The organism is Pseudomonas sp. PGPPP4 (genome assembly GCF_002256045.1).
In the GTDB taxonomy this organism is placed as follows: Bacteria; Pseudomonadota; Gammaproteobacteria; order Pseudomonadales; family Pseudomonadaceae; genus Chryseomonas; species Chryseomonas oryzihabitans.
Map to the genome: position 1 here is coordinate 1 of NZ_NKID01000016.1, position 57671 is coordinate 57671.

Annotated in this window: 46 protein-coding genes (1 of these 46 running past the window's edge); 33 read left to right on the top strand and 13 right to left on the bottom strand. The window is 66.7% G+C overall.

Annotated elements, in window-relative coordinates; genetic code table 11:
• Positions 1-44: 44 nt before the first annotated feature.
• Entirely contained in the window at positions 45-2066 is a 2022-nt protein-coding gene (locus CFE50_RS20770) for a sensor histidine kinase (RefSeq protein WP_286737112.1), read from the bottom strand.
• Positions 2067-2109: 43 nt separating this feature from the next.
• Positions 2110-3024 carry a putative 2-dehydropantoate 2-reductase gene (locus CFE50_RS20775; RefSeq protein ID WP_286737113.1) on the bottom strand — a complete coding sequence of 305 codons (915 nt, stop codon included), beginning with the start codon at positions 3022-3024 and terminating at the stop codon, positions 2110-2112.
• Positions 3025-3147: 123 nt separating this feature from the next.
• Here CFE50_RS20775 and CFE50_RS20780 point away from each other — a divergent pair, with 123 nt between their 5' ends.
• A complete protein-coding gene (locus CFE50_RS20780) occupies positions 3148-3627 on the top strand; it encodes a YajQ family cyclic di-GMP-binding protein (RefSeq protein WP_286737114.1) in 480 nt (159 codons plus the stop codon).
• Between the two features lie 98 nt (positions 3628-3725).
• Positions 3726-4598 (top strand): mechanosensitive ion channel family protein, encoded by an 873-nt coding sequence (locus tag CFE50_RS20785; RefSeq protein WP_044342171.1) that lies wholly within the window; start codon positions 3726-3728, stop codon positions 4596-4598.
• A 33-nt stretch (positions 4599-4631) separates the two neighbouring features.
• Here CFE50_RS20785 and CFE50_RS20790 read toward each other — a convergent pair whose 3' ends face one another.
• Together CFE50_RS20790 and CFE50_RS20795 are read right to left on the bottom strand one after the other, a co-directional pair.
• A complete protein-coding gene (locus CFE50_RS20790; protein WP_042136920.1) occupies positions 4632-6353 on the bottom strand; it encodes an AmpG family muropeptide MFS transporter in 1722 nt (573 codons plus the stop codon).
• Positions 6354-6381: 28 nt separating this feature from the next.
• Positions 6382-6720: an MGMT family protein gene (locus CFE50_RS20795; RefSeq protein ID WP_007161930.1), complete on the bottom strand. Its 339-nt coding sequence runs from the start codon at positions 6718-6720 to the stop codon at positions 6382-6384.
• A gap of 240 nt (positions 6721-6960) precedes the next feature.
• Here CFE50_RS20795 and CFE50_RS20800 point away from each other — a divergent pair, with 240 nt between their 5' ends.
• From CFE50_RS20800 to pncB, 10 genes are all read left to right on the top strand, one after another.
• A complete protein-coding gene (locus tag CFE50_RS20800) occupies positions 6961-7968 on the top strand; it encodes a DUF481 domain-containing protein (RefSeq protein WP_286737115.1) in 1008 nt (335 codons plus the stop codon).
• Between the two features lie 151 nt (positions 7969-8119).
• The gene (locus tag CFE50_RS20805; RefSeq protein ID WP_027598534.1) at positions 8120-8587 is read left to right on the top strand and encodes an FxsA family protein; all 468 of its coding nucleotides are present in this window, start codon (positions 8120-8122) and stop codon (positions 8585-8587) included.
• 189 nt (positions 8588-8776) lie between these two features.
• Entirely contained in the window at positions 8777-9070 is a 294-nt protein-coding gene (locus CFE50_RS20810; RefSeq protein ID WP_007161933.1) for a co-chaperone GroES, read from the top strand.
• Positions 9071-9109: 39 nt separating this feature from the next.
• Positions 9110-10750 carry a chaperonin GroEL gene (gene groL, locus CFE50_RS20815; protein ID WP_027598535.1) on the top strand — a complete coding sequence of 547 codons (1641 nt, stop codon included), beginning with the start codon at positions 9110-9112 and terminating at the stop codon, positions 10748-10750.
• A 177-nt stretch (positions 10751-10927) separates the two neighbouring features.
• Positions 10928-11602 carry a response regulator transcription factor gene (locus CFE50_RS20820; protein WP_007161935.1) on the top strand — a complete coding sequence of 225 codons (675 nt, stop codon included), beginning with the start codon at positions 10928-10930 and terminating at the stop codon, positions 11600-11602.
• 2 nt (positions 11603-11604) lie between these two features.
• Entirely contained in the window at positions 11605-12894 is a 1290-nt protein-coding gene (locus CFE50_RS20825; RefSeq protein WP_286737116.1) for a sensor histidine kinase, read from the top strand.
• 91 nt (positions 12895-12985) lie between these two features.
• Entirely contained in the window at positions 12986-13672 is a 687-nt protein-coding gene (locus tag CFE50_RS20830) for a class I SAM-dependent methyltransferase (protein ID WP_027598537.1), read from the top strand.
• Between the two features lie 28 nt (positions 13673-13700).
• The gene (locus tag CFE50_RS20835; RefSeq protein ID WP_007161938.1) at positions 13701-14399 is read left to right on the top strand and encodes a lipopolysaccharide kinase InaA family protein; all 699 of its coding nucleotides are present in this window, start codon (positions 13701-13703) and stop codon (positions 14397-14399) included.
• Positions 14396-14614, top strand: a complete 219-nt coding sequence (locus CFE50_RS20840) for a hypothetical protein (protein ID WP_177416716.1) — start codon at positions 14396-14398, stop codon at positions 14612-14614. The genes CFE50_RS20835 and CFE50_RS20840 overlap by 4 nt, the downstream gene beginning before the upstream one ends.
• 83 nt (positions 14615-14697) lie before the next feature.
• On the top strand, positions 14698-15900 hold the full coding sequence (pncB, locus tag CFE50_RS20845; protein ID WP_007161940.1) for a nicotinate phosphoribosyltransferase: 1203 nt from the start codon (positions 14698-14700) through the stop codon (positions 15898-15900).
• 157 nt (positions 15901-16057) lie between these two features.
• Here the strand turns inward: pncB and selO are convergent, their stop codons facing one another.
• The 3 genes from selO to CFE50_RS20860 all read right to left on the bottom strand — a co-directional run bounded on the left by selO (position 16058) and on the right by CFE50_RS20860 (position 22731).
• The gene (gene selO, locus CFE50_RS20850; RefSeq protein WP_286737117.1) at positions 16058-17518 is read right to left on the bottom strand and encodes a protein adenylyltransferase SelO; all 1461 of its coding nucleotides are present in this window, start codon (positions 17516-17518) and stop codon (positions 16058-16060) included.
• Between the two features lie 30 nt (positions 17519-17548).
• Positions 17549-20893, bottom strand: a complete 3345-nt coding sequence (mscK, locus tag CFE50_RS20855) for a mechanosensitive channel MscK (protein ID WP_286737118.1) — start codon at positions 20891-20893, stop codon at positions 17549-17551.
• Positions 20894-20991: 98 nt separating this feature from the next.
• Entirely contained in the window at positions 20992-22731 is a 1740-nt protein-coding gene (locus tag CFE50_RS20860) for a potassium/proton antiporter (protein WP_027598543.1), read from the bottom strand.
• 129 nt (positions 22732-22860) lie between these two features.
• On the opposite strand from CFE50_RS20860, the gene CFE50_RS20865 reads away from it, so the two are divergent.
• Positions 22861-23697, top strand: a complete 837-nt coding sequence (locus CFE50_RS20865) for a 23S rRNA (adenine(2030)-N(6))-methyltransferase RlmJ (protein WP_286737119.1) — start codon at positions 22861-22863, stop codon at positions 23695-23697.
• 229 nt (positions 23698-23926) lie between these two features.
• On the opposite strand, the gene msrA is transcribed toward CFE50_RS20865, so the two are convergent.
• The 4 genes from msrA to aceE form a co-directional block, all read right to left on the bottom strand.
• Positions 23927-24586: a peptide-methionine (S)-S-oxide reductase MsrA gene (gene msrA / locus CFE50_RS20870; RefSeq protein ID WP_007161945.1), complete on the bottom strand. Its 660-nt coding sequence runs from the start codon at positions 24584-24586 to the stop codon at positions 23927-23929.
• Positions 24587-24666: 80 nt separating this feature from the next.
• Complete coding sequence (locus CFE50_RS20875) at positions 24667-27273, bottom strand: putative bifunctional diguanylate cyclase/phosphodiesterase (protein ID WP_286737120.1); 2607 nt, start codon at positions 27271-27273, stop codon at positions 24667-24669.
• A 281-nt stretch (positions 27274-27554) separates the two neighbouring features.
• A complete protein-coding gene (gene aceF / locus CFE50_RS20880) occupies positions 27555-29540 on the bottom strand; it encodes a dihydrolipoyllysine-residue acetyltransferase (protein ID WP_286737121.1) in 1986 nt (661 codons plus the stop codon).
• A 28-nt stretch (positions 29541-29568) separates the two neighbouring features.
• On the bottom strand, positions 29569-32211 hold the full coding sequence (aceE, locus tag CFE50_RS20885; protein ID WP_007161948.1) for a pyruvate dehydrogenase (acetyl-transferring), homodimeric type: 2643 nt from the start codon (positions 32209-32211) through the stop codon (positions 29569-29571).
• Positions 32212-32540: 329 nt separating this feature from the next.
• Between aceE and glnE the strand changes: the two genes are divergently transcribed.
• The 13 genes from glnE (at position 32541) to CFE50_RS20950 (ending at position 48475) form a co-directional block, all read left to right on the top strand.
• A complete protein-coding gene (gene glnE, locus CFE50_RS20890; RefSeq protein WP_241809686.1) occupies positions 32541-35501 on the top strand; it encodes a bifunctional [glutamate--ammonia ligase]-adenylyl-L-tyrosine phosphorylase/[glutamate--ammonia-ligase] adenylyltransferase in 2961 nt (986 codons plus the stop codon).
• A 113-nt stretch (positions 35502-35614) separates the two neighbouring features.
• A complete protein-coding gene (gene waaF / locus CFE50_RS20895; RefSeq protein ID WP_241809685.1) occupies positions 35615-36649 on the top strand; it encodes a lipopolysaccharide heptosyltransferase II in 1035 nt (344 codons plus the stop codon).
• Positions 36650-37657, top strand: coding sequence for a lipopolysaccharide heptosyltransferase I (gene waaC / locus CFE50_RS20900; RefSeq protein WP_007161951.1), 1008 nt, complete (start codon positions 36650-36652; stop codon positions 37655-37657).
• A complete protein-coding gene (locus CFE50_RS20905) occupies positions 37654-38772 on the top strand; it encodes a glycosyltransferase family 4 protein (protein ID WP_286737122.1) in 1119 nt (372 codons plus the stop codon). Before waaC ends, CFE50_RS20905 begins: the two co-directional genes overlap by 4 nt.
• The gene (gene rfaP / locus CFE50_RS20910) at positions 38769-39575 is read left to right on the top strand and encodes a lipopolysaccharide core heptose(I) kinase RfaP (RefSeq protein ID WP_286737123.1); all 807 of its coding nucleotides are present in this window, start codon (positions 38769-38771) and stop codon (positions 39573-39575) included. The genes CFE50_RS20905 and rfaP overlap by 4 nt, the downstream gene beginning before the upstream one ends.
• Positions 39575-40306: a lipopolysaccharide kinase InaA family protein gene (locus tag CFE50_RS20915; RefSeq protein ID WP_027598552.1), complete on the top strand. Its 732-nt coding sequence runs from the start codon at positions 39575-39577 to the stop codon at positions 40304-40306. Before rfaP ends, CFE50_RS20915 begins: the two co-directional genes overlap by 1 nt.
• The gene (locus CFE50_RS20920; protein WP_241809682.1) at positions 40303-41058 is read left to right on the top strand and encodes a lipopolysaccharide kinase InaA family protein; all 756 of its coding nucleotides are present in this window, start codon (positions 40303-40305) and stop codon (positions 41056-41058) included. Before CFE50_RS20915 ends, CFE50_RS20920 begins: the two co-directional genes overlap by 4 nt.
• On the top strand, positions 41055-42476 hold the full coding sequence (locus CFE50_RS20925; RefSeq protein ID WP_286737124.1) for a lipopolysaccharide kinase InaA family protein: 1422 nt from the start codon (positions 41055-41057) through the stop codon (positions 42474-42476). Before CFE50_RS20920 ends, CFE50_RS20925 begins: the two co-directional genes overlap by 4 nt.
• 186 nt (positions 42477-42662) lie before the next feature.
• Positions 42663-44405: a carbamoyltransferase family protein gene (locus CFE50_RS20930; RefSeq protein ID WP_286737125.1), complete on the top strand. Its 1743-nt coding sequence runs from the start codon at positions 42663-42665 to the stop codon at positions 44403-44405.
• Positions 44402-45535 carry a glycosyltransferase gene (locus tag CFE50_RS20935; RefSeq protein ID WP_241809680.1) on the top strand — a complete coding sequence of 378 codons (1134 nt, stop codon included), beginning with the start codon at positions 44402-44404 and terminating at the stop codon, positions 45533-45535. Before CFE50_RS20930 ends, CFE50_RS20935 begins: the two co-directional genes overlap by 4 nt.
• Entirely contained in the window at positions 45532-46491 is a 960-nt protein-coding gene (locus CFE50_RS20940) for a glycosyltransferase family protein (RefSeq protein WP_286737126.1), read from the top strand. The genes CFE50_RS20935 and CFE50_RS20940 overlap by 4 nt, the downstream gene beginning before the upstream one ends.
• A 50-nt stretch (positions 46492-46541) precedes the next feature.
• Positions 46542-47303 (top strand): glycosyltransferase family 2 protein, encoded by a 762-nt coding sequence (locus CFE50_RS20945; RefSeq protein ID WP_286737127.1) that lies wholly within the window; start codon positions 46542-46544, stop codon positions 47301-47303.
• Positions 47304-47308: 5 nt separating this feature from the next.
• The gene (locus CFE50_RS20950; protein WP_044342189.1) at positions 47309-48475 is read left to right on the top strand and encodes an O-antigen ligase family protein; all 1167 of its coding nucleotides are present in this window, start codon (positions 47309-47311) and stop codon (positions 48473-48475) included.
• Here the strand turns inward: CFE50_RS20950 and CFE50_RS20955 are convergent.
• On the bottom strand, positions 48472-49113 hold the full coding sequence (locus CFE50_RS20955) for a lipopolysaccharide kinase InaA family protein (RefSeq protein WP_241809362.1): 642 nt from the start codon (positions 49111-49113) through the stop codon (positions 48472-48474). The two genes, CFE50_RS20950 and CFE50_RS20955, sit on opposite strands and share 4 nt — an antisense overlap.
• A gap of 117 nt (positions 49114-49230) precedes the next feature.
• Here CFE50_RS20955 and CFE50_RS20960 point away from each other — a divergent pair, with 117 nt between their 5' ends.
• The gene (locus CFE50_RS20960; protein WP_027598561.1) at positions 49231-50280 is read left to right on the top strand and encodes a hypothetical protein; all 1050 of its coding nucleotides are present in this window, start codon (positions 49231-49233) and stop codon (positions 50278-50280) included.
• A gap of 22 nt (positions 50281-50302) precedes the next feature.
• Entirely contained in the window at positions 50303-51142 is an 840-nt protein-coding gene (locus CFE50_RS20965; protein ID WP_286737128.1) for a glycosyltransferase family protein, read from the top strand.
• On the opposite strand, the gene CFE50_RS20970 is transcribed toward CFE50_RS20965, so the two are convergent.
• Positions 51117-51713: a serine acetyltransferase gene (locus CFE50_RS20970; RefSeq protein WP_286737129.1), complete on the bottom strand. Its 597-nt coding sequence runs from the start codon at positions 51711-51713 to the stop codon at positions 51117-51119. The genes CFE50_RS20965 and CFE50_RS20970 overlap by 26 nt on opposite strands.
• 104 nt (positions 51714-51817) lie before the next feature.
• Between CFE50_RS20970 and msbA the strand changes: the two genes are divergently transcribed.
• The 5 genes from msbA to CFE50_RS20995 all read left to right on the top strand — a co-directional run.
• Complete coding sequence (msbA, locus tag CFE50_RS20975) at positions 51818-53629, top strand: lipid A export permease/ATP-binding protein MsbA (RefSeq protein WP_286737130.1); 1812 nt, start codon at positions 51818-51820, stop codon at positions 53627-53629.
• Entirely contained in the window at positions 53623-54519 is an 897-nt protein-coding gene (locus CFE50_RS20980; RefSeq protein WP_286737131.1) for a GNAT family N-acetyltransferase, read from the top strand. The genes msbA and CFE50_RS20980 overlap by 7 nt, the downstream gene beginning before the upstream one ends.
• Before the next feature lies 1 nt (position 54520).
• Positions 54521-55936, top strand: coding sequence for a PIG-L deacetylase family protein (locus CFE50_RS20985; protein WP_286737132.1), 1416 nt, complete (start codon positions 54521-54523; stop codon positions 55934-55936).
• 90 nt (positions 55937-56026) lie between these two features.
• Positions 56027-57454 (top strand): bifunctional D-glycero-beta-D-manno-heptose-7-phosphate kinase/D-glycero-beta-D-manno-heptose 1-phosphate adenylyltransferase HldE, encoded by a 1428-nt coding sequence (gene hldE, locus CFE50_RS20990; RefSeq protein ID WP_286737133.1) that lies wholly within the window; start codon positions 56027-56029, stop codon positions 57452-57454.
• 49 nt (positions 57455-57503) lie between these two features.
• Positions 57504-57671, top strand: the start of a protein-coding gene (locus CFE50_RS20995) for a helicase HerA-like domain-containing protein (protein WP_286737134.1). The gene runs 1323 nt beyond the window's last position; only the first 168 of its 1491 coding nucleotides appear in the window; the start codon lies at positions 57504-57506; its stop codon lies beyond the right edge, outside the window.

The following is a 57671-nucleotide window of genomic DNA, read 5'->3' on the forward strand; positions in this document are numbered from 1 at the left end:
ATCTCGGTGAGGCGAAAACCCATGGCGCAGCTCCTGATGAGGTCCTAGGCCGCGTCGAAGTCGGCCTGGACGAGGGGCAGGCGCAGGGTGAAGCAGGTCCCTACGCCGGGCGTGGAGTGCACCTCCATCTGCCCCTTGTGGTTGTTGGTGATGATGAAATACGACACCGACAGGCCCAGACCGGTGCCCTGGCCCACTTCCTTGGTGGTGAAGAAGGGCTCGAAGATGCGCTTGCAGATGTCCTCGGGGATGCCGATGCCGTTGTCTTCCACCTGGATCTCGGCCCAGCCGCCGCGCAGCTTGGTGCGCAAGGTGATGCGGCCGTATTCGCCTTCTTCCTCGTCGTCGCGCAGGTGGATGGCCTGGGCGGCGTTCTTCAGCAGGTTGAGCAGCACCTGCTCCAGTTCGTTGCCAATCACCGGCACCGGTCCCAGCGCCGGATCGAATTCGCGGATGATCGACAGGGTGCGGAAGTCGAAGCCCTCGGCCAGGTCGAAGTCGTTGCCTGCGATCTCGATGGCCTGATCGATCAGCGGCGGCAATTCGCTGGCTTCCATCTTGCGATTGCTGCGGCGACTGAAGGCCAGCATGTGGCTGACGATCTTGGCCGCGCGGCTGCCAGCCTGGTGGATGCCGTCGAGCAGCCGCGGGATCTGCCGGCTCTCCAGGTAGCAGTTCACCGCATTGAGCTCGACACCGGATTCGGCGGCCTGCTCGACGTTCTTCGGCAACTCCGGCGACAGCCGCCGGCGGATGTTCTGCACGTTGTGCAGGATGGCGCCCAGCGGATTGTTGATCTCGTGGGCCATGCCGGCGGCGAGGCCGCCCACCGAGAGCATCTTTTCCGACTGCACCATCATCTCTTCCATGTTCAGGCGCTGGGTGATGTCGTCGATGCGGATCACCACGCCACGCCCGGCGCCGCCCATCAGCGGGTAGAAGGTCAGGGTGTAGTGGCGCGGGGTATCGGTCAGCGCCCAGGTCACCCGTTCCACCTTTTCCACCCGCAGCAATTCGGCGGTGCGACTCAGCTGCGGCAGGAACGGCTTGAGCGAGGGAAAGGCCAGGAACACCGGCTGGTTCAGCGCCTCGTCCAGCTGGGTGCCGGAGAGGTGGGTGGCCTCCTGGTTCCACTGGGTGACGTAGAACTGCTCGTCCACGGCGATCAGCGCCGAGGGCATGGAGTCGATGATGCTGTTAAGGTAGTTCTGGAAGCCGGTGAGCTTCTTCTCGATCTTGCCGCGGACCTGCACCTCCAGCTCCAGCTTGCGGTTGGAGCGGCGAGTCTCCTCGGCCAGGCTCTGGGCCTGAAGCACCGCGTACTGGGCGTCGTCGCGGGCGCGCTTGAGTTGCTGCTCGCGGCCCTGGATGCGGCCGAGCATGGTGTTGAAGGATTCCGCCAGGCGGCCCAGTTCGTCTTCGCTGCCCTTGCTGGCGCGCAGCGAATAGTTCTCCTCGCGGGTCACCTGGCGCGAGAGTTCTTCCAGTTCGCGGATCGGCAGGGTGATGAGTCTCTTGATCTGCCGCGCCACCACCAGCCAGAGCAGGATACTGAAGGTCAGGATCGCCAGACTGGCGGTCAGGGTGCCGCGGTAGAAGGCCCCCGGCAGTTCGCTGCTGGCCACCAGCAGCAGATGCCCGGGAGCGCCCTCGGGACGCGGCAGCTCCACCAGCAGATTGGTGCGGAATTCGCGCAGGCGCCAGGTCTGCAGCTCTTCGAAGCGCGCCGGCACCTGCAGCCGATCGCCATTGTGCAATTCGGCCAGGCGCTGGCCCTGGCTGTCGTAGACCGCGGCCAGGCGCAGCGGCGCATAGCCGTCGAGCTGGCGCAGCTGCACCTCGGCCGCCGCCGGCGAGGCCAGCACCTCGCGGCTGAGCACCGGGCTGGCGAACAGCCGGCCCAGGGTCTGCAGCGCCTGGGGCGCCACGCTCTCCTGGGAGATCCAGTAGGCGGCGCTGATAAAGGTCACGTTGGCCACCACCAGCACCGCGATCATCATCACCAGCAGGGCAGCCAGCAACTTGCGGCCGACCGGGAGATTCTTCAGGCGTTTGGCGAGCATCATGGCGCAGCCGTGGCAACAGGGAAGCGGGCAGGGTAGCCCGCAGCTAGTCCTCGGGCAATCCGCGCTCCGCGAGCCGGGCTCGCAGTCGCTGCTGCAGCTCGGTCAGGTGCGGCACTGGCAGGCGCAGCCTTCCGGCGATCGGCAGGGCGTGGCCGAGCAGGTAGCTCACCTCGGTGCGCTGGCCGCGCTCCACGTCCTGCAGCATCGAGGATCTGTTGTGGGCGGTGGCGGCGATCACCGCCTCGACCTCCTGCTGCAGCCCCTGGGCCGCCGGGGCGAGGCCCATGGCTTCCAGCAGGGCCGCGAGTTCGTCGCAGAGCGCCGTGACCTCCGGCAGATGCTGGCGCAGTTCGCCGTTGCGGCAGCGATAGAGCACGGTCAGCGGATTGATGGCGCAGTTGATCGCCAGCTTGCGCCACAGGCGGGCGTCGATGTCGTCGGTCCAGCGCACCGGGAAACCCAGCTCGGCGAGGGTATCCAGCCAGGGCGGCGGGGTATGGCTGCCGAGCTGGTCACCGATCCAGATCTGCCCGGCACCGGCCGCGACCACATGGAAATCGGTCTCCCGATAGGCCCCCTCGGTGGTGCTGGCTCTCAGGCAGCGCGCCCGCGGTACCCTGGCGGCGACGGCGTCCTGGCTGCCCAGGCCGTTCTGCAGCAGCAGGATCTCGGCTTCCGGTTCCAGGCGCGCGGCGACGCTGGCGATGGCTTCTTCGGCGTCGTAGCTCTTGCAGGCGAGGATCAGCCGGCGGATCGGATTGCCGGCCTCGGGCGTCTCGGCCGGCAGCGGATAGAGGCTGGTGGTGTCGCCTTCGCTGAGTTGCAGGCCGCCGCGGGCGCGATACTGCGCCAGGCGCGTGCGATCGCGCAGGATCAGCCGGACCGGCTCGCCACCGCGAAACAGCCGTGCGGCCCAGAGTCCGCCGAGACTGCCGGCGCCCAGCACGTGCCAGCTCACAGCTGTGACTCCAGTGTCGATTCCTTGCGCATGGTCGGATTCCTGAGGAAGAGGGCCAGTCGTTATAATGGTCGGTCAGGCCGCAGCGTCAAGGCTGCCCCACCCCAACCGAGGAGAAAATCCATGCCTTCCTTCGACGTCGTATCGGAGCTGGACAAGCACGAAGTCACCAACGCCGTGGACAACGCCATGAAGGAGCTCGAGCGCCGGTACGACCTGCGCGGCAAGGGCAGCTTCGAGGCCAAGGACCTTACCGTCACCCTGACCGCCGACGCCGATTTCCAGCTCGAGCAGATGCTGGAGATCCTCAAGGTCAACCTGGCCAAGCGCAAGATCGACGTCCAGTGCCTGGAGGTCAAGGACGCCTATGCCTCCGGCAAGACCGTCAAGCAGGAGACCACCCTGCGCGAGGGCATCGACAAGGAGCTGGCGAAGAAGATCGTCGCCCTGATCAAGGACAGCAAGATCAAGGTCCAGGCCGCCATCCAGGGCGAGCAGGTGCGCGTCAGCGGCAAGAAGCGCGACGAATTGCAGGAGGTCATCGCCCTGCTGCGCGGCCAGTCCCTGGGCATGCCGCTGCAGTTCGACAACTTCCGCGACTGAGCCGCGTTTCGGAACCTCTCGGGCTACCGTCCGTCGCACATAGGGCGCCGCCATTCAGGCCGCGCCCGACTTTTTTCTTGTGCGTGGAGAGGTAGACGATGGATTTGAGTGCCCAGACCGATCACCTGCTGACGGCCTTCATGGCCTGGCTACCGGTGATCCTGCAATATTGCGGCAAGGTGGTACTGGCCCTGATCACCCTGTGGATCGGCTGGTGGATCATCAATCGCCTGACCGGGCGACTGGCCGCGCTGTTCACCGCGCGGCACATGGACCAGGCCCTGGAAACCTTCGTGGTGACCCTGGTCAACATCGGTCTCAAGGTGATGCTGGTGATCAGCGTCGCCTCCATGATCGGCATCGCCACCACCTCCTTCGTCGCCGCCCTCGGCGCCGCTAGCCTGGCCATCGGCCTGTCGCTGCAGGGCAGCCTGGCCAACTTCGCCGGCGGGGTGCTGATCCTGCTGTTCCGGCCGTTCAAGATCGGTGACTACATCGAGGCCCAGGGCGTGCAGGGCACCGTGGATTCGATCCAGATCTTCCATACCGTGCTGCGCACCGGCGACAACCGCACCGTCACCGTGCCCAACGGCAATCTGTCCAACGGCATCATCACCAACCAGTCGCGCCAGGCGACGCGGCAGATCGTCTTCGACGTCAAGGTCGGCTACGACGCCGATCTGCAGAAGGCCAAGCAGGTGCTGGCCGACATGGCCAAGGATCCGCGGGTGCTGGAGACGCCGCCGCCCGCCATCGTGGTGGCCGGCCTGGGTGACACCTTCATCACCGTGTCGCTGCGCTGCTGGACCGCCAACAGCGATTTCTGGGGCACCCAGTTCACCTTCAACGAGCAGATCCGCGATCGCCTGCGGGCCGAAGGCATCGACATCGCGCTGCCCAGCCGGGTGGTCAAGGTGATCGACGACAAGGGCGACGAGCGCGCCACTGCGGCCGCGCGCGGCGAAGCCTAGGGCAGGGCGGGGCGGCCGTAAGCCGCCCCGGTCTCAGTGACCGCTGCCGGAAGGACCGCTGGGTATCGCGGTCCGCCGCTGGCGCAGCCAGAGCACCGCGATCAGCAGCAGCGTCGGCACCCCCATCAGGGCGGTCAGCGAGAAGAACGAGCTGTAGCCGACGTGCTCGACCATGGCCCCCGAGTAGCCGCCTAGTAGCCGCGGCAACAGCAGCATCAGCGAGCTGAGCATGGCGTACTGGGTGGCCGAGAATCTGAGGTTGGTCAAACTCGACAGGTAGGCGACAAAGGCCGAGGTGGCCATGCCGCCACTGACGTTGTCGGCGCAGATGGTGGCGATCAGCAGCGGCACGTTGGCGCCGGTGGAGGCGATCACCACGAACAGCAGGTTGGTCAGCGCCGAGGCGGCGCCGCCGAGAAAGAGGATCGGCAGGATCCCCACCCGGGTGATCAGCACGCCGCCCAGGCCCGCGCCGAACAGGGTCATGAACACCCCGAAGATCTTGCTGACCCCGGCGATGGTTTCCTTGCTGTAGCCCACGTCGATATAGAAGACGCTGGCCATCACGCCCATGACCGTGTCCGACAGCCGATAGGTGGAGATTAGGCCGAGCAGCAGCAGCGCCTGCCACTGGTAGCGCTGGATGAATTCGGTGATGGGCGTCAGCACCGGTGCCATCAGCCGGCGCCCCGGCGCGGTGAGGCAGAGCCAGGCGATCAGGCCGTACATCAGGCCGCGCGGCCAGTAGCCGCCGGCCAGCGCCGACAGGCCACCGGTGACGGCGACGATGAGCACGATCAGCAGGATCACCGAGACCATCTGGTGGACGAAGTCGAAGCGCGGCAGCTCTTCGGCATTGGCCGCATCGCGCAGTCGCAGCGGTTCGCGCATGCGCCGCATGAGATCGCTCAGTGGCTTGGAGCAATAGCGCCCCCAGGGCGACAGGCAGCCGACGATGAACAGGCTGTAGAGCAGGGCGCGCGGCCAGGCCTGGGCGATGGCGGCATTGATGGCGGCGGGGATGGAGACCAGCATCACCAGCAGCAGGGCGACCGCCACCAGCTGGTGATTGAAGCCGAAGCGCGATTCCGCCATGGCCATGGGCGCTACCGGCTCGGGCTCGCGGATCAGCAGGCTGGTGACCAGGCCGGGCAGGACCAGCAGGGCGAACAGCATATAGGTGGTGGCCCAGGCGTTCTGGCTGTAGCCCAGGCGGGACGAGCCCAGTTCCTCGGCGAGAAACAGCGCGCCGGCGCTGGCCAGCAGGGCGGCGATGCGATAGCCGGTCATGTAGCAGGCGGCGAGGGCCGCCTGGCGGTCGTCGTCGGCGATCTCCAGGCGATAGGCGTCCACGGCGATGTCCTGGGTGGCCGAGGCGAAGGCCACCAGCACCGCCAGGGCGATCAGCTGCTCCAGGTGCTGCTGCGGATTGCACAGCGCCATGCCGATCAGCCCCAGACCCACCAGGATCTGCGACAGCACCAGCCAGGAACGGCGGCGGCCGAGCTTGCCGATCAGCGGCAGCTTCCAGAGGTCGAGCATGGGCGACCAGACCCACTTGAAGGCATAGGCCAGGCCGATCCAGCTGGCATAGCCGATGGTCTCGCGACTCACGCCCGCTTCGCGCAGCCAGACCGACAGGGTGGAAAACACCAGCATGGCCGGCAGGCCCGCGGCGAAGCCCAGCAGCAGCAGGGCCAGGCAGGCCCTGGATTTGTAGGTGGTGACGGCTTCACGCCAGAAACGTGCAAACATGCCCTTGGGCTCGGAAAAAACGCGCACTCTACTCGACACTCTCAGCTGGATTCCACCGGTACCGACGCATGTCCACCCGGTCCTCGTGCAGCAGCACGCCCTCGGCCCGCAACCGTTCGCGTTGCTCCCGGCCAGAGGGGCTGTCGCGGGTCAGGCTCGGGCGGCCGTCCGCGGCGATCACCCGGTGCCAGGGCAGGGCACTGCCCTCGGGCAGGCGTCCCAGCACCCAGCCCACCCAGCGCGCGCCGCGACCGAGGCCGGCGAGCTCCGCCAGCTGGCCATAGCTGACCACCCGTCCCGCGGGAATGGCGGCCAGCGCCAGGAAGACGGCCTGACGCCGGGGTTCGAGGGGAGGGGATGCGCTCATGACGCCCTGCTGCTCCGGGGGAGAAGAGTGCCAGTGTGCCGAAAAGTTTGGTTACGGTGGTGCTGAAACGTGTCGAGCTACCACATTCTCCCAAGACGTCCGACCTTTGGGCAGTATTTGCGGAAACTTGCCTAACTTTTACCCAGGAACGGTTGCGCGGGTCTCCGGCACCCGGATAATCGCGCCCCTCTCGTTTCGTTACCTCTCCACCCAAGTCCACCCAAAGGTGTCCTGGTGCCCATGCGTTTTCGATTGCTCTCCTCGCTCGCGCTGTTGTCACTCGCCTCCTTCGCCCATGCCGATACCGTCTGGCTGAAGAACGGCGACCGCCTGACCGGAACCATCAAGCTGCTCGACAGCAAGAAGCTGCTCCTGCAGACCGAATACGGCGGCAACATTCCCCTGTCCTGGGACAAGATCAAGACCCTGCAGCGTGACAAGCCCGTCATCGTCCAGCGCGGCAAGTACGAACCCGACTTCCCGGTGGAAAGCCTCAAGCCGGCCGACGACGGTCAGGTGGTGGTCAGCACCGCCGATGGCCAGCAGACCGTGCCCCTGGCCAGCATCACCCAGATCGTGCCGCCGCGTCCCTTCCTGCGCGACTTCGCCTGGAAGGGCAACATCGACGCCGGCCTGGACTACATCAGCTCGTCCCAGGACAGCGAAAAGTACGACATCGACTTCAAGACCCAGGCCCGGCACGGCATGTGGCGGCACAATGCCAACGGCAGCTATGACCGCTACAAGACCGACGACGTGGTCTCGACCAGCAAGTACGGTCTGCAGTACGCCCTGGATCGCTTCTTCGACGAGAAATTCTTCTGGCAGGGCCGCGCCGAATACAAGCGCGACTGGATCCAGGACCTGGCCAAGCAGCGCACCCTGGGTACCGGTCCCGGTTACCAGTTCTGGGACAACGAGCTGGGTGCCTTCTTCCTTACCGGCCTGCTCAACCACAACCGTTACCAGTATTCGGACGGCGGCTCCGACCAGTTCCTCTCGGCGAGCGTGAAGTGGGACTACAACCGCTACCTGTACGGCCAGACCATCCAGTTCTTCACCACGGGTGAACTGGGCCGGCCGCTGGACAACACCGCCAACTTCACCTTCGACGGCGATGTCGGCCTGAGATACAAGGTGACCAACTGGGCGTCGCTGAACCTCAAGGCGTCCAAGGAACTGACCAGCGGTGCCGAGGGCAACGTCAACCAGACCGAGTACACCGCCGGTGTCGGCGTGTCCTGGTAACGTCATGTTTCCCTAGGCAGGCACCAATCCGTCAAGGCCGCGATTTTCGCGGCCTTTGCGTTTCCGGGCGGCGTCGGGCGGCCACCTTGAAATCGGCTCGGCCGCCTCCATCTCCTGACTTTCAACCGGCTTCCACCGTGAAGGACCCGAGATGCGCGTGACCGCCTTACTCTTCTTGCTGTTCCCCTTTGTGGAACTGGCCGTACTCATCAAGATCGGCAGCGAAATCGGCGTGCTCGCCACCTTCGCCCTGCTGTTGCTGAGCTTTCTGGTCGGCGTCGCCCTGCTGCGCGTCGCCGGCTTCACCACCCTCTGGCGCATCCGCATGCGCCTGGCCCAGGGGCAGATGCCGGAGCAGGAGGTCATCCAGGGTCTGACCCTGGCGATCGCCGGCGCCCTGCTGATCTTCCCGGGCTTCATCAGCGATGTCCTGGCGCTCGTCTGCCTCCTGCCGGTGACCCGCAAGGCCTTGCTGGGCGCGGTGATCGGCCGGGTGACCCGGCGCAACCCCGGTGCCCAGGGCTACCAGGGCCATCAGCCGGGCTCCGGTCAGGCCGCGCCCCATCGCCCCGAGGTCATCGAAGGTGAAGTGGTGCACCGCGACGAGCAAAAGCACTAAAAATTTTGCCCCCCGCCCTTGAAATGCCTGGCGACAACCTCATGTAGCGGACACCGCAAGGTTGTCGCCGCAAGGCGAGCAGGTTTCGCGTCCTGTCATGCACGGGGCGCACCCGGCGCAGCCGGTAAAAACAAACTGCCGATGCAGTCATCGGCGCTGGAAACACTTAGAACTTTGGGAGATACGACAATGGCGCTTCGTCCTCTGCATGATCGCGTTGTGATTCGTCGCAGCGAAGAAGAGACCAAATCCGCTGGCGGCATCGTGCTGCCGGGCTCGGCTGCCGAAAAGCCGAACCGCGGTGAAGTGGTTGCCGTAGGCACTGGACGCGTGCTGGACAACGGTGATGTCCGTGCTCCGGCGGTGAAAGTGGGTGACAAGGTGGTTTTCGGTCCCTATTCCGGCAGCAACGCCATCAAGGTCGATGGCGAAGAACTGCTGGTGATGGCTGAGTCCGAAATTCTGGCCGTCATCGAAGGCTGATCCCCGCTCACTTTTCGAATTTCTTAGAGGAAACAGAACATGGCTGCAAAAGACGTCAAATTTGGTGACTCCGCGCGCAAGAAGCTGCTGACCGGTGTCAACACCCTGGCCGACGCCGTCAAGGCCACCCTCGGCCCGAAAGGCCGCAACGTGGTGCTGGAGCGTAGCTTCGGTGCTCCCCTGATTACCAAGGACGGCGTTTCCGTCGCCAAGGAAATCGAGCTCAAGGACAAGATCGAGAACATCGGCGCCCAGCTGGTGAAAGACGTGGCCTCCAAGGCCAACGACGCTGCCGGTGACGGCACCACCACCGCCACCGTGCTGGCTCAGGCCATCGTCACCGAAGGCCTGAAGTCCGTGGCCGCCGGCCTGAACCCGATGGATCTGAAGCGCGGCATCGACAAGGCCACCGCGGCCGTCGTCGCCGAGCTGAAGAACCTGTCCAAGCCCTGCGCCGACAGCAAGGCCATCGCCCAGGTAGGCACCATCTCCGCCAACTCCGACGACAGCATCGGCAACATCATCGCCGAAGCCATGGAGAAGGTCGGTAAAGAAGGCGTCATCACCGTCGAAGAAGGCTCGGGCCTGGAAAACGAACTGTCCGTCGTCGAAGGCATGCAGTTCGACCGTGGCTACCTGTCGCCCTACTTCATCAACAAGCCCGACACCATGTCCGCCGAGCTGGACAGCCCGCTGCTGCTGCTGGTCGACAAGAAGATCTCCAACATCCGCGAACTGCTGCCGGTGCTGGAATCCGTCGCCAAGGCCGGTCGCCCGCTGCTGATCGTCGCCGAAGACGTCGAAGGCGAAGCCCTGGCCACCCTGGTGGTCAACAACATGCGCGGTATCGTCAAGGTCGCTGCCGTCAAGGCGCCCGGCTTCGGTGATCGTCGCAAGGCCATGCTGCAGGACATCGCCATCCTGACCGGCGGTACCGTCATCTCCGAAGAAGTCGGCCTGAGCCTGGAAAGCACCACCCTGGAGCACCTGGGTCAAGCCAAGCGTGTGGTCCTGAACAAGGAAAACACCACCGTCATCGACGGCGCTGGCGTCGAAGCCGACATCCAGGCCCGTATCAAGCAGATCCGTGCCCAGGTCGAAGAAACCTCTTCCGACTACGACAAGGAGAAGCTGCAAGAGCGTCTGGCCAAGCTGGCCGGCGGTGTTGCCGTGATCAAGGTTGGCGCTGCCACCGAAGTCGAGATGAAAGAGAAGAAGGCCCGCGTTGAAGACGCCCTGCACGCGACCCGTGCTGCGGTGGAAGAAGGCGTGGTGCCTGGCGGCGGTGTCGCCCTGGTGCGTGCCCTGGAAGCTCTGAAAGACCTGAAAGGCATCAACGAAGAGCAGAACGCCGGTATCAACATCCTGCGTCGCGCCGTCGAAGCGCCCCTGCGCCAGATCGTGACCAACGCCGGTGACGAAGCCTCCGTCGTGCTGGACAAGGTCAAGCAGGGCAGCGGTAACTACGGCTACAACGCCGCTACCGGCGAATACGGCGACATGCTGGAATTCGGCATCATCGACCCGGCCAAGGTGACCCGCAGCGCGCTGCAGGCCGCTTCCTCCATCGCCGGTCTGCTGATCACCACCGAAGCCATCGTGGCTGAGCTGCCGAAAGACGACGCAGCCCCGGCCATGCCCGACATGGGCGGCATGGGTGGCATGGGCGGCATGATGTAAGAGCCGCTCCGGCCCCCGGGCCGAGCCAACCCCGGTGCTCCTCGCGGACACCGGGGTTTTTTTATGGCCGGCCTTTGGCCCGCCCGGCGCTGGTCGCGGTCGCCGGGGGCGGTTAGGCTCTGTGCCGAACAGACGACAACGAGGCCCGCAGCGGGCTCGGGCAATGAGGTCAGCGACATGCGTATCCTGGTGGTGGAAGACAACAAGGACATCCTCAGCAACCTGCTGGATTACCTCAGCCTGAAGGGCTACAGCGTGGATTGCGCCCAGGATGGGCTGTCGGGCCTGCACCTGGCGGCGACCGAACACTATGACCTGCTGATCCTCGACATCATGCTGCCGGGTATCGATGGCTACACCCTCTGCCAGCGGCTGCGCCAGGATGCCCGCCGCGACACCCCGGTGATCATGCTCACTGCCCGCGACCAGCTCGATGATCGCCTGGAAGGCTTTCGCTCCGGCGCCGACGACTATCTGGTCAAGCCCTTCGCCCTGTCCGAGCTGGCCGCTCGTGTCGAGGCGGTGATGCGCCGGGCCAAGGGCGGCGGGCGCCGCCAGCTGCAGGTCGCCGATCTCAGCTATGACCTGGACACCCTGGAGGTCAGTCGTGCCGGCAAGCCGCTCAAGCTCAATCCCATCGGCCTCAAGATCCTCGCCCTGCTGATGCAGAAGTCGCCCCACGTGGTGCGGCGCGAGGTGCTGGAGGAGGCGGTATGGGGCGAGGACTACCCCGACAGCGACAGCCTGCGCAGCCACGTCCACCAGTTGCGCCAGGTGATCGACAAGCCTTTCGAGCAGCCGCTGCTGCGCACCATCCACGGGGTGGGCTACAAACTGGTCGAGCAGGAGTAGCCATGGAGTATCACCTGAGCCTGTCACGGCGGATCGTCATCGCCTTCGTGCTGATGACCTTCCTGGTCGGCGGGGTGTTTTCCCTGGGCATCGTCGCGGTGGTGCACACCGTGGAAGAGCGGCTGATCTCCACCGACCTGCGCAACGAACTGGAGCGCATGGTGCAGCGCGACATGAAACGCGGTGGCCAGCCGGTGCTGGATCCCGACATGCGCCTGTATTTCGTGCCCCTCGCCGAGGTGGGGCAGTTGCCTGCCCACTTGCGCGAGCTGCCGGCCGGCTTCAGCGAGGTGGAAGAGGACCAGCAGTATTTCTATGCCTATGTGGCCGAGCTGGAGGGCAATCACTTCGTCCTGCTGCAGAACCAGAGCGACTTCGAGGCGCGCGAACGGCTGCTCTACAAGGTGGTGCTGGTTGGCTTCCTGATCAGCGTGGCCCTGGCCTGGCTGCTGGGCTGGGCCCTGGCGCGGCGGGTGATCGCCCCGGTGGTGCGGCTGGCGCGTCAGGTGCGCCGGCGTGATCAGCTGCTCGATGTGACGCCGCCCCTGGCGCCGGACTATGCCAAGGACGAGGTCGGTGAGTTGGCCGGCGCTTTCGACGACGCCCTGAATCGCCTGCGCGCCGCCCTGGCCCGGGAGCGGCTGTTCACCAGCGACGTCAGCCACGAGTTGCGCACTCCGCTGATGGTGATCAATTCCTCCTGTGAATTGCTCGAGGCCACGCCTGACCTGCCAGCCCGGGCGAAGGGGCCGCTGGAGCGCATGACCCGCGCGGCGCGGGAGATGCAGGAGCTGGTGCAGACCTTTCTCGCCCTGGCGCGCAATCAGGGCGACAACGACACCCAGGCGCCGCGTGCCACCCTGGCCCAGGTGGCGCGGCGCCAGACGCAGGAATGGCAGGCGGCGGTGGAAGCCAAGGGTCTGCAGTGGCGGCTGAGCGTGGCGCCGGAGGCCGACCAGGCGCTCTGGCACGAGCCCTTCCTGCGTTCGGTGATGAGCAATCTGCTGCGCAATGCGCTGCATTACACCGAGCGGGGCTATATCGGCCTGCAGGTCGGAGCGGACGGCTTCGTGGTGGAAGACAGCGGCGTCGGCATTCCCGAGGAGCAGCGCGAGGCGATGTTCCAGCCTTTCGTGCGGGGCGCCGAGGGGCGGGGCGAAGGCCTCGGACTGGGGCTGTCGCTGGTCCGCAGGATCTGCCAGCTGCAAGGCTGGACCGTGACCCTGGGTGACAGCGCGGCGGGTGGCTGTCGCTTCGAGATAGCGCTGGGCAGCGACAGCCTAGCGGACTGAGGTTACAGAATTTTCACAACGCCTTGACCGCGGTTTGACAGGGGCCTGGGTAGGGTGGCGGCACTTCTCCACTCCCTCAGGAGCCGCCTCCGTGAAAGCGCCCATCGACCTGCCCTTTTCGCAAAAGTACGACGCCGACCACGCCCGCCAGTATTACCTGAAGCATCAGGACGGCCTGGCCCGGCGCCTGTCCAACTGGCGCGACCAGCAGCTCGCCCGGCAGGCCCTGAGCATCGCCGGCCAGCCCAATCTGGTGCTGGATCTGCCCAGTGGCGCCGGCCGCTTCTGGCCGCTGCTGGCGGAGAAGCGCAATCGCCTGATCATCGGCGCCGACTACTCGGAAAACATGCTGGCCACCGCCCGTGAACAGCAGCCCGCGGACGTCGTGGCCCGGGTGAAGACGCTACAGACGTCGGCTTTCGCTATCGACTTGTCCGACAATTCTGTAGATTGCATTTTCTGTATGCGTTTGTTTCACCATGTGGGCGAATCGGCGGACCGTCTGGCCCTGCTGCAGGAGTTCCATCGGGTGACCCGCGACAGCGTCATCCTGTCGCTGTGGGTGGACGGCAACTTCAAGGCCTGGCGGCGTCAGGCGCTGGAGCGCCGGCGCAAGGCCCAGGGCCGCGACCGCGGCGGTTATCAGAACAGATTTATCGTCGAGCGCAGCCAGTTCGAGGCGGAAGTCGCCCAGGCCGGCTTTGTCGTCGACCGGGCCCTGGATTTCCTGCCGGGCTATGCCATGTGGCGGGTCTACGTCCTGCGCAAGGCCAATTGAAGCTATTTCAGAATAAGAGAGGCAGCCGATGGGAGCCGTGACGCAAGGTGAAGAGCGTTTCGATCGCTGGTGGAACACTGCGGGCGATTGGGTGGAAGCGCCCAACGTCCGCCGTGGTGGCGAAAGCGGTGTCCAGCGCCTGCAACTCCCTGACGGTACCCTGGCCTACGTCAAGCGCCAGGTCGGCCACCTCTATCGCAGCCTGCGTCACCCCCTGGGGCGTCCCACCGCCCTGCGCGAGCGCGATGCACTGATCGCCTTTCGCGACCTGGGCATCCAGGTTCCCGAATTGCTGTTCTGCGATGCCCAGCATGCCCAGGGCGGCTGGCGCGCCCTGCTGGTGAGCGCGGCCCTGGAAGGCTACCAGGACCTCGATCACTGGTATGCCGAAGGCGGTGGCAAGGCGCTCAGCGAGGCCGAGCACGAGCGGTTCCTGGCCACCCTCGGTGAGGTGCTGGCGCGCATGCACCGGCATCGCTGGCAGCACGGTTGCCTCTATCCCAAGCACATCTTTGTCGCCGAACGAGCCGGCCCCCAGGGCAAGGAATTCTCGGTGGCCCTGCTCGATCTTGAGAAATGTCGCCAGCGCCTCGGTATAGACACGGCCGCTCGTCGGGATATGCTGCAATTACGCCGCCATTCGTCGTGGAACGCTGCGCAATGGCGAACTCTCCTCTACGTTTACCAACAGGCGTTGGGACGGAAGATCAGAGGGTTAGAGCCATGACTTCACAAATTACTCGAGGTTTGCTGATCGCGGCTTTCTGCGGGGTTACCACCCTGGCCTATGCGAGCTGGCTACGGCCGGCGGCCGTGGTCGTCGGCAGCGAGGGGCTGGACTACTGCCAGACACCGGTCACCCGCAGCCTGACCACCTCCAGCACCGGTAGCCAGGACCTGCTGCTGTTTCTCTTCGGCATGACGCAGACCCACAACCGCTAGGCCCTCGGGCGGTCAAGCGCCTTTCGCTTCCTCGGCAAGTTGGGCATCCTGTCGTCTGACTTCTAGCTGCCGAGCCCCCGCCAATGATGGCCGATAGTTTTTCCGAGCAGGCCGTGCAGAGCCTGCTGGACACCGACTTCTACAAGCTCACCATGATGCAGGCCGTCCTGCACAACTATCCCAATGCGGAAGTCGAGTGGGCCTTTCGCTGTCGCAACGACGAGGACCTGCGTCCCTACCACGCGGCCATCCAGGCCGAGATCGATGCTCTGGCCGATGTCGCCATCAGCGACAGCCAGCTGGCCTTTCTCGAGCGCATCCCCTTCATCACCCCCGACTTTATCCGTTTCCTGCGACTGTTCCGTTTCAATCCCTCCTATGTGTTCCTTGGTGAGGAGGAGGGGCGCTTCACCCTGACCCTGAAAGGCCCCTGGCTGCACCTGATCCTGTTCGAGGTGCCGATCCTGGCGCTGATCAGCGAGGTGCGCAATCGCCAGCGCCATGCCGACCTGCCGCTGCAGGTGGCCCGGGATCAGCTCTATCGCAAGTTCGACTGGCTGGCCCGGGAGGCGGGCGCCGACGAACTGGCCGAATTCAAGATGGCCGACTTCGGCACCCGGCGGCGCTTCTCCTATGGCGTGCAGGAGATGGTGGTACGCAGCCTCAGGGACGACTTCCCCGGTCGCTTCGTCGGCACCAGCAACGTCCACCTGGCCTGGAAGCTGGGCGTCGCACCCCTGGGTACCATGGCCCACGAGTGGCTGATGGCGCACCAGCAACTGGGTCCGCGGCTGATCGACAGCCAGATCGCCGCCCTCGACTGCTGGGTAAGGGAGTATCGCGGACAACTCGGCATCGCCCTGACCGACACCATCACCATGGATGCCTTCCTGCGCGATTTCGATCTCTACTTCGCCAAGCTGTTCGACGGCCTGCGCCATGACAGCGGCGATCCCCTGCAGTGGGCGGAAAAGGCCATCGCCCACTATCAGCAGCTGGGCATCGATCCCCTGACCAAGACCCTGGTGTTTTCCGATTCGCTCAATCTGGAAAAGGCCCTCGCGCTGTTCCGGGCCCTGCGCGAGCGGATCAACGTGAGCTTTGGCATCGGCACCCATTTCACCTGCGACATCCCGGGGGTGCAGCCGATGAACATGGTGCTCAAGATGAGTCGCTGCAACGGCCAGCCGGTGGCGAAGATCTCCGACGCCCCGGGCAAGGCCCAAGGCGGCGATCCCGACTTCCTGCACTATCTGCGGCACGTCTTCCAGGTCAACGGCGCCTGAGCCTATTCAAAGTCTGCTGCGCGTCGGCCAAACGGCGTTGAAAAGCCCTTCAGAATGCTCATTTACTACTCGTAAACTCCGCTTCCTCAGGTCTTTTCGCCTTGTTTGGCTCTAGCTCGCGAGACTTTGAACAGCCTCCGAGTGCCGACGATTGGTTTCAGGACGAGCAGCTGATCTCCAGATGCTTGCCCCAGTCCGGCGGCCGCTGGGCGAAGCGTTCGCGTCCCGGCTGAGCCTCGAAGGGGCGTGACAGCACCTCGTGCAGCAGGCGCACCTCGCGGTAGTCGCCCGCTTCGGCCTGCTCGATCGCCTGCTGGGCCAGGTAGTTGCGCAGCACGAACAGCGGATTGACCGCGTTCATGCGGGTGGTGCGCTCGGCCGCCGCGCCGCCTTCGGCGTCCAGGCGGGTGCGATAGGCCTGGCTCCAGTCGTCGAAGCCGCGCAGGTCGATGAAGTCCTCGCGCACCCGGGCCAGCGCCGCGGCGGGTTCGTCTTCGCCCAGCTGGCGGAAGAACAGGTGATAGTCCACGCCGCCCTGCTGCATCAGGGCCAGCAGGCGTTCGACCAGTTCCTGGTCTTCGTCACGCGCTGCCTGCAGACCCAGACGCCGGCGCATCAGGTCGAGGTAGTGCGCCTGATACAGCGGCAGGAAGAGGGCGATGCTCTCCTGCAGCGTCTCGACCGCCACCTTGGGCGTCAGGGCCTGGGCCAGGGCCGCCAGGTTCCAGTGGGCGATGGGCACCTGGTTGCTGTAGGAGTAGCGCCCCGTGTGATCGGAGTGGTTGCAGATGAACTGGGCGTCGAAGTCGTCGAGGAAGGCGAAGGGGCCGAAATCGAAGGTGAGACCCAGGATCGAAAAGTTGTCGGTGTTCATCACCCCATGGCAGAAGCCGTAGGCCTGCCAGTAGGCGATCAGCCGGGCGTTGCGTTCGACCACCTCGCGAAACAGCGCCGCCCAGGGTTCCGGGGTGCCCAGCAGGTCGGGGAAGTGCGCGGCCAGGACGTGTTCGCCCAGTTGCTCCAGCAGCGAGTGCTGGCGGGTGTAGTAGAAGTATTCGAAGTGGCCGAAGCGCACATGACTGGGGGCCATCCGCAACAGGGTGGCGCCGGTTTCCAGCCGCTCGCGCACCACCTGGGTGCTGGAGCCGATCACGCAGAGGGCGCGGGTGGTCGGGATGCCCAGGGCGTGCAGGGCCTCGGAGGCGAGGAATTCGCGGATGGAAGAGCGCAGCACGGCGCGGCCGTCGCCCATGCGCGAGAACGGCGTGAGGCCGGCACCCTTGAGGTGCAGATCCCAGTGCTCGCCGCGGTCGTTGACCACCTCGCCCAGCAGCAGGCCGCGGCCATCGCCGAGGCGGGGGTTGTAGGAGCCGAACTGGTGGCCGGAATAGACCATGGCCCGGGGCTCTGCGCTGTCCCAGAGCTGGGCGCCGGCGAACACCTGGGTGAACTCGGGCGTCGCGGCCACCGCCGGATCCAGGTCCAGCAGGGCCAGGGCGGCGGGCGAAGCGACCACCAGCCGCGGATCGTCCAGCGGCCGGGGGTCGATACGGGTGGAGAAGTCATCGCCCAGACGGGCGAATCTGTTGTCGAAGGTCAGGTCGAGCAGCTGTTTCATGGGTCTCCCGAACTATCCGCGCAGGGGCCGTCAGGCCTTGGGTGGCTTGGGATCCTCGGCCTCCTGCTGGGCATCCCCTTCAGGTAGGAGAGGCTTTTTGCCCAGTTGTTTCTCCGCTCCGTGTCGATTCTTCAGGGTGATTTCCATCTGCGGCGTGGACAGCAGGTTGATGCCGGCGTCGCGCAGCAACTGGTCGACCCGGCGGATCAGCTCATCGGTGGCGGCGCTGCGATCGCCCAGTTCCCGGACATAGATGCGCAGTTCGTGATCCAGGGTGGTGGCGCCATAGTGGGTGACGAACAGCGAGGGTTCGGGGTCGTGCAGTACCCGCGGATTCTCCTTGACCGCCTGCATGATCAGCTGCTGCGCCTGGGCCAGGTCGCTGCCGCGATTGACGCCAAAGGTCAGCACGATACGGGTGACGGTGTCGGTCAGCGTCCAGTTGATCAGCTGGCTGGTGACAAAGGTCTTGTTCGGCACCACCACCGACTTGCGGTCGGCGTCGGTGATATGGGTGGCACGGATGCGGATCTTGTTCACCGTACCGGTCACGTTGCCGATGGTGATGAGATCGCCGACGCGTACCGGGCGCTCGAAGAGGATGATCAGGCCGGAGATGAAGTTACCGAAGATCTCCTGCAGGCCGAAACCCAGACCGACCGAGAGGGCGGTGGCCAGCCACTGCAGCTTGTCCCAGCTCACCCCCAGGGTCGCCAGGGTGGTCACGGTGCCGAAGCCGACGATGACGTAGGAGAGCAGGGTGGTGGTGGCGTAGGCGCTGCCCTGGGCCAGATTTAGCCGTGACAGCACCAGCACCTCCAGCAGGCCCGGCAGGTTGCGTGCCAGGGCGACGGTGAGACCGGCGATCACCAGGGCGATGATGAACACCCGCAGCGTCAGGGGCACCTGGGTGGCGGCGGCGCCGGTGCCGCTGGTGTACTGGTAGAGGGTGACGTTGTCCAGGTAGGAGAACACCGCCACCACGTCGGCCCAGACCAGGTAGAGCACGCCGAGGAAGGCCAGCAGCAGGGTCAGGCGCAACAGTCGCGAGGACTGCTGGTTGACCTGCTCCATGTCCAGGGTCGGCTCCTGCACCACCTCGACGCCCTCGGCGTCTTCCTGCTGCGCCTGGCGCTTCTGGATGGCGCGCTGATAGGCCAGGCGCCGCGCGGCCACGCTCAGGCCGCGGGCCAGGGTGGCTTCGAGGATGATCCAGGCCATCAGCACATAGAGGGTGTCCACCAGGCGATCGGTGAGCTTGAGCGCGGTGTAGTAGTAGCCAAAGAGCACGGCGAAGAACAGCACGGCCGGAATGGCGGTGATCATCAGGCCGAGCAGCAGGCGGAAGAACGGCAGGCGCTCGCGGGCGGTGGCATTGAGCAGGGAGCGACCGAGCATCCAGGCCAGGCTGGCATAGGCGACCAGCACGATGAGGATGCCGAGGACGTCGTCGGCGAGGCCGGCGAGCTGGCGCTCGGCGATGGCCACCACCGCCATTAGCGCCAGGGCCAGCAGCCCCACCCGTCTGACCAGCCGGCGCAGCGACTGCGCCTGGGGCCGCGCCCAGCGGAAGTGGGTCTCGGCCACGCCGCCGGAGGCCAGCAGGCGATACACCGTGTAGAACACCAGCCAGCCGGCGGCGATCTCCAGCAGCGCCGCGCCGATGGCGGCGTTGACCCCACGTTCGTCACCCTCCAGGGCCACGCCGCCCAGCCAGAGCACCAGACTCGCCGGCAAGCCCAGCAGGATGGTGAGCAGGATGGCCTGGGGCGTGTGCAACTGGCTGTCACGCTGATAGTGGCCGATGTCCTGGTTGAGCTTGTTGACCCTCCCATGGATGCGCGGGCGCTGCCAGATCAGGGTGGCGAAGGCCAGCACCAGCGGCAGCAGCAGCAGCGGCCGCTCGGCCAGGCCGATATAGAGTTCGTGCAGGCTGGAGCCCCAGGGCACGTCGCGCAGCTGCTGCAGCAGCTTGCGGGGCGCGGTCTTGACCCAGTTCCAGTCCAGCGGCTTGTTGCTGGGAATCCAGAACATCTGCTCGTCGAGGGTGCCACGCAGGCTGGTGATGGTGCTGCGCAGCTGATTCTGGTTGAGTTGCAGATCGATGGATTCGCTGAGCAGGGCATTGAGCTCGGTGTTGAGACGCTCCTGCAATTCGCTGCGGGTCTTGAGCAGGTCGAGCAGTTGCTGACGCAGCTGCGGGGTGGCCTTTTCCGGCGGCTGCTGGGCCAGCAGATTGTCGACATAGCCTTCCGGATTGGCGATCTGGGCGCGCTGTTGATTGAGCTCGAACTGATAGAGGCGCAGATCGGCGATGTCATCGGTGAGGTCCTTGTTGACCTTGACCGAGGGTAGCGCCGCGCGCTGCTGATAGAGCAGCTTGGACAGCAGCACGCTGCCCTTGAGCACGCCGATCTGCTGTTCCATGTTCTCGGTGGTCTGCTTGAGCTGATCCAGCTGCTGGCGCGACTCGAGATTGCGGCGATTGAGGTCGTTGAGGCGATCGGTGGCGCGCAGCAGGTAGTCGGACAGTTGCAGATTGAGCCCGGTCTCCTGGGACAGCACATCGTCCCCGGCGGTCTTTTCCGATTCGCGCGAGGCTTCGGCCAGGGTCTTTTCCGATTGCTGACGGCGCTTGCCGCTGATCAGCGTCTGCAGGTCCAGGGTCTCCTGCTCGTAGCGCTTGACCTGCTCGGTGAAGAGTTCGCGGCGGATGGCGCCCAGATCCTGCAGCACGCTGTTGCCGGCCAGTTCCTGGCGCAGCAGCTGGATCTGCGCATTGGCGGCCGCCTGTTCCGCCAGCAACTGCCCGCGGCGCTCGCCGGTGAGGGGCTTGGCGTTCTCGCGTCCGGCCTTGAGCAGATCGGCGATCTGCTGCAGGCGCGTCTGCAGATTGGCGATGTCCACCTGGGCGCGCTCGGGGCGGGTCTGGGCATTGATCACCAGACTGTTGGCCGCATTGAGGTCGTCCTGCACACTGTTGAGCGCGAGGCTGGTCTCGCTCAGCCGCTGTTCCAGGGCCTGGGGCGTGGCGCCGGCATAGCGCTGTTCGGCCGGCTTGATCGGTTCGGCGCGCAGTCGCGCCAGTTGCCGCTGGGCGTCCTTGGTCTGCTGCGGCGCCTGGGCCAGTTGCTGGCGCAGATCGGCCAGCTGCTTGGCGTACTGGTCGCGCTGGTCGAGCAGCTTGAGGGTCTGCTGCAGGCTGTCCTGGGCAGCGCTCTGCTCGGGGGCGGGCAGCTTGCGATCGGCCAGGCCGTTCAGATTCTGCTGCACCTGCTGGGCATCCGGCGGCCCGGAATCCTGAGCGACGGCGGGAAGGGTGAACAGGCAGCCGCAGAAGGCGGCGGCGCGAAGCAGAGCGGACAGGCGGTGCATGCGGCAGGCGTCGGGCAGTGGAAAGGCGCGAGGTTAAAGCCAGGCTGCCTGGGGTGCAAGGCAGCACCCCTCAAGCCGCGAACCCGGTTCATCCATCGTTAAAGAAAGAGCGCGGGCCCGCTGTTGCGCCCTTCGGGAAACTTCACGCCGACCTTGCGCACGCGCTTGTTCTCGATGGCCGCGACGATCCACACCAGGCCGTTCCATTCCACCAGGTCGCCGACGATGGGCTCGCCGCCGATCTCGTGGGTGATGAAGCTGCCGAGGCGCTGGTTGCCGTCCACCTCGCCCAGTTGCAGACCGTAGAGCGCAGCCACGGCGCTGAGTTCGGCGTCGGCTTCGAGGACGAAGTCGCCGAAGAATCTTTGGGTCTGCTGCGGCGCCTGGCTGAACAGCCGGCCCAGGGCCGGCAGGTCGTGCTCGTGGCCGACCACGCAGAGGATGTCGCCGGCTTCCAGGGTGGTACTGCCGGAGGGGTGGAGCAGGGTCTCGCCGCGGAACAGCGCGGCGATACGGGTGCCCTCGGGCATCTTCAGTTCGCGCAGGGCGGCGCCGATGCACCACTTCTCGGCGCCCAGGCGATAGATGAACAGCTCCCACTCGCTGGTTGGGTGGACCTGCAGTCCGGCGCGGGAGAAGGGCGCCGGCTCCGGCGGTACCGTCACCTTGAGCAGCTTGGCCGCCAGCGGCAGGCTGGAGCCCTGCACCAGCAGCGACACCAGCACGATGAAGAAGGCCACGTTGAAGAACAGCTGGGCCTGGGGCAGCCCGGCCATCATCGGGAACACCGCGAGGATGATGGGCACCGCGCCGCGCAGCCCGACCCAGGCGATAAAGGCCTTTTCGCGGTCGTGGAAGGCACGGAAGGGCAGCAGGCCGATGGCCACCGACAGCGGGCGGGCGACCAGGATCATCCACAGCGCCAGGCCCAGGGCGGGCAGGGCGATGGGCAGCAGGTTGTGCGGCTCCACCAGCAGGCCCAGCACCAGGAACATGCCGATCTGCGCCAGCCAGGCCATGCCATCGAGCATGTGCAGCATGCCGTGGCGGCTGCGGATCGGCAGGTTGCCCATCAGCAGACCGGCCAGGTAGACGGCGAGGATGCCGCTGCCATGGGCGGCGTTGGTCAGGGCAAAGATCAGCAGGCCACCGCTGATGGCCAGCAACGGATAGAGGCCGTCGGCTAGGTGGATGCGGTTGATCAGTTGCAGCAGCAGCCAGCCGCCGCCGAGGCCGATCACCCCGCCGATGGCGAATTCGCTGACGAAATGGCCCAGCAGACTCCAGCTGAAGCCGCTCTGGCCGCTGGCGAGCATCTCGATCAGGGTGACGGTGAGGAACACCGCCATGGGGTCGTTGCTGCCGGATTCGATTTCCAGGGTCGCGGTGACCCGTTCGTTGAGGCCGCGGCCACCGAGCAGGGAAAACACCGCCGCGGCATCGGTGGAGCCGACGATGGCGCCGATCAGCAGGCCCTGCAGCAGGCTGAGGTCGAACAGCCAGGCGGCGGCGACCCCGGTCAGGCCGGTGGTGATCATCACCCCCACGGTGGCCAGCGACAGCGCCGGCCAGAGTGCCACGCGGAAACTCGACACCCGGGTGCGCATGCCGCCGTCGAGCAGGATCACCGCCAGCGCCAGGTTGCCGACCAGGTAGGCCATCGGATAGTTGTCGAAGGCGATGTGACCGGGGCCGTCGACGCCGGCGAACATGCCGACCACCAGGAAGATCACCAGGATCGGGATGCCGACCCGCGAGGAAATCGAGCTGACCAGAATCGACAGGCCGATCAGCACCGCACCGATCAAGAACAAGCTGTTGATGGTGACAGCGTCCAAGCGTGACTCCTGGGGTAAAGAATTGAAGAACCAGGGGATTTAACCCGCTGGGTGGCCGGGGTGTCAAAGCGCGACGCCGCGGGTGCCCGAGGAAGGCGGTACACTGTAGGGCTGACGCTGGAGTATCCCATGAATTACCGACACGCCTTCCACGCCGGCAATCACGCCGATGTCTTCAAGCACGCCACCCTGTTGCGCCTGGCCGCGCTGCTGGCGCGCAAGGAGACGCCCTTCGTCTACCTGGACAGCCATTCCGGTGTCGGTCGCTATGACCTGGCCGGTGAGCAGGCCAGTCGTACCGACGAATGGCGCGAAGGGATCGGACGGCTGTGGGCGCTGGACTCCGCGCCGGCGGCCTTTTTCGGCTATCGCGAGGCGGTGGCGGCACTCAATCCCGGCGGCGCCCTGCGCTATTACCCGGGTTCGCCCGAATTGATGCGCCAGGCGCTGCGCTCCCAGGATCGGCTGCTGCTCAATGAGCTGCACCCCGAGGACGGTCGTCTGCTCAAGGAAAACATGGCCGGAGATCGCCGGGTGGCGGTGCATCAGAAGGATGGCTGGCTGCTGCCGCGGGCGCTGCTGCCGGTGCCGGAGCGCCGGGCCCTGCTGCTGATCGATCCGCCCTTCGAGAAGACCGACGAGCTGGAGCGCTGCGTCAAGGCGGTCGCGGAGACCGTCGGCCGCATGCGCCAGACGGTGATCATGCTCTGGTATCCGATCAAGGATCGCCGTCAGTTGAGGCGCTTCCACGCCGGGCTGCAGGCCAGCGGCGCGCCCAAGTTGCTCAACGTCGAATTGCTGATCCGCGCGGCGGACGATCCCACCCGGCTCAACGGCTCGGGACTGGCCATCGTCAATCCGCCGTGGGGGCTGGAAGAAGAATTGCGCGAATTGCTGCCCTGGCTGGCCGAGCACCTGGCCCAGGGTGAAGGCAGCTGGCGACTGGACTGGCTGATCGCGGAATAGCGAGGCCGGGACCGTTGGGCTTCACTGGGCTCAACCCAACCTACGGGAAAGGTCGGCGTAGGTTGGGTTGAGGCAGCTCTACCGCCGAAGCCCAACAGCCTGGTGTTGAGCCCGAAAGTGTTGGGCTTCGCTGCGCTCAACCCAACCTACGGGAAAGGTTGGCGCAGGTTGGGTTGAGGCGCTTCTACCGCCGCAGCCCAACCAAAAGAGCCGCCGCAGCGGCTCGGGATCAGACCGCGAGGCTGGGCGGCAGGCAGACACCGGTGCCGGCCAGGCCGCAGTAGCCGTTGGGATTCTTCGCCAGGTACTGCTGGTGATAGGCCTCGGCGTAGTAGAAGGGCGGCAGCGGGGCGATCTCGGTGGTGATCTCGCCATAGCCGGCCTCGGCCAGCTGCGCCTGGAAGGCGGCCTGGCTGGCTTCGAAGGCTTCCCGCTGGCTGTCGTCGGCGTAATACAGGGCCGAGCGATACTGGGTGCCGACGTCGTTGCCCTGGCGCATGCCCTGGGTCGGATCGTGGGCTTCCCAGAAGATCTTCAACAGCGCCTCCAGCGAGGTCTGGGCCGGATCGAATACCACCAGCACCACCTCGGTATGACCGGTCAGGCCGGAGCAGACCTCTTCGTAGGTGGGGTTGGGGGTATGGCCGCCGGCATAGCCCGCCGCGGTGGTCCAGACACCGGGCTGTTGCCAGAAGCGTCGCTCGACGCCCCAGAAGCAGCCCATGCCCACCACCAGACTCTGCAGGCCGGCGGGGAAGGGGCCTTGCAACGGATTGCCGTTGACATAGTGGGCGGCGGGCACGGCCATGGCCGTCTCGCGGCCGGGCAGCGCCTGCTCGGCAGCGGGCAGGTGGGTCTTCTTGGTCAGGATTTCGGAACGCAGGACCATGGGATACCTCGTGGGAAAGGGCCAGGCGAAAGGCTCAGTGTACGCAAAATCGCGGCAGCGGGGTCAGTCCGCGCGGCGGGTCAGCGCGTCGGCAGGTAACGCGCCAGGGCGGCGTCGAGCTGGTCGGCCGGGATGGGCTTGTCGAACAGATAGCCCTGGCCGATATCGCAGCGATGGTGGCGCAGGAAAGCCAGCTGTTCGGTCGTCTCGATGCCCTCGGCAACCACCTGCAGTCGCAGGTTGTGGGCCATGGCGATCACCGCGGAGGTGATTTCCATGTCGTCCTGGTTGTCCGGAATGTCCTTGATGAAACTCCTGTCGATCTTGATGACGTCGATGGGGAATTTTTTCAAGTAGCTGAGCGACGAATAACCGGTGCCGAAGTCGTCCATCGCGAGGCTCATGCCCAGGCGCTTGAGGGCTTCGAGGGTGTTGCGGGTGGCGTCGGTGGCATCCAGCAGGAGGCTTTCGGTCAGTTCCAGCTCCAGACGCTTGGGCGCGATGCCCTCCTCGTCGAGGATGGTGACGAACGACTGCACCAGGTCGGGATCGGTGAACTGCTTGGGCGACAGGTTGATGGCGATTTGCAGATCGTCGAAGCCGGCGGCGTCGAGGCGGTGCAGCTGGCGGCAGACCTCGCGGATGATCCATTTGCCGATGGGTACGATGAGCCCGGTTTCCTCGGCGATGCTGATGAACTGGTCCGGGCGGATCATGCCCTTTTCCGGGTGCTGCCAGCGGATCAGGGCTTCCAGGCCCAGCAGCTTGGCGCGTTTCAGGCAGACCTTGGGCTGGTAGTGCACCAGCAGTTCGTTCTGCTCCAGGGCCCGGCGCAGGTTGTTCTGCACGAACAGCTTGTTGCTGGCCTCGGCGATCAGCGCCTCGGTGAACACCTGGACCTGATGGCCTCCGGTGGCCTTGGCCCGGTGCAGGGCGAGGCCGGCGTGCTTGATCAGGGTCTGCGGATCGGTCTCGTGCGGTCGCGCGGTGGTCAGACCGATCGAGCAGCTGATCAGGGTCGGGTGGCCTTCCACATAGAGCGGCGGATCTAGGGCCACCAGGGTGTCGCGGGCCAGGCTGTCGGCGGCGACCGCGTCCATGCCTTCGAGCAGCACGGCGAATTCGTTGCTGGCGATGCGAGCGATTAGCGCGCCCTTGCCCAGGGCGCTGCGCAGGCGCCGGGCCAGACCCACCAGCAGCTGGTCGCCGATCCGATGCCCCAGACTGTCGTTGACCCTCTTGAAGTTGTCGACGTCCACCAGCAGCAGTGAGTGTTCGCGACTCGGATTGGACTGCTCCAGGCGGGCTTCCAGGCGGGCGATGAAGTGGCTGCGATTGGCCAGCCCGGTGAGGCTGTCGCGAAACACCAGTTCGTCGTTGTGCTGTTGGGCGAAGCGGGTCTTGCTGGTGTCCTGGAAGATGCCCAGATAGCCCTGCAGGTCGCCATTGGGCTGCTGGATCTTGGATAGCGACAGCTGGCCCCAGTAGCTCTCGCCGTCACGGCGATAGCAGCGCAGTTCACCTTGCCAGCTGTCCTGGTGCGCCAGCCGCTGCCAGGCTTCGTAGAGCAGCTCCCCCCAGTTTTCCAGGGCGGGAAGGGATTCGACGTGCAGCCCCTGCAGCTTGCCGATGGGATAGCCGGTGATCCGCGCGAAGCTGTCGGTGGCGTGCTCCAGGCAACCGCTGGCATCCAGCAGCAGGAAGGCATCGTTGCTGGCTTCCATCACCCGGGTCAGGGGATGGGCGAGTTTGGGCGGGCGCTCCGGTTGCTGGAGCAGGGCAGCCAGGCATTCCGCCAGGCTGCGAGCGAAGATGACGTCCTCGGCTTCCCAGGTGGCCGCTCGGTCACGTCGCAGGCAGAGCAGGCCGGTCAGTTGACCGTCGTGCAGCAGGGCCACGTCCAGCGCCGTTCCGCCTCCGCTGTGGGACGGGTGCAGCACCTGGCTGGCGTCTTCGATCACGCCCTGCTCGCGCAACCGGCGCCGGTGATCGCTGCACAGGGTCGGCAGGCGTTCTTCCTTGCACAGGGTGACGAGGCCATTGCCCTCGTAGCGCCACAGGCTGAGTTCGTCCACGGCAAAGGCGGCCGGGCCCTGGGCGCGCAGCAGCTGCACCAGCTCGTCGTCCACCGGTGCCTGGCGCAGGGCCAGACGGGACAGTTCGAGCAGCAGGGTCTGCCGCGCCTGGGCCATCGCCAGGCGTTGCTGGCTGTGGTCCTGGCTGTCCTGCAGAAGCGCCAGGGTCGAGCGCAGGGCCACGTTATGGGCTTCCCATTCGCCGGCCAGGGCATCGTCGTTCATCACCCGCAGCAGATAGCCGCGCAGCAACGGGCGACCATGGCGCTGCAGACTCTCGCCGACCTCGACGACCTGGCAGGGCGCCGTGGGTGAGTGGAACAGGTAGCGCACCTGATAGCTGCCATGTTCGGCCAGTTGCAGCTGGATGTCTTCGTGCAGCCGATGACGGACGCTGGGCTCCATCAGGCTGGCATAGGGGGCGTCGATGAGCGAGCACAGCGCCTGGGCGGGCAGGCCGAGGCTGGCTTCGCAGCGGGAATCGAGATAGAGCATCGCCCAGGAGGCTTCATTCAGACGCTCGAAACGCAGCAAGCCCAATCGGGCAGGAGCGCTGAGCGCGCCCGCCTGATCGGCTACCGCGGCATCGGCAGCATCGGAGTGAATACTCATGCGAGGGTCCGCGTCCTTGTGAAGACGGAAAGATGTCCTAGGTTTATCGGAAAGGACAGACAAATCATTAATCCTTTTTCCTTTCCGCCTCGCCAGCACGCTGGGATGGCTGTCAGGTTGCCCGATAGGGCCCGGCGCATGCAAGGGGCGGCGCTCGGGGCGCTCATCCTACCTTTTTCCTGGATCTTTCGGTTGATCTGACAGCAAAAACCCCGCGTGAGCGGGGTTTCTGAACTACACCAGGGGACGGTAACGGCCTTCCGTTACCGTCCTGTGGCGGTTTACAGCAGCAGACCGCGGATTTCCGCCAGCAGATCGCCCAGGCGCTTGGTGAAGCGCGCGGCGGCCGCCCCGTTGATCACGCGGTGATCGTAGGACAGCGACAGCGGCAGCATCAGGCGCGGCTGGAAGGCCTTGCCGTCCCAGACCGGCTGCATGCTGGCCTTGGACACGCCGAGGATCGCCACTTCCGGGGCATTGACGATCGGCGTGAAGCCGGTACCGCCGATGTGACCCAGGCTGGAGATGGTGAAGCAGGCGCCCTGCATGTCGTCGCCGCTGAGCTTCTTGGTCCGCGCCTTTTCCGCCAGCTGGGCGGCTTCGGCGGCGAGTTGCAGGAGGCTCTTCTGGTCGACGTTGCGGATGACCGGGACTAGCAGGCCGTCCGGGGTGTCCACGGCGAAGCCGATGTGCACGTACTTCTTGCGGATCACCGCCTTGCCGCTGGGGGCCAGGGAGGCATTGAAGTCCGGCAGTTCCTTGAGCACATGGGCGCAGGCCTTGAGCAGGAACGGCAGGATGGTCAGCTTGACGCCGGCCTTTTCCGCCACGGCTTTCTGGCCGACCCGGAAGGCCTCCAGATCGGTCACGTCGGACTGGTCGAACTGGGTCACGTGGGGCACGTTCAGCCAGCTGCGATGCAGGTTGTTGGCACCGACCTGCATCAGGCGCGTCATCGGCACCTCTTCGATCTCGCCGAACTTGCTGAAGTCCACGGTGGGGATCGGCGGGATGCCGGCACCACCGGTGGCGCCGGCATCCGCGGCCGGAGCCGCCTTGCTCTTCTGCAGCTGATCCTTGACGTAGCCCTGGACGTCTTCCTTGAGGATGCGACCCTTGGGACCGGTCGGGGTGACCTCGCCCAGATCGACGCCGAACTCGCGGGCGACCATACGCACGGCCGGGCCGGCATGGACCTTCTTGCCCTTGCCGGCGGCAGGGGCGCTGGCAGGAGCGGCGGCCTTGGCCGGAGCCTCGGCCTTCTTCTCGGCAGCCGGCGCGCTGGCGGTGTTGCCGGCAGCCGGCTTGGCCGCCTGCTTGGGCGCGGCACCGGCCACCTTCAGGGTCAGGATCAGATCGCCGGTCTTGGCCTGGTCATTGACCTTGATGGCGACGCTTTCCACCACGCCCGCCTTGGGCGCCGGGATTTCCATGCTGGCCTTGTCGGACTCCAGCACGATCAGCGACTGCTCGGCCTTGACCTGATCACCGGCCTTGACCAGCACCTCGATGACGTTGGCACTGCCGGTGGAGCCGATGTCGGGGACCTTGATCTCCTCGACCGATTCACCGGCCGGCTCGGCGGCGGCTTCCTCGTGCAGCTCGGGCTCGGCGGCTTCCTTGGCGGGCTTGTCGCCGGCCTTGGACTCGACGCTCTTGCTCGGCTTGGCATTGGCGGCGCCCTTGAGCACCAGGATCAGATCGCCGGTGCCCACTTCGTCGCCGACCTTGACGGAAACGCTCTCCACCACGCCGGCGGCGGGGGAGGGGATTTCCATGCTGGCCTTGTCGGATTCCAGGGTGATCAGCGTCTGCTCGGCGGCGATGGTGTCGCCGGGCTTGACCGCCACCTCGATGATGCTGGCCTTGCCGCTGGAGCCGATGTCGGGGACATGGATCTCCTGGGCTTCGCCTTCGCCGGCGGACGCCGAAGCGTCCTCGTCGCCGGCCGGCGTCGGGGTTTCGCTTTCCTCGACCTGGGTCTGCTTGGACTCGGCCTTGGGTTCGGCGGCGGGTTCGCTGCCGGTGGCGGCGTCCTCGCCTTCCAGGTCGATCAGCAGATCACCGGTCTTGAGGGTGTCGCCGACCTTGATGTGCAGGGCGGCGATCTTGCCGGCCTTGGGGGCCGGGATCTCCATGCTGGCCTTGTCGGACTCCAGCACCACCAGGCTCTGTTCGGCCTCGACGGTATCGCCGACCTTTACCAGCAGCTCGATGACTTCGCCGTCGCCACTGCCGATGTCGGGTACGCGGATGGTCTCGCTCACAGTTGTTTCCTCTTATCCGTGTGCCGCATCAGCAATCCAGGGGATTGCGCTTCTCGGTGTCGATGCCGAACTTGGTGATGGCGTCGGCCACGACCTTGCGTTCCAGCTTGCCTTGGTTGGCCAGCGCCTGCAGAGCGGCGACGGCGACCCAGCGGCGGTCGACCTCGAAGTGATCACGCAGCTTCTTGCGGCTGTCGCTGCGACCGAAGCCGTCGGTACCCAGCACCTGGAATTCGGTGGGGACCCACTGGCGGATCTGGTCGGCGAACAGCTTCATGTAGTCGGTGGAGGCGATGACCGGACCCTGGCGCTCGCCCAGGCACTGCTCGACATAGGTCAGGCGGCGCTCTTCCAGCGGGTGCAGGCGGTTCCAGCGATCCACGGCCAGGCCTTCACGGCGCAGTTCGTTGAAGCTGGTGACGCTCCAGATGTCGGCGCCGACGCCCATCTCGCGCAGCAGGCCGGCAGCAGCGCGGACCTCGTTGAGGATGGTGCCCGAGCCCAGCAGCTGGACGCGGTGCTTGAAGTCGCCCTTTTCTTCTTCCAGCAGGTACATGCCCTTGATGATGCCGTCCTCGACACCTGCGGGCATGGCCGGCTGCTGGTAGTTCTCGTTCATCACGGTGATGTAGTAGAAGACGCTCTGCTGCAGTTCCATCATCTGATGGATGCCTTCGCGCATGATCACCGCCAGCTCGTAGGCATAGGTGGGATCGTAGCTGCGGCAGTTGGGGATGGTGCCGGCCAGGATGTGGCTGTGACCGTCCTCGTGCTGCAGGCCTTCACCGTTCAGGGTGGTACGGCCGGAGGTGCCGCCCAGCAGGAAGCCGCGGGTCTGGGCATCGCCCGCCGCCCAGGCCAGGTCGCCGATGCGCTGGAAGCCAAACATCGAATAGAAGATGTAGACCGGCAGCATGGGCTGGTTGTAGTTGCTGTAGGCGGTACCGGCGGCGATGAAGGAGGACATGGCGCCGGCTTCGTTGAGGCCTTCCTGGAGGATCTGGCCGTCCTTCTCCTCGCGGTAGTACATCACCTGGTCGCGGTCGACCGGCTCATAGAGCTGGCCGTGGGGCGAGTAGATGCCCAACTGGCGGAACATGCCTTCCATGCCGAAGGTACGGGCTTCGTCGGCGAGGATGGGCACGATGCGCTTGCCCAGGTCCTTGTCCTTGACCAGTTGCGACAGGATCCGGCCAAAGGCCATGGTGGTGGAGATCTCGCGATCGCCGGAGCCGTCCAGTACCGCCTTCAGGGTGTCCAGGGGCGGCGTCGGGATGCTGATGCTGCGGGCGCGACGCTGGGGCAGGTGACCGCCCAGGGATTCGCGACGACTCATCAGGTACTTCATCTCGGCACTGTCGTCGGCCGGACGATAGAAGGGCAGCTCGCTGAGCTGGGAGTCGTTCAGCGGGATGTCGAAGCGATCGCGGAATTTCTTCAGCGACTCCACATCGACCTTCTTGGTGTTGTGCGCGGTGTTCTTGGCTTCGCCCGCACCGGTGCCGTAGCCCTTGATGGTCTTGGCCAGGATGACGGTGGGCTGGCCCTTGTGGTTGACCGCCTGGTGGTAGGCCGCATAGACCTTGTAGGGGTCGTGACCGCCACGGTTGAGCTTCCAGATCTCGTCGTCGGACAGGTCCTCGACCATCTTCAGCAGCTCGGGGTTGGCGCCGAAGAAGTGCTTGCGCACATAGGCACCGTCTTTCGCCTTGTAGTTCTGGTATTCGCCATCGACCACGGCGTCCATGCGCTGCTGCATGCGGCCTTCGGTGTCGCGGGCGAACAGCGGATCCCACATGCGGCCCCAGAGGACCTTGGTGACGTTCCAGTCGGCGCCGCGGAAGATGCCTTCCAGTTCCTGGACGATCTTGCCGTTGCCGCGGACCGGGCCGTCGAGGCGCTGCAGGTTGCAGTTGATGACGAAGATCAGGTTGTCGAGGTTCTCGCGGCCGGCCAGGGAGATGGCGCCCAGGGTTTCCGGCTCGTCGCACTCGCCGTCGCCGATGAAGCACCAGACCTTCTGCTTGCCGGCGGGGATGTAGCCGCGGTTCTCCAGGTACTTCATGAAGCGGGCCTGGTAGATGGCGGTGATCGGACCCAGACCCATGGAGACGGTCGGGAACTGCCAGAAGTCGGGCATCAGGTGCGGGTGCGGGTAGCTCGACAGGCCCTTGCCGTCCACTTCCTGGCGGAAGTTGTTCATCTGGTCTTCGGAGAGGCGGCCTTCCAGGAAGGCACGGGCGTAGACGCCGGGGGAGGCATGGCCCTGATAGTAGATCAGGTCGCCGCCGTGCTCTTCGTTGGGCGCCTTCCAGAAATAGTTGAAGCCGATGTCATAGAGGGTGGCGCTGGAGGCGAAGGTGGAGATGTGGCCACCCAGATCCGGATCCTTGAGGTTGGCGCGCATGACCATCGCCAGGGCGTTCCAGCGAACCAGCGAGCGGATGCGCCGCTCCATGAACAGGTCGCCCGGCATATGGGCTTCCTTGGTCACTGGAATGGTGTTGCGATAGGGGGTGTTGATGGAGTAGGGCAGCTGGGTACCACTGCGGGTAGCCAGTTCGCCCATGCGGGTCATCAGATAATGAACGCGCTCCTCGCCTTCGTGGTCGAGGACGGACTCCAGGGCGTCCAGCCATTCCTGGGTTTCGACGGGATCGAGATCTTGCATGGCTTGCTCCAGGGCGGAAAGGCTTCCAAAATCGGTCGCCTCAGGGTCGCCGCCGGCCTCTTGGGGGCAGCGAAAATTCTTGGATTTATGACCGGACGGTTCCGATCGGCGTGTAGTTTTACTACAAATTCAAATCCGTTTCAGCTCCGAGCTGTAATGCGATAAAAAACAATTCGACGTTTGTCGAACGCGCTGCTCGAGGGCTCGCGAACTCCGAACCGCGGACGTGAAAACGGTTCCCGCTCGGACCAGGTGGTCCGTCGGAATGTCCCTGGCAGGGGGTTCGCGGCAGGGTAGCGGGATTCGACCGTCCCTGCGCAGGACTGCCCATGATACCCCTCCTTCGTCCCGATCTGCCTCCGACTCTCGTCGCATGTGCCGAGCTCGCCGACCGGCGTCTGGCCGATGCCCTGGCCACGCTGCCCGAGGCGGCGACCCGCCAGGCGAACTGGTCCGCGGCGCAACGCGCCGACTGGCGACGGGTGGCTGCCCTCAGCGACTTCGTCGTCGAGCAGTTCTGCCGCCTGCCCGAGCCTTGCCTGGCGCTGGTCGACAGCGGCGATCTGGAGCTGTCGCTGGCGCCGGGGGCCATGGCGCAGCGCCTGCGCGACGCCCTGGCCGACTGTCCGGACGAAGCCGAGCTGGGGCGGCGGCTGCGGCGCTTCCGCACGTTGCAGCAAGTGCGCATCGTCTGGCGCGACCTGACCCGGCGCGCCGATCTGGTGGAGACCTGTCGCGACCTCAGCGACCTGGCCGATGCCTGCATCGACCAGGCCTGCGCCTGGCTGTACGCCCAGCAATGCAGCCAGTTCGGCGTGCCGACCGGACGCCACAGCGGCCAGCCGCAGCAGTTGGTGGTGCTGGGCATGGGCAAGCTTGGCGCGGGGGAGCTGAACCTGTCGTCCGATATCGACCTGATCTTCGCCTATGGCGAGGGCGGGGAGACCCGCGGCGCGCGGCGCGAGCAGGACAACCAGGAATTCTTCACCCGCCTCGGGCAGCGCCTGATCAAGGCGCTGGACGCCGTCACCGTGGACGGCTTCGTCTTTCGCGTCGACATGCGCCTGCGGCCCTATGGCAGCGCCGGTGCCCTGGTGCTGAGCTTTGCCGCCATGGAGCTCTATTACCAGGACCAGGGCCGCGACTGGGAGCGCTACGCCATGATCAAGGCGCGGGTGGTCGGTGGCGACCAGGCCAGCGGCGCCGAGCTGCTGACCCTGCTGCGGCCCTTCGTCTATCGGCGCTATCTGGATTTCTCCGCCATCGAAGCCCTGCGCAGCATGAAGCAGCTGATCCGCCAGGAGGTGCGCCGGCGCGGCATGACCGACAACGTCAAGCTGGGCGCGGGCGGCATTCGCGAAGTGGAATTCATCGCCCAGGCCTATCAGCTGATCCACGGCGGACGCGATCCGGCGCTGCAGCAGCGCCCGCTGCTACGGGTGCTGACCAGTCTGCGCGAGCGCGACTATCTGCCGGCCGCCGCCGAAGCCGAGTTGCGCGAGGGCTATTGCTTCCTGCGCTATGTCGAGCACGGGCTGCAGGCCATCGCCGACCAGCAGACCCAGACCCTGCCGGTGGATCCCCAGGGGCGGGCGCGGGTGGCTTTCCTCATGGGCCATGCCGACTGGGATGAATTCAGCGCGGCGCTCGACGGCTGGCGCAGCCGCATCGACTGGCACTTCCAGCAGACCATCGCCGATCCCGAGGAGGAGACCCAGAGCGCCGAACTGGAAGACAGCTGGCTGCCGCTGTGGGACGACCTGCTCGACCCCGAGGAGTCCCTGGCGCGACTGCGCGAGGCGGGCTTCCAGGCGCCGGAGCAGGCGCTGGAATTGCTGGCCAGCCTGCGCGCCAGTGGTCAGGTGCGCGCCATGCAGCGCGCCGGTCGCGAACGCCTGGATGCCTTCATGCCGCGACTGCTGGATGCGGTCAGCGCCGACGAGCAACCCGATCGGGCGCTGGAGCGGGTGCTGCCGCTGGTGGAGGCGGTGGCGCGACGCTCGGCCTACCTGGTCCTGCTCAGCGAGAATCCGCCGGCCCTGGCGCGGCTGCTGGAACTCTGTGGCGCCAGTGCCTGGGTGGCCGAGCAGATCGCCCGCTATCCGGCGCTGCTCGACGAATTGCTCAACGAAGGGCGGCTCTATCATCCGCCGCAGAAGCCGGAACTGGCCGCCGAGTTGCGCGAGCGCCTGATGCGCCTGCCCGAAGAGGACCTGGAGCAGCAGATGGACGTGCTGCGCCACTTCAAGCGCGCCCACAGCCTGCGGGTGGCGGCGGCGGAGATCGCCGGCAGCCTGCCGCTGATGAAGGTCAGCGACTATCTCACCTGGCTGGCCGAGGTGATCCTCGAAGAGGTGTTCGGCCTGGCCTGGCGCCAGCTGGTGCAGCGCCATGGCACGCCGCAGCGGCGCGACGGTTCGCCCTGTCAGCCGGATTTCGTCATCGTCGGCTATGGCAAGGTCGGGGGCATCGAGCTTGGCCACGGTTCGGATCTCGACCTGGTGTTCATCCACGACGCCGATCCCCTGGCCGAGACCGATGGCGCCAAGCCCATGGATGGCGCCCAGTTCTTCAATCGCCTCGGTCAGCGGATCATCCATCTGCTCACCACCACCACCCCGGTGGGCACCCTCTATGAGGTGGACATGCGCCTGCGGCCGTCCGGCGCGGCGGGGCTGCTGGTGAGTTCGCTGGAGGCCTTCGAGCGCTACCAGCAGAGCGAGGCCTGGACCTGGGAACACCAGGCCCTGGTGCGCGCGCGGGTGGTGGCGGGTTGCCCGCGGCTGGGCGAGCGCTTCGACGTGGTGCGGGCGCGCATCCTCGGTCGGCAAAGAGAGGTGGCGACCCTGCAGGCCGACGTGGCCGGCATGCGCGACAAGATGCTCGACAACCTCGGCACCGCGCTGACCGCCGGCGGACTGGGGCCGAACGCGCGCCGGCCGGAGCAGCTGTTCGACCTCAAGCAGGATGCCGGCGGTATCGTCGATATCGAATTTATGGTCCAATATGCCGTTCTGGCCTGGTCGTGGCAGCATCCCGAATTGCTGCGTTTTCCCGACAACATCCGCATCCTGGAATCCCTCGAAGCGGCTGGTCTGGTACCGGCCACGGACGCCATTGCCCTGCGCGAAGCCTACAAGGCCTACCGCGCCGCGCTGCACCGCCTGGTCTTGCAGAAGCAGCCGGGCAAGGTGCCGGCCGACGGCTTTCTCGCCGAGCGCGACGAAGTACGCCGTATCTGGCACGGCCTGGGGCTGGACACGCCGTCCGGCAATCCGGCCACCTTTTAGGCCGTCATCAGTAAGGAGAGGCAAGATGTCGATGTCCGTGCGCGAGCTTTCGATCAGGCCGGGCCTGAGGGAGTGGGAGTCGGCCACCCGTTAGGTGCCGATCGCCTTCCAGCATGAATATTCTGATCATCGGACCCAGTTGGGTCGGCGACATGGTGATGGCGCAGACCCTCTTCGTCTGCCTCAAGCGCCAGCACCCCGACTGCCAGATCGACGTACTCGCTCCCGAGTGGAGTCGCCCGCTGCTCGAGCGCATGCCCGAGGTGCGCGAAGCCCTGAGCTTTCCCCTCGGCCACGGCGCCTTCGAGCTGGCCACCCGCCGGCGCATCGGCCAGCAGCTGCGCGGTCGCTATGACCAGGCGATCCTCCTGCCCAACTCGCTGAAGTCGGCGCTGGTGCCCTATTTCGCCGGCATCCCCAAGCGCACCGGCTGGCGCGGCGAGATGAGATTCGGCTTGCTCAACGACATCCGCACCCTGGACAAGGCCCGCTATCCGCTGATGATCGAGCGCTTCATGGCGCTGGCCCATGCGCCCGGTGCCGAGTTGCCCAAACCCTATCCCGAGCCGCGCCTGGCCATCGATCCGGCCAGCCGCGGCGCCGCCCTGGAACGCTTCGGCCTGAGTCTGGACCGGCCGGTGCTGGCGCTCTGTCCGGGCGCCGAGTTCGGCGAGGCCAAGCGCTGGCCGGCCGAGCACTATGCCGCCGTGGCCGATGCACGGCTGCGCCAGGGCTGGCAGGTCTGGCTGTTCGGCTCGCAGAAGGATGCCCCGGGCGGTGAAGAGATCCGCGAATGGGTCACCCCCGGCTTCGAAGAAGATGTCTGCAACCTCGCCGGGCGCACCTCCCTGGCCGAGGCCATCGATCTGCTGTCTTGCGCGAGCGCCGTGATCAGCAACGATTCCGGTCTGATGCACGTGGCCGCCGCCCTGGATCGCCCGCTGGTGGCGGTCTATGGCTCCACCTCGCCCGGCTTTACGCCGCCGCTGGCCAGTCAGGTCGAGGTGGTGCGCCTGGGGCTGGAGTGCAGTCCCTGCTTCGACCGCACCTGTCGCTTCGGTCACTACGACTGCCTGCGCCTCTTGCAGCCGAGCCTGGTGCAGGACGCCCTCGGTCGTCTGGTCGCCGATCCGGTCGAGGTGAGCTAGATGCGCGTGCTGCTGGTCAAGACCTCGTCCCTCGGCGATGTCATCCATACCCTGCCGGCGCTGACCGATGCGGCGCGGGCCATCCCCGGCATCTGCTTCGACTGGGTGGTGGAGGAGGGCTTCGCCGAGATCCCCGCCTGGCACCCGGCCGTGAGCCAGGTGATCCCGGTGGCCCTGCGGCGCTGGCGCAAGCAGCCCTTTTCCGCCTGGGCCAGTGGCGAGTGGGGCGAATTCAAGAGCCGGGTGCGCGAGCAGCGCTATGACCGGGTGATCGATGCCCAGGGCCTGCTCAAGAGCGCCTGGCTGACCCGCTATGCCGAGGCGCCGGTGGCTGGTCTCGATCGCAATTCCGCGCGCGAGCCCCTGGCCAGCCGCTTCTATGACGAACGCTATCACGTGGCCAAGGGGCAGCATGCCCTGGAGCGGATCCGTCAGCTGTTCGCCCAGGCGCTGGACTATCCGCTGCCGGCCGGCGTGGGCGACTACGGCCTGGATCGGCAACGCCTGGCCGGTCCCAACGAGACGCCCTATGTGGTCTTCCTGCATGGCACCACCTGGGTCAGCAAGCACTGGCCCGAGGCCCACTGGCGCGAATTGGCCGAACGCATGAGCCGGCTGGACTGGCCGGTGCGGCTGCTGTGGGGCAACGAGGCGGAGCACGCCCGGGCCGAACGCATCGCCGACGGCCTGGATGGCGTCCAGGTGCTACCGCGCCTGAATCTCGCCGGGGTGGCCAAGGTGCTGGCCGGCGCCCGGGCCTGCGTGGCGGTGGATACCGGTCTCGGCCATCTGGCCGCCGCCCTGGACGTGCCCACCGTTTCGCTCTATGGCCCGACCAGTCCGAAGAAGGTCGGCGCCTATGGCCGCTCCCAGGTGCACCTGAGCGCGGTGGGCCTGGATGGTACCGACGAGCCGCGCGATCAGCCCGCCGCGAGTCTGGCCGCCCTGACCCCGGAGCGGGTCGAACTGGAACTGGAAACCCTGCTGTTGGAAGACCTCCCCGCATGACCCTGGCTTTCGTGCTCTACAAGTACTTTCCCTTTGGCGGCCTGCAGCGGGACTTCCTGCGCATCGCCCAGGAGTGCCAGCGCCGCGGCCATGCCATACGCGTCTACACCCTGATCTGGGAAGGCCCGGTACCGGAGGGCTTCGATGTGCGGGTGGCCAGGGTCAGCGCCCTGTTCAATCACCGGCGCAACGAGAAATTCCACGCCTGGCTGCAGGCCGACCTCGCCCGCGATCCGGTGGACCGGGTGATCGGCTTCAACAAGATGCCGGGGCTGGACGTCTACTACGCCGCCGACCCCTGTTTCGAGGACAAGGCCCAGACCCTGCGTAATCCGCTCTATCGCCAGTGGGGTCGCTATCGCCACTTCGCCGAATACGAGCGGGCGGTGTTCGCGCCCGAGTCCTCCACCGAGATCCTGATGATCTCCGAGGTGCAGCAGCCGCTGTTCGTCAAGCACTACGGCACGCCGGCGCCGCGCTTCCACCTCTTGCCGCCGGGCATCGCCGCCGACCGCCGCGCGCCGGCCAATGCCGCGGAGATCCGCGTCGACTTCCGCCGCGAATTCGGCCTGGAGGAGGGCGAGCTGCTGCTGGTGCAGATCGGTTCCGGCTTCAAGACCAAGGGCCTGGATCGCAGCTTGCGCGCCCTGGCCTCCCTGCCCAGGGAGTTGCGCAAGCGCACCCGGCTGTTCGCCATTGGCCAGGACGATCCCAAGCCCTTCCTGCTGCAGGCCAAGGCCCTGGGCGTGAGCGATCGCGTCCAGATCCTCAAGGGGCGCAGCGACATCCCGCGCTTCCTGCTTGGCGCCGATCTGCTGATCCACCCGGCCTACAACGAGAACACCGGCACCGTGCTGCTGGAGGCGCTGGTCGCCGGGCTGCCGGTGCTGGTCACCGACGTCTGCGGCTATGCCCACTACATCGACGAGGCCCGCGCCGGCGAGGTGGTGCCGTCGCCCTTCGCCCAGGAGACCCTGGACCGGATGCTGGCCGAGCTGCTGGCCGATCCCGAGCGCCGCGCGGTGCAGGGGCGCAACGGCCTGGCCTTCGCCGACAGCGCCGATCTCTATTCGCTGCCCGAGCGCGCCGCCGATGTCATCCTGGGGGTGGCATGACCCTGGAATTGCGTGAGCCCTTCGCCAGCCTCTGGGCCGGCCAGGATCCCTTCGTCGCCGTGGAGGCCCTGCAGGGTCAGGTCTATCGCGAACTGGATGGCCGCCGCACCCTGCGCACCGAGGTGGCCGGGCGGGGCTACTTCGTCAAGATCCACCGTGGCATCGGCTGGGGCGAGATCGCCAAGAATCTGCTGCAGGCCAAGCAGCCGGTGCTGGGCGCGCGCCAGGAATGGCAGGCCATCGAGCGGCTGCATCAGGTTGGCGTGCCGACCATGACCGCCGTGGCCTTTGGCGAGCGCGGCGCCAATCCGGCGACCCAGCACTCCTTCATCATCACCGAAGAGCTGGCGCCCACCGTCAGTCTCGAAGACTTCAGCCTCGACTGGGTCCGCCAGCCGCCCGAGCCGGCGCTCAAGCGGGCGCTGATCGCCGAGGTGGCGCGCATGACCGGCGCCATGCACCGGGCCGGCGTCAACCATCGCGACTGCTACATCTGCCATTTCCTGCTCGACACCGCCCAGCCGGTCACCGTGGCCAATCTGCGACTCTGGCTGATCGACCTGCACCGCGCCCAGTGCCGCACCCAGGTGCCGCGGCGCTGGCGCGACAAGGACCTGGCCGGGCTGTATTTCTCCGCCCTGGGCATCGGCCTGACGCGGCGCGACTTCCTGCGCTTCCTGCGCGGTTACTTCCAGCGCCCGCTGCGCGAGATCCTGCGCGACGAGGCCCCGCTGCTGGCGCGGTTGGAACGCAAGGCCGCCGCCTTGCTGGAGCGCAAGGAACGCTACGGGGACCGGCTCTGATGGCTGACTGGCGCATCGATTCCAGCGTCGCCCACCTGCCCGAATTCGCGACCCTGGACGCGGTGTTCGCCCTGACCGGCGAACGCCTGACCAGCGATCCGCTGTCGGAAGTGGTGCGCATCGAGCGCGACGGCATCCGCTACTACGTCAAGCGCTACCACGGCGCCGGCAAGGGGCTGCGGCGCTATGTCGGGCGGCCGCGGGTCAAGGCCGAGTGGCAGAATCTCAAGCGCTTCGCCAAGTGGGGCATCGCCACCGCGCCGGTGGTGGCCTGGGGGATGGAGCGTTCGCCCCGGGGATTCACCCGCGGCGCCATGATCACCCGCGAGATTCCCGACACCCTGGATCTCGCCGAACTGGCCCGGCGCGAGGATCCACGGCTGCGCGACCGGGTCTGGGTGGACAACGTCAGCCGCCAGCTGGCCGCGGCCACCCGCACCCTGCACGACCACCATTTCGTCCACAACGATCTCAAGTGGCGCAACCTGCTGGTGGATGGCCAGGGCGTGCTCTATTTCATCGATTGCCCGGCCGGCGCCTTCTGGGTCGGCCACTGGCTGCGCTGGCGCATCGTCAAGGACCTGGCCTGCCTGGACAAGGTCGCCAAGTACCAGCTGTCGCGCACCCAGCGCCTCAGGTTCTATCTGCAATACCGCGGTCGCGCGCGCCTCAGCGACAACGACAAGGGGCGCATCCGCGAGGTGCTGGACTATTTCAAGGGGCGGGAATGAACGAGGTATGGGCGGCCGAGGATCGGGCCGTGCTGGCCGACCAGGGCCTGGACAGCTTCGCGGCGCTGTGGGCGCTGGAGCTGACCGCGGTGGACGAACCCAACCAGGGGCGCGGCGGCTTCAGCCAGGTGTTTCGCCTGGACGTCGCCGGTCATGGCTACTACCTCAAGCGCCAGCGCGACTACCTGACCCGGACCCTGGCCCGCCCGCTGGGCGAGCCGACCTTCGCCCGCGAGAGTCGCAACATCCGCCGCTACGCCGAGCTCGGCATCCCGGCGCTGGAGCTGGCCTATTACGGCGAGCGCCGCGACGACCAGGGCTGGCGCGCCATCCTGCTGACCCGGGCGCTGGATGACTGGCGCGATCTGGACAGCTGGCTGCGGGTCTGGCCGCATCTGTCGCCGGACGAGCGCCAGGCGGTGCTGGTCGCCGTCGGCGAACTGGCCCGCCAGCTGCACGGCGCCGGCCAGGTGCACGGCTGCTTCTATCCCAAGCATCTGTTCCTGCAGCGCCAGGGCGAAGGCCTGGTCGCGCGGCTGATCGATCTGGAAAAGACCCGGCCGCTGCTGTTCGGCCGGCGCGATCGCCTGCGCGATCTCGAACCCCTGCTGCGCCGCGCGCCGCAATGGAGTGAATCGGACATCGCCCGCCTGCTGGCGAGCTATCTGGACCAGCCGCTGGACAGCGCCGCCGTGCGGGACTGGAGCCAGCGTCTGGCCGGGCGTCGCCGCCACAAGGAGCGCAAGGCATGACCCTGGAGCAACTGGCCAGGGCCGGCCGCGCGCCAGCCCTGCCGCTGCGCATCGAACTGCCCGGTGGCGAACTGGAAGTGCTGTCGCTGCTCCGGGTGCTGCCTGGTCAGCGCTATGTCGGCGAGGCGCGCTGGCAGGGCCGGCGGGTGCTGGCCAAGCTGCTGGTCGGCGAGCGCGCGAGCCGGCAATTCGCCCGCGAGCGCGAGGGCTGTCGCCTGCTGGCGGCCGCCGCAGCGCCGACTCCCGCGCTGCTGGACAGCGGCGAGGCGGGCGGGCAGGGCGCCTGGCTGCTGTTCGACTTCATCGAGGCGGCGCCCAGCGTCGAGCAGATCTGGCAGCCGCTCGCCACCGAACCGCCCCTCTCGCCAGCTCAGGATGCCTTGCTCGGCGCCGCCCTCGCCACCCTGGCGCGGCTGCATGCCCAGGGCCTCTGGCAGGCCGATCTGCACCTGGACAACCTGCTGGTCAAGGACGGCGCCGCCCTGGTCATAGACGCGGCGGACATCCAGGCCGAGACGGTCGGCCAGCCGCTGTCCCAGGCGCGGGTGCAGGAGAATCTGGCGGTGTTCTTCGCCCAGTTGCCGGCCGCCCTGGATGCCCAGCTGGAAGAGCTGCTGATCCACTACCTGCTGGTCAACGCCGAGCACGCCCTGCGCCTCGACGCCCTGCTGGCGCGCACCGCCGAGATTCGCCGCTGGCGCCTGGCCGACTACCTCAAGAAGAGCGGTCGGGAGTGCACCCTGTTCGCCGTCACCCGCAGCGCCTTCGGCCTGATCGCCGTGCGCCGCCCCTGGCTAGCCAAGCTCGAAGGCCTGCTGGCCGATCCCGATGCCGCCCTGGCTGGCCTGCCGACCTTCAAGGACGGCGGCGCCGCCACCGTGGCCCGGCTGCAGTGGCAGGGCCAGGACCTGGTGCTCAAGAGATACAACATCAAGGGCTTCGGCCACTGGCTGACGCGCTTCTGGCGACCGAGCCGAGCCTGGCACAGCTGGCGCGAAGGCCATCGCCTGCGGTTCCTCGGCATTCCCACCCCCGAGCCCCTGGCCGTGCGCGAGCGACGCTTCCTCGGTCTGCGCGGTCGCGCCTATCTGGTCACGCCCTTCGTCGACGGGCCCAATCTGCTGGAGCGTTTCGCCCCCTATGTGGATTCCGCACCGCCGGCGGCCGAGCTGGACGCCCTGCTGGCGCTGGTCGCGGCCCTGCGCCGCGAGCGCCTCGGTCATGGCGACTTCAAGGGCACCAACCTGATCTGGCACGACGGCCGCTGGCTGGTGATCGACCTCGACGCCCTGCAGGCCCACGGCAGCGACAGCGCCTATGCCAGTGCCTATGCCCGCGACCGTGCCCGCTTGCTGCGCAACTGGCCGGCCGACAGCGCCCTGCACCGGTTGCTCGACGAGCGCCTGCCGCCGGCTTGAGCGAAGCGCCGCCATCTGTACCGGGGCTGAATCGCCGTGCGCTAAGCCCCGCTCCGGCGTGCGGCCATTACCCGTGGCCTGCCTGAACGGCTATAATTCGCCGTTTTTGAGGCGAGGCGGGCCTGCAGCGGCCTCGCGAAACCCCGGCGAACTCCCCTGGCTTCGCCCTGTACAGAGGCTTTACCTGTGTCCCTGACCGTCCTTGGCCTGTCCGGCGCCCTCAGCCACGATCCCTCCGCCGCGCTCTATATCGACGGCAAGCTGATCGCCGCGGTGGAAGAAGAACGCTTCGTACGCGACAAGCATGCCAAGAATCGCATGCCCTACGAGTCGGCCAAGTTCTGCCTGGAACAGGCCGGGATCACCCCCGCCGACGTCGACGTGGTGGCCATTCCCTATGCGCCCATCAGCCTCTTCGGCGTAGCCCGCTGGCACTACGCCAAGCGCTATGCCTACGCGCCGGATCGCGCCCTGGACGCCATCCTGTTCGGCAATCGCCGCTATCACCGCTACCAGAAGCGCATCGAGTGGTGCCTGGTGCAGCTCGGCTTCGACCTCAAGAAGGTCAAGCTGGAAGCCGTCGAGCACCACCTGGCCCACGCCTCCAGTGCCTATCACTGCTCGGGCTTCAGCGAAAAGACCGCGATCCTCGGCATCGACGGCAAGGGCGAGTACGCCACCACCTTCTTCGGCTACGGCGAGAACGGCAAGATCCACAAGATCAAGGAGTTCTACGACCCGGACTCCCTGGGCGGCCTCTATGGCGCCCTCACCGAATTTCTCGGCTTCGAGATGCTCGACGGCGAATTCAAGGTCATGGGCATGGCGCCCTATGGCGATGCCAGCAAGTACGATTTCTCGCGCCTGGCGAAATTCGAGAACGGCGAGCTGATCATCAACACCGACTACGCCAACGTCATCGGTTTCCGCCGCTACAAGGAAAAGGGCAAGGGCTACTACTTCTCGCCCAAGCTGATCGAGTGGCTGGGACCCAAGCGCGAAGGCGACATCGCCGACGATCCCTACATCCACTATGCCGCCAGCATGCAGGCACTGTTCGAGAAGCTGGCGCTGGAGATGATGGACTACTACCTGGGCGACATCATCCGCCAGACCGGTAAAATCGCCTTTGCCGGCGGCTGCGCGCTCAACGTCAAGCTCAACCAGAAGATCATCGCCCGTCCCGAGGTCAAGGAGCTGTTCGTCCAGCCGGCTTCGGGGGATGCCGGCACCGCCGTCGGCGCCGCCGCCTACGTCTCCCATGCCCGCGGCGTACCGGTGGAGAAGATGGAGCACGTCTATCTCGGCCCCGGCTACAGCAACGAAGACGTCATCGCCGCCTGCGCCCGCCATCCCAACGCACCCAAGTGGGAGCGGATCGACGACATGCCCCAGCGCATCGCCGAGATCATGGTGGCCGGCAATCCGGTGGCCTGGTTCCAGGGTCGCCTGGAGTTCGGTCCGCGCGCCCTGGGCGGTCGCTCCATCATCGGCTGCCCCAGCGTGCCGGGCGTGGCCGATCGCATCAACGCCCAGATCAAGTTCCGCGAGCGCTGGCGGCCGTTCTGCCCGTCCATGCTCGACACCGTGGCGCCGCAGATGCTCAAGGTCGATCATCCCTCGCCCTTCATGACCTTTACCTTCGAGGTCAACGAAGAGTGGAAGAGCCGGGTACCCGAGGTGGTCCACGAAGACGGCACCTCCCGCGCCCAGGTGCTGGAGCGCCGGCACAATCCGCGCTGGTACGACCTCATGGTCGAGCTGGAGAAGCTCACCGGCAACGGCGTGTCCCTCAACACCTCGCTCAATCGCCGCGGTGAACCCATGGTCTGCTCGCCCACCGACGCCCTGAACATGTTCTTCGGCTCGGATCTGCAGTATCTGATCATGGAAGACATCCTGGTGGTCAAGGAGGGGGCTGGCGTATGACGCGTTCCGCCGAACCGCGGGTGCTGCAGTTCTGTCACGGCTACGACGGTCCCTTCCTCGACTGCGCCCGCCAGACCGCCAGCCTCTTCGCGGGCAGCGGCTATCGCGTCACCACGGTCTTTCTCACCGGCACCGCCGATGCCGAGGTGGCCGCCGGCTGCGGCAGCGACGAGGTGCTGTTCCTGGAGTACTCCTCCCGGGACGTGCGCGGACTCAAGCTCGGCGCCATCCAGGCGCTGCGCGAGATCGTCCGCTCGCGGGGCATCCGCTTCGTCATCGCCCATCGCTTCAAGCCGATCTGGATCGCCTGCCTGGCCACCAATCTGCCGGTGATCGGCGTGCACCATGCCTTTGGCGACTACGACCGGCTCGGCCGGCGGCTGTTCGCCAAGCTGATGAACAAGCGCCTGACCCTGCTGGGCGTCTCCGACGCGGTGCGCGACGAATTGCGCCTGCGCCTCAAGGACTGGCCGGCCGAGCGCATCGAGACCCTCTACAACCGCCTGGACGTCGAGGCGGTGGAGCGCGAACTCCTGCCGGCCGATCAGGCCCGCGCCGAGCTCAAGCTGCCCCATGACGCCTGGATCGTCGGCAACGTCGGTCGCCTGCATCCGGACAAGGACCAGGCCACGCTGCTGCGCGGCTTCGCCGCCGCCCTGCCGAATCTGCCGGCCAATGCCCTGCTGGCGATTCTCGGCAAGGGCCGCCTGGAAGAAGACCTCAAGGACCTGGCCCGCGAATTGGCCATCGCCGACCGGGTGCTGTTCCTCGGCCAGGTGGAAGGCGCCCGGCGCTATTTCAAGGCCTTCGACGTCTTCGCCCTGAGTTCGGACCACGAGCCCTTCGGCATGGTCCTGCTGGAAGCCATGGCTGCCGGTGTCCCCCTGATCGCCACCTCCTGCGGCGGCGCCCGGGAGATCGTCGAAGGCGTGGGCTTCCTCTTTCCCCTGGGCGACGCCGAGGCCCTGGGCCAGGGTTTGCAGCATCTGGGCCGCCTGGCGCCGAGCCAGAGACGCGCCTGCGTGCAGCACATGCGCGAGCGCCTGGCCGAACGCTTCTCCGACGAGGCCGTGCGCCGCGACTTCTGGCGGCTGCCGATGGTCGCCGCCTTCAAGGCCCCGGCGCCGTGAAAGTCCTGTTCCTGGTCCAGAAGGAGCAACGCATCCTGCTGGACCACTTCTATGCCAGCATCGCCGCCCATTGCGACTGCGACCTGCGCTGGCTGAGCGACGAGGAACAGGCCGATCTGCGCGGCTATTTCCGCCGCGCCGTGCCCCAGCCCGAGCAATACGACCGCATCCTGCTGTTTCTACGATTCAAGAAGCAGCTCAAGCAGATCCCCTTCATCCGCAGCCTGCCCAATCTGGTGGAGCTGGAACACGACGCCTACCAAAATTTCATTCCCTGCAAGTACACCGGCAAATTCAGCCGCTACTACCGGGCCATGCCCCACGTCCGGGTGCTGGTTTCCGGCGCCGGGGTGGCGCGGCGGCTGCAGGAGGAGGGGATCGACGCCCACTTCGTGCCCAAGGGCTACGATGACAGTCGCCTGCGCGACCTGGGTGTCGAGCGCGACATCGAACTGGGCTTCGTCGGCAGCCTGGGCAGCGTGGCCTACAGCGGCCGCAAGCAGCTGCTGGAAGACCTGGCCAGGGTCGAGCCGCTGCTGATCACCAAGACCCGCTCGGGTGACGAATACCTGCAGACCCTCAACCGCATCCGCTTCTTTGTCGGCGCCGATGTCGGGATGGGCGAATACATGATCAAGAACTTCGAGGCCATGGCCTGCGGCTGCGTGCTCTTCACCTATGACCAGGGCGAAGAAGAGAACCGGGCGCTGGGCTTTGAGGATGGCGTCAACGTGGTGCTCTATCGCTCGCTGGACGAATTGCGCGAGAAACTCGCCCGGCTGCGAAGCGATCCGGCGCACGCGACGGCCATCGCCAGGGCGGGAGAGGCCCTGGCGCGTCACTCTTTCGCCTTCGGCCACTTGGGTGAGCGCATCGTTTCGGCTATAACCCCAGCGCTGCGACCGGCCGTCGCACCGGGGTTCCTGCATCGCCTGCTGGGCTTGCTGGGACGCTGATGCGCCGCGCAAGGTCCGGCTTTCGACTCAACTGGCAGAAAGGGTAGAACGTGCAGTTTTCCGCCGACAGCGACATCTCTGTGGTCGTCACCAGCTGCGGGCGCTTCGACCTGCTGCGGCAGACGCTGGCGACCTTCGACGAATTCAACACCGCGCCCATCCGCCGGGTCTTCATCACCGAGGACTCCGGCGACGAAGCGGTACGCGACTGCATCCCGGAGCACTGGCGCGAGCACACGGAGTTCATCGTCAACAACCCCAAGCTCGGCCAGATGCGCAGCGTCGACGCCGCCTATGCCCGGGTCGAGACAAACTGGATCTTTCACTGCGAAGACGACTGGGCCTTTTATCGCCCGGGCTTCATCGAGGATTCCCAGGCGCTGCTGGAGGCCGATCCCCAGGCGCTGCAGGTCTGGCTGCGCAGCCATGCCCATGACCTGGCGATCCACAGCCCCTACGTCTATCTCAAGCCGCGGCAGGTGCATGCCGGCATCGCCTTCTACGAGGTCGGCTCGCACAAGCCCGAATGGCAGGGTTTTTCCTTCAATCCCGGTCTGCGCCGACGCGCCGACTACCTGCTGCACGCGCCCTATGGCGACCTGAGCGGCGAGAAGGAGCTGTCCCGGCGCTATGCCGACGCCCAGCGCCACGCGCTGATCCTGGAAAACGATGCCGTGCTGCACACCGGCTTCGGCCAGCACGTGGTCAGCGACAAGGACCGCAACGACAAGCGGAAGCGCCGGCGGATGGAACGCATCAAACTGGCACTGGCCTTCCTGGTCGGTGCACTCCTGGGAGCCCTGTTGTGGTGACACCCTTGCTCGATCGCCTGCAGCAGAGTCGCTATTTCACCCTGGCGGTGCTGGTGTTCATGGCCGCCTACCTGTGCATCCCCACGGCGAAGTGGATCAACAGCTACTACTATGCGGCCATCGCCTTGCCGGCACTGATCCTCTTCGTCCTGCGCCCGCGGCTGATCGACTGGCGCTCGCCGCTGCTGCTGCTCTGGCTGGTGTTTCTCGCCTGGTTCATCGTGCCGGGGGTGCGGGCCGAGGAGGGGCAGTTCTTCAAGCACATCCTCTATGTGCTGCTGTTCGTGCTGAGCGTGGCCTGCCTGGTGGATGGCGACTTCTTTCGCCGGCCCGGCTTCGTGCGCCTGGCCTTCTGGGTGGTCTGCGCCTATGCCGTGGGCTCCAGCCTGGTGTTCTGGCTCACCGGCCACTATGCGGTCGGCCAGCGGGTCATCCACCTGCCGGGACGCATCTCCAATCCCATCTATGTGAGCATCTGGATGGTCTGCCTGGGCGGCCTGGCGGCGCCCACCTGGATCCGCGAGCGGCGCTGGATCGAGTTGCTGGCGGCCGTGGTGGTCACCATCGTCGGCATCTCCTTCGCCCTGCAGACCCGCACCGGTCTGGTGGGCATCGGCTTCCTCGCCGCCCTCGGCGTGCTGTTCGCCTTTCCGCGCTTTCCGCTGCGCACCCTGGCGCTGGTGGTCCTGGTCAGTGCCCTGATCGCCGGGGTGGTCCAGGTGGTGCATACCGAGGCCTGGTTCGTCGCCTTCTGGGGGCGGGCGGATTCCGGGCGCATCGAGCTGTTCCACTTCATGATCAAGGACTGGGAGTCCTGCGGCTGGTGGCTGGGCTGCGGTCTGGGCTATCAGAGTCACGACCTGCTGCACGGCACCGAGGCCATCCAGCACCCGCACAACATCTTCGTGTCCTTCGGCATCTACACCGGCCTGGTGTCGCTGCTGATCTTTGGCGTGCTGATGCTGGCCAGCCTAGGCGCGGCCCTGCGCCAGCGCGATCCCTGGGGACTCTATCTGGCCGTGGCCCTGCTGATGCTCAACTTCGACGGCGCCAAGCTGATCGGCAATCCGGACGAGTTGTGGCCGCTGGTGCTGTTGCCCGCGGCGATGATCGCCGGGGCCGAGGTGCAGCGCCGGCGCAAGCTGGCGCTGGGACAGGCGGTGCCGGTCTAGTCCTGGAGTTGCCGGTCGAGCTCGCGCCAGTCCAGGGGCTGGCGGCAGGCTTCGGCATAGGCCCTGAGGAAGGGTTCGCGACCGGGTTCGAACAGCCAGTCGCGGTCCTCGGTATAGCGCAGCAGGTGGTGGAAGTTGCGCACCCGCAGGCGCAGCGGCAGACGCCGCGAATGGCAGCGCAGGTCGGCGATGTCGATCAGCCCCAGTTCGCCTTCCGGCGTCAGTACCACGTTGCCCAGGTGCAGCGAACGGAAATAGACGCCGCTGTCGTGCAATCTGGCGATGAAGCGACCCAGCGCCGGCCGCAGGGTCGCGGCCTCGCTGGAGCTGCGCAGTTGCCGCAGGGTGGCGCCCGGCAGCGGGCTGTAGTGCACCAGGTCGCGCTGCAGCGAGGCGGCGCGATAGACCTCCAGCACCTGCGGGCAGGGGATGCCGCGCTCGGCCAGTTGGCGGGCGTTGTCGGCAAAACGCTGGGCGTAGGGAAACAGCGCCGCCGAGGTCAACAGCCGCTTGCGGCGAAACAGCTTGAGATAGCTGCCATCGGTGAGGCGCAGGACCTTGTCGCCATGGTGGTCGGCTTCCACTACCTGGGCGGCGTCGCGCAGTTCGAGATAGCGCGAATGTTCGAGAGGCTTCATGCAGGACCCGTCAACGTCAGGGCGTGCATGTTACCCGAAGGTGGCAGGCTGTGAAGTGACCCTTACGACCTATCCGGTCGCTTGTTGCTAGAATCAGATTTTTGCCGGCAGCTTTACATGCGCCCAACACGCCAACTCCTGTATTTCGTCTACGGCGGTGCTCAGGCCTATCGGCAGGAGCTGAAATTCAGCCTGCTCAGCGCCCTGCACTGGCGCCAGGGCCAGGACATCGCCCTCCGTATCCTGACCGATCGGCCGCAGGACTATCGCGGCTGGCCGGTGGAAGTGCTGGCCATCGAGGGGGCGACGCTCAAGGCCTGGCAGGGGCAGCACGGCTATCTGCATCGCAGCAAGGCCTGCGCCATCGCCTGGGCGCTGCCCGCCGCCGACAAGACCCTGTTCCTCGACAGCGATACCGTGGTCCAGACCCCGCTGGCGGCGCTGTTCGACGGCATCGATGAGCAGCGCGGGCTGATGGACATTGAGGAGTGGCCCTGGCGCAAGGCCCGTACCCGCCCGGAATTCGCCCGGTTCGCCGCCGCCCTGGCCGCCCGTGGCCAGGAGCCGGCGGAAGAGACCCGGCTCTATAACAGCGGCGTCTGCGGTCTGGCGCGCAGCCATCTGCCGCGGGTCGAGCGGGCCATCGCCCTGATCGACGACTGGCATGGCCACGACGAGGAGGTCCATACCCTGGAGCAGATCGCCCTGTCGTTCAGCCTGGCGGATCTGGCCATCAGCGCGGCGCGCGGTCCCGTGCGCCATTACTACGCGGAAAAGCGCTTTCTGCACTTCATGCTGGCGCACTTCTTCGAGCGCTATGGCGAAGACTATTCCCCGGAGCTGCAGCGGCACTGGCAGGAGGTGCCCCTGACCAAGCCGCTGCCCGATGTCTGGACCCGCCTGCGGGTGAAGTGGCAACTGGCCGGCCTGGACAAGCAGCGCGCGAGTCTGGGACGCAAGCTGCTCTACGGCTGCCTGGCGCCCCAGGACAGCTATGCCCGCGCCTGCCGCCACGTCTGGTGGGAGCGGGCGCTGAGCGAGCGCCTGGGCGGTGGCGATCGCCAGGCCTTCGCCGAAGGCATCTGGCCCAACGACCTGCCACGCCCGCACCTGGCCGACGAAGCCAGCGCGGCCCTCGACTACCTGCGCAAGCGGGTGCGCGGCTAGGCCGCCATCCTCAGGAAAGCCCATGCGAACGCTCTTTCTCGTCGTCCTCTATGGCTTGCGCCCCGGAGAGTCGGCCACCCTCGCCAGCCTGCTGGCCCAGCCCGCGGCCAGCCTGCCGGCCGACAGCGCCCTGCTGGTCTGGAACAACGGGCCCCAGCCCCTGGATCAGGCGGATCGCCCGGCGCTGCTCGCCGCGCCGGGCTGGACGGAGGTGCTCATCAGCGAGGACCTTGGCAATCCGCCGCTGAGCCGGGTCTACAACCAGGCCTTGCGACTGGGCGCCGAGCGCCTGGTGATCTTCGACCAGGACACCGTGGTGGACGCACGCTTTCTGCAGGCGCTCGGGCAGCAGGCCGAGTTGCTGGTGCCCCTGGTGCTGGGAGCGGGCGCCATCCGCTATCCCCACCAGTACAAGGCGGTGGTGACCGCGGAGGGCCCGCTGGATCCCCAGGCCACCGTGACCATCAGTTCGGGGCTGTGCCTGACGCAGGGCCTGGCCGCGCGTATCGCGGCCCGCCACGGCGATGTCTTCGACGAGCGCTTCGCCCTCTATGGCGTCGATGTCTCCTTTTTCCTGCGGGTGCAGGCGCTGGCGCGGGAAGAGCCGGTCGAACTGCGCTGCGCGGGCATCCTCGACCATTCGCTGTCCGAACTGGAAGCCGAGACCCCGGCCCAGCGGCGCTTTCGCGACATCGAGAAATTCTATGTCGCCCTGCTGCTGCGCCTGCACTACAAGGGCGCCTCGCGCGGCAAGGTGCTGCGCTATCTGGGGCGGCAACTGCTGGGCAATCGGCTGTATCTGTATGGCGTGCTGCCGCAGATGCTGCGCACCGTCCTCAGCGGGCGGCATCCCCGGGCGTAACGCCCGGCAGCGGGCGGATCACCGCCTCGTGGCGGCTGTAGTAGAGGCTGTCGGCGGGAATGTCGCGCATCACCAGGGCGCCGGCGCCGACCACCACGTTGTCGCCGATGGTCAGGTGGTCGCCGACGATGCAGACGTGGGCGCCGAGGCTGACGTTGTCGCCGATGAAGATGCCGACCAGGTGCGCCGGATCGTCGCTCTTGATGCCGATGGTGGTGTGCTGGCGGATCATCACGTTGCGCCCGATAACCGCCAGATTCGACACGCAGATGCCCATGCGATGGGGCAGGCGCAACCCGGGACCGATACGGGCGCCCAGCAGGATCTCGATGTTGTGCCGGCGGATCAGCCGGCGATTGATGCGCTCGGCCAGCTTGCGATAGTTGAGCAGGCCGCGCGGGCGGCAATAGAGAAATTGCGCCAGGCGATACCAGAACAGGAAGCTCGGACTCTCTCCGGCCGCTACGCGCCGGAACAGGCGCTTGAGGCGCAGGGGCTTGCCCGGTGCATCCAGCACCTCCACGCGCCAGAGGTCCTTGAGTTCGGCGAAGGTGGCGATCAGCGGTGGCATGACGGACGTTCCGGAGCAGGGGAGGGCAAGCCTAGCGGAAAATCCCGCCGCTGGGTCGGCGGCGGGTGCGTGTTAACATGGCGCTTTTGCGTCACGACGAGACCATGAGCCAAGACTCCCCTGCGCAGACCTCCAGTCTGAAGATCTATTTCCGCCTGCTCGGCTACGTGCGGCCCTACATCGGCATGTTCGCCCTGAGTATCGTCGGCTTCCTGATCTTCGCCTCCACCCAGCCGATGCTGGCGGGCATCCTCAAGTACTTCGTCGATGGCCTGAACAACCCCAATGCCTCCATGTTCCCAGGCTGGCCCATCGTCGGTGGCCTGCACCTGGTGCAGGCGGTGCCGCTGATGATCATCCTGATCGCCGCCTGGCAGGGCGTCGGGTCCTTTCTCGGCAACTACTTCCTGGCGCGGGTCTCCCTCGGCCTGGTGCACGACCTGCGGGTGGCGCTGTTCAACCACATGCTGCGGCTGCCCAATCGCTATTTCGACGCCAACAACTCGGGTCACCTGATCTCGCGCATCACCTTCAACGTCACCATGGTGACCGGCGCCGCCACCGAGGCGATCAAGGTGGTGATCCGCGAAGGCATGACCGTGGTCTTCCTGTTCGCTTCCCTGCTGTGGATGAACTGGAAGCTGACCCTGGTGATGGTGGCCATCCTGCCGCTGATCGCCCTGATGGTGACCAGCGCCAGCCGCAAGTTCCGCAAGCAGAGCAGCAAGATCCAATCGGCCATGGGCGACGTCACCCACATCACCTCCGAGGCCATCCAGGGCTATCGGGTGGTGCGCAGCTTCGGTGGCGAGACCTACGAGCAGCAGCGTTTCCTCGATTCCAGCACGGCCAACACCGACAAGCAGCTGACCATGACCAAGACCGGCGCGGTCTATACGCCCATGCTGCAGCTGGTCATCTATTCGGCCATGGCGGTGCTGATGTTCCTGGTGCTCTGGCTGCGCGGCGAAGCCTCCGCCGGTGACCTGGTGGCCTACATCACCATGGCCGGCCTCTTGCCCAAGCCGATCCGCCAGCTCTCCGAGGTCAGCTCCACCATCCAGCGCGGCGTGGCCGGCGCGGAAAGCATCTTCGAGCAACTCGACGAACCCGCCGAGCGCGACGAAGGCCGCGAAGAGCGCGAGCGCGTCCAGGGTCGCCTGGAGGTACGCAACCTGACCTTCCGCTATCCGGGTACCGAGAAGGCCGTGCTGGAAGGCATCGACTTCGTCGCCGAGCCCGGCCAGATGGTGGCCCTGGTGGGTCGGTCGGGCAGCGGCAAGTCGACCCTGGCCAATCTCATCCCGCGCTTCTACCAGCACGAAGAGGGCGAGATCCTCCTCGACGGCCTGGAGATCCAGGACTATCGCCTGACCAACCTGCGCCGGCACATCGCCCTGGTGACCCAGCACGTCACCCTGTTCAACGACAGCGTCACCAACAACATCGCCTATGGCGATCTGGCCGGGGCGCCCATGGAGCAGGTCAGGGCGGCGGCCGAGGCGGCCTATGCCGACGAATTCATCGAGCGCCTGCCGCAGCAGTACGACACCCAGGTCGGCGAGAACGGCGTGCTGCTCTCCGGCGGCCAGCGCCAGCGCCTGGCCATCGCCCGGGCGCTGCTGAAGAACGCGCCGCTGCTGATCCTCGACGAGGCCACCTCGGCGCTGGACACCGAGTCCGAGCGCCACATCCAGGCGGCGCTGGACCGGGTCATGCAGGGCCGGACCACCCTGGTGATCGCCCACCGCCTCTCCACCATCGAGAAGGCCGACCTGATCCTGGTGATGGACCATGGCCGCATCGTCGAGCGTGGCAGTCATGGCGAGCTCCTGGCGCTGAACGGCTACTATGCGCGGCTGCATGCCAAGCAATTCGAGGAGGTCGCGCCGCCGGCGCCGACGATCGAATGCTGAACAGATTCCGCTTCTGGCGCGAACGCGGCTGGACGACGATTTCCGCCGCCGACTATGCCGCCACCTGGCAGCGTCATGGCGGCAGCGTCGCCACCCACCCCGAGGTCATCGCTCGCCTGGCCGAACTGGCCGGCATCCCGGTGCGCTACCTGGGCTGGCCCGGCGCGGATGGCCTGCAGGCCGCCGTGCCCTGCTGGGGGCGCGAACTGGCGCTGGCGCGCACGGTGCTGAAGAAGCGTCGCCAGCGCGCCCTGTTCGACCTGGGCAACGCCGAGATCATCCTGCCGGCCGCGCCGGGCGCGCTGGCACCGCTGCGCCAGCGCGCCCGCTATCTGTCGCCGCTGTGCGACGAGCGCTTCGCCGGTCTGCGCCGGCAGGGCGAAGAACTGGCCATGCTCCGCGAGCCGGAAGCCTGGTCGAAGAAATTCCGCTACAACCAGCGCCGCGAGCAGCGCCTGTTCGAAGACGCCGGCGGGCGCGTGGTCCCCATGGCCGAGCTGGACAGCGCCGAGCAGGCACGGATCTATGCCGAGCTGTTCGAGGCGCGCTGGGGCTTCGAGGTACCGGGCAAGGCGCGGCTGGCCGAGGTGTTCGCCCTGCTGCGCGAGTTCATGACCGGTTCGCTGCTCATGCTTGGCGAACGCCCGGTGGCGATCCAGGTGCTCTATCGGGTGGAAGCGCCCGACTGGATCAGCGTCGAGTACGTCAACGGCGGCGTCGATCCCGCGGCCAGCGACCTGAGTCCGGGCAGCGTCCTCACCTATCTGAACACCCAGGCCGCCTGGCAGGACGCCCGCGCCCTGGGCAAGACGTTGCGTTATTCCTTCGGCCGCGCCGATCGCGACTACAAGGACCGCTGGTGCCACCGCGTCACCGTCTTCGAGAGCTGAGATGACCGCCCGCAAACAAGCCCTGCTCAAACGTCACCGCCGCCACAAGCGGCTGGTCCTGGCGGTCATCGCCGTCGTGCTGCTCGGTTGCTTGGCGCTGGGGCCCTGGTGGAGCGCGCCGCTGCTGGCGCTGCTGGTCTGGCTCGGCCACGAGGCCTGGTTCGCCGATCACCTCTTCTATTCGCCGCGCGACAACTACAGCTATCAGTTCCCTGCCGACACCCTGGTGCTGGGCCTGCATCTGCAGCACGGCCGCCTGGCCGCGGTGGAATTGCCGCCGGGGGAGCTGACGCTGTTCCTGGAATGTCGGCTGCGCGCCGGCTGGCTCGGGCGCCTGCTGGATCCCCAGGTGCGCCTGCGCGCGGGCGACGAAGGCGATCGCCAGGACTTCGAGCGCGGCGTCGCCGGACGGCGCTACGTCAATCTCAGTGGCTATGCCGAGGCCCTGCGGTGTGGTGAATTGCACCTCTGGACGCGCTTCTGCCGGCTGCAGGGCGAGTTGCGCCTGCACGTCTTCGCCCAGCCGGATCTCCGCAGCAAGAGCGTCATGGTCATCGCGCCCCACGCCGACGACGCCGAACTGGCCGCCTTCGGTCTCTATAGCCAGGCGCGGGAAGCCAGCATCGTCACCCTGACCCAGGGCGAGATCGAGGCCGGGCACTACCAGCGCCTGGGCCTCGACCGCCAGGCGGCGGCTCGCCTCAAGGGGCGCCTGCGCACCTGGGACAGCCTGGTCACGCCGCTGTGGGGTGGAGTACCAACAGAGCGTTGCGTGCAGCTGGGCTACTACTGCCTGCAGCTGCCGGCCATGCGCCAGGCGCCGGAAGACGCCTTCGGCTCCCGCGAGTCCGGCGACAGCGATGTGCGCAGTGCCCGTCGCCACAATCCCCTGCAATTGCCCGGCGATGTCGACGGCGCGCCTACCTGGCGCAATCTGGTGGCCGATCTGGTGGCCCTGCTGGAGCACTTCCGTCCCGAGGTGGTGGTGCTGCCGCATCCGCAGATCGATCCCCATGCCGATCACGTGGCCAGCACCCAGGCCCTGCGTGAAGCCCTGACCCTCAGCCAGTGGCAGCCCGAACTCGAATTGCTCTACGCCAACCACCTGCACGACAACGACCGCTGGCCCATGGGCCCGGCCGAGGGCGGCATCGCCCTGCCACCCGCCATCGAGACGCCGGCCCCCCTGGTGCCCTGGAGTCCATTGCTCACGCCCGAGCGGCGGCTGGACAAGGCCATGGCCCTGGGCATGCAGCACGACCTGCTGGTGCCGCTGCCGGCCAAGAAGCGCCTGCGCCGGGCCATCCAGTGGCTGCTGGCCGGTCGCCGCTGGCCGCGCACCGGGGAAGACGAATTCTTCCGCAAGGCCGTGCGGCGTCACGAGCTGTTCTGGATCAGCCGCCGCGACGAGCTCTGACCCCGACCTCTCCCGCCGGCAGGCGCTTCCGGGGCGCCTTGGCCCCTATGCTATGATCGCCGCCATTTTCGCGCTTTGGAGCCTGTCCCTATGAAGCTGACCATGCCTCGCTTCGATCTCGCGCCGGTCCTGGTGGTTGGCGACGTGATGCTCGACCGCTACTGGCACGGCACCACCTCGCGGATCTCGCCCGAGGCGCCGGTGCCCGTGGTCCGCGTCGACCAGCACGAGGATCGTCCCGGTGGCGCGGCCAACGTCGCCCTCAACATCGCAGCCCTGGGCGCGCCGGCCTATCTGGTCGGCGTCACCGGCCAGGACGAAGCCGCCGATGCCCTCACCGACAGCCTGAGAGCCGCCCACGTGCAGGTGCGCTTCCAGCGCATCGCCCAGCAGCCGACCATCGTCAAGCTGCGCATCATGAGTCGCCACCAGCAGTTGATCCGCGTCGACTTCGAAGAGCCCTTCGACACCGATCCCCAGGCGCTGGCCTCGGACACCGCCGCCATGCTGGCCGGGGTCAAGGTGCTGGTACTGTCCGACTACGGCAAGGGCGCCCTGAAGAATCACCAGGCGCTGATCCAGCTGGCCAAGGCGCGCAACATCCCGGTGCTGGCCGATCCCAAGGGCAAGGATTTCTCCATCTATCGTGGCGCCAGCCTGATCACGCCGAATCTGTCCGAATTCGAAGCCATCGTCGGCGTCTGCGCCGACGACGCCGAACTGGTCGCCAAGGGCAACGAGCTGATGGCGCGCCTGGACCTCGGCGCCCTGCTGGTGACCCGTGGCGAGCACGGCATGACCCTGCTGCGACCCGCCCAGCCGGCCCTGCACCTGCCGGCCCGGGCCCGCGAGGTGTTCGACGTCACCGGCGCCGGCGACACCGTGATCTCCACCCTGGCCGCCGCCCTGGCCGCCGGCGAGGACCTGCCCCAGGCCGTGGGCCTGGCCAATCTGGCCGCCGGTATCGTGGTCGGCAAGCTGGGCACCGCCGCCATCAGCGCCCCTGAGCTGCGGCGCGCGGTGCAGCGTTCGGAAGGCTCCGAGCGTGGCGTCCTATCCCTCGAGCAACTGCAGCTGGCCATCGAGGACGCCCGCGCCCATGGCGAGAAGATCGTCTTCACCAACGGCTGCTTCGACATCCTCCACGCCGGTCACGTGACCTACCTGGAACAGGCACGCGCCCAGGGCGATCGGCTGATCGTGGCGGTCAATGACGACGCCTCGGTGACCCGGCTGAAAGGCCCCGGTCGACCGATCAACAGCGTCGACCGGCGCATGGCGGTGCTGGCCGGCCTCGGCGCGGTGGACTGGGTCATCCCCTTCAGCGAGAACACCCCGGAGCGCCTGCTGGAGCAGGTGCGCCCGGACGTGCTGGTCAAGGGCGGCGACTACAAGAGCGTGGACGAGGTGGTCGGCGCCCAGATCGTGCAGGGCTACGGCGGCGAGGTGCGCATCCTCGGCCTGGTGGAGAACAGCTCCACTACCGCCATCGTCGAGCGCATTCGCAACCGTACCTGAGTCCGGACGCTCGGGTTAAGCTGGCGCAGAACCGCTACGGAGCTGCGCCATGTCCTCGACGCCCCTGCTGATCCTGGGTACTGCCGTTTCCAATGACCAGAGCGCAGGTCAACCGCTCGGCCATCCACTCAAGCTGGCCAACCGCCACGGCCTGATCGCCGGCGCCACGGGCACCGGCAAGACCGTGACCCTGCAGCGCCTCGCCGAAGCCTTCAGC

Excerpts from the sequence above, each read along its gene's own strand:
- CFE50_RS20875 (WP_286737120.1), bottom strand. The coding sequence starts at position 27,273 with ATGAGTATTCACTCCGATGCTGCCGATGCCGCGGTAGCCGATCAGGCG.
- CFE50_RS20785 (WP_044342171.1), top strand. The coding sequence starts at position 3,726 with ATGGATTTGAGTGCCCAGACCGATCACCTGCTGACGGCCTTCATGGCC.
- CFE50_RS20835 (WP_007161938.1), top strand. The coding sequence starts at position 13,701 with ATGGGAGCCGTGACGCAAGGTGAAGAGCGTTTCGATCGCTGGTGGAAC.
- CFE50_RS20800 (WP_286737115.1), top strand. The coding sequence starts at position 6,961 with ATGCGTTTTCGATTGCTCTCCTCGCTCGCGCTGTTGTCACTCGCCTCC.
- CFE50_RS20810 (WP_007161933.1), top strand. The coding sequence starts at position 8,777 with ATGGCGCTTCGTCCTCTGCATGATCGCGTTGTGATTCGTCGCAGCGAA.
- hldE (WP_286737133.1), top strand. The coding sequence starts at position 56,027 with ATGAAGCTGACCATGCCTCGCTTCGATCTCGCGCCGGTCCTGGTGGTT.
- groL (WP_027598535.1), top strand. The coding sequence starts at position 9,110 with ATGGCTGCAAAAGACGTCAAATTTGGTGACTCCGCGCGCAAGAAGCTG.
- CFE50_RS20955 (WP_241809362.1), bottom strand. The coding sequence starts at position 49,113 with ATGAAGCCTCTCGAACATTCGCGCTATCTCGAACTGCGCGACGCCGCC.
- CFE50_RS20985 (WP_286737132.1), top strand. The coding sequence starts at position 54,521 with ATGACCGCCCGCAAACAAGCCCTGCTCAAACGTCACCGCCGCCACAAG.
- aceE (WP_007161948.1), bottom strand. The coding sequence starts at position 32,211 with ATGCAAGATCTCGATCCCGTCGAAACCCAGGAATGGCTGGACGCCCTG.
- CFE50_RS20865 (WP_286737119.1), top strand. The coding sequence starts at position 22,861 with ATGAATTACCGACACGCCTTCCACGCCGGCAATCACGCCGATGTCTTC.
- mscK (WP_286737118.1), bottom strand. The coding sequence starts at position 20,893 with ATGCACCGCCTGTCCGCTCTGCTTCGCGCCGCCGCCTTCTGCGGCTGC.
- CFE50_RS20805 (WP_027598534.1), top strand. The coding sequence starts at position 8,120 with ATGCGCGTGACCGCCTTACTCTTCTTGCTGTTCCCCTTTGTGGAACTG.
- CFE50_RS20935 (WP_241809680.1), top strand. The coding sequence starts at position 44,402 with ATGACGCGTTCCGCCGAACCGCGGGTGCTGCAGTTCTGTCACGGCTAC.
- CFE50_RS20960 (WP_027598561.1), top strand. The coding sequence starts at position 49,231 with ATGCGCCCAACACGCCAACTCCTGTATTTCGTCTACGGCGGTGCTCAG.
- CFE50_RS20970 (WP_286737129.1), bottom strand. The coding sequence starts at position 51,713 with ATGCCACCGCTGATCGCCACCTTCGCCGAACTCAAGGACCTCTGGCGC.
- CFE50_RS20780 (WP_286737114.1), top strand. The coding sequence starts at position 3,148 with ATGCCTTCCTTCGACGTCGTATCGGAGCTGGACAAGCACGAAGTCACC.
- CFE50_RS20770 (WP_286737112.1), bottom strand. The coding sequence starts at position 2,066 with ATGATGCTCGCCAAACGCCTGAAGAATCTCCCGGTCGGCCGCAAGTTG.
- selO (WP_286737117.1), bottom strand. The coding sequence starts at position 17,518 with ATGAAACAGCTGCTCGACCTGACCTTCGACAACAGATTCGCCCGTCTG.
- CFE50_RS20825 (WP_286737116.1), top strand. The coding sequence starts at position 11,605 with ATGGAGTATCACCTGAGCCTGTCACGGCGGATCGTCATCGCCTTCGTG.
- CFE50_RS20915 (WP_027598552.1), top strand. The coding sequence starts at position 39,575 with ATGGCTGACTGGCGCATCGATTCCAGCGTCGCCCACCTGCCCGAATTC.
- CFE50_RS20790 (WP_042136920.1), bottom strand. The coding sequence starts at position 6,353 with ATGTTTGCACGTTTCTGGCGTGAAGCCGTCACCACCTACAAATCCAGG.
- CFE50_RS20920 (WP_241809682.1), top strand. The coding sequence starts at position 40,303 with ATGAACGAGGTATGGGCGGCCGAGGATCGGGCCGTGCTGGCCGACCAG.
- CFE50_RS20820 (WP_007161935.1), top strand. The coding sequence starts at position 10,928 with ATGCGTATCCTGGTGGTGGAAGACAACAAGGACATCCTCAGCAACCTG.
- CFE50_RS20840 (WP_177416716.1), top strand. The coding sequence starts at position 14,396 with ATGACTTCACAAATTACTCGAGGTTTGCTGATCGCGGCTTTCTGCGGG.
- CFE50_RS20905 (WP_286737122.1), top strand. The coding sequence starts at position 37,654 with ATGACCCTGGCTTTCGTGCTCTACAAGTACTTTCCCTTTGGCGGCCTG.
- CFE50_RS20925 (WP_286737124.1), top strand. The coding sequence starts at position 41,055 with ATGACCCTGGAGCAACTGGCCAGGGCCGGCCGCGCGCCAGCCCTGCCG.
- msbA (WP_286737130.1), top strand. The coding sequence starts at position 51,818 with ATGAGCCAAGACTCCCCTGCGCAGACCTCCAGTCTGAAGATCTATTTC.
- CFE50_RS20965 (WP_286737128.1), top strand. The coding sequence starts at position 50,303 with ATGCGAACGCTCTTTCTCGTCGTCCTCTATGGCTTGCGCCCCGGAGAG.
- rfaP (WP_286737123.1), top strand. The coding sequence starts at position 38,769 with ATGACCCTGGAATTGCGTGAGCCCTTCGCCAGCCTCTGGGCCGGCCAG.
- CFE50_RS20980 (WP_286737131.1), top strand. The coding sequence starts at position 53,623 with ATGCTGAACAGATTCCGCTTCTGGCGCGAACGCGGCTGGACGACGATT.
- waaF (WP_241809685.1), top strand. The coding sequence starts at position 35,615 with ATGAATATTCTGATCATCGGACCCAGTTGGGTCGGCGACATGGTGATG.
- msrA (WP_007161945.1), bottom strand. The coding sequence starts at position 24,586 with ATGGTCCTGCGTTCCGAAATCCTGACCAAGAAGACCCACCTGCCCGCT.
- pncB (WP_007161940.1), top strand. The coding sequence starts at position 14,698 with ATGATGGCCGATAGTTTTTCCGAGCAGGCCGTGCAGAGCCTGCTGGAC.
- waaC (WP_007161951.1), top strand. The coding sequence starts at position 36,650 with ATGCGCGTGCTGCTGGTCAAGACCTCGTCCCTCGGCGATGTCATCCAT.
- glnE (WP_241809686.1), top strand. The coding sequence starts at position 32,541 with ATGATACCCCTCCTTCGTCCCGATCTGCCTCCGACTCTCGTCGCATGT.
- CFE50_RS20795 (WP_007161930.1), bottom strand. The coding sequence starts at position 6,720 with ATGAGCGCATCCCCTCCCCTCGAACCCCGGCGTCAGGCCGTCTTCCTG.